This is a genomic window from Halomonas colorata (genome assembly GCF_014897985.1).
Classification (GTDB): domain Bacteria; phylum Pseudomonadota; class Gammaproteobacteria; order Pseudomonadales; family Halomonadaceae; genus Vreelandella; species Vreelandella colorata.
This window is the reverse complement of sequence record NZ_JABUZA010000013.1, coordinates 1-57671: the sequence shown is the minus strand read 5'-3', so window position 1 is coordinate 57671 and position 57671 is coordinate 1. Positions and strand designations below refer to the sequence as shown.

The following is a 57671-nucleotide window of genomic DNA, read 5'->3' as shown; positions in this document are numbered from 1 at the left end:
AAAGGACTTGCCGACGTGATCAGTTGTAAATAAGATTGATTACTATTTAAAAGGAGCATAAATAATGGATACTCGTACCGAACGCGACAGCATGGGTGAGCTTGAAGTACCGGCTAATGCCCTTTATGGAGCCCAAACACAGCGGGCTATCAATAACTTTCCCGTTTCCCATTCACCTATGCCTGCGGCCTTTGTACACGCTGTGGCGCGGATTAAACTGGCCGCCGCGCGCACTAATCAACAATTAGGCTTGTTAGATGAGGCTAGATCGAGCGCCATCCAAAAAGCTGCACAGGCAGTGATTAATGGTGAACACGACGATCAGTTCCCGATTGACGTATTTCAAACGGGGTCAGGCACATCGACCAATATGAACGTCAATGAAGTGTTGGCTACCCTGGCAAGCCGTGAAGGTGTTGAAGTAACACCTAATGATCACGTGAATATGGGGCAGTCAAGCAACGATGTTATCCCGACGGCTATTCATGTTTCAGCGGCAGTTGCCGTGAATGAGTCGCTACGGCCTGCGCTTGAGCATTTAAAAGCGTGTATTGATCAGCGCGCGAGCGAACTTAAGCATGTTGTTAAAACAGGGCGTACGCATTTGATGGATGCCATGCCGCTGCGTATGGACCAGGAGCTTGGGGCATGGTCAAGCCAGCTAGGCCAAGCCATTGAGCGCTTTGATAGCGCGATGAGCCGTCTGTGTCGTTTAGCGCAGGGTGGAACGGCGGTGGGTACCGGTATCAATGCGCCGGAAGGCTTTGCCAATCAGATTGCCAAGGAGCTAAGTGAGCAAACCGGGTTAAGCTTTGCCCCTAACGATAGCTTTTTTGCTAGCCTCTCCTCCCAGGATGCGGCCGTTGAGCTTTCCGGCCAATTAAAGGGCTTGGCCTGCGTCATCATGAAAATTGCCAATGATCTGCGCTGGATGAATTCAGGTCCTTTAGCAGGCTTGGGTGAAATAGAGCTTGAAGCGCTGCAGCCGGGAAGCTCGATCATGCCGGGCAAGGTCAACCCTGTGATCCCAGAATCGGCCGCCCAAGCGGCCGCCCAGGTCATTGGCCTGGATGCGGCTATTACGGTGGCAGGCCAGAGCGGCAACTTCCAGCTAAATGTCATGCTGCCGCTGGTGGCGACCAATCTGCTGACCTCCATTACCTTGATGAGCAATACCTCACGGCTGCTTGCGGACCGGGCAATTGCGACGTTTAAGGTGCGGGAGGATAACCTGCAGGGGCCTTTGGCGCGTAACCCTATTTTAGTGACGGCGCTCAACAGTGTGATTGGCTATAACGCGGCGGCCGCCATTGCTAAAAAAGCCTACCAGGCAGGGCGTCCGATTATTGATGTCGCGGAAGAGCAAACCGACCTGGATCGGGAAACGTTGGAAAGACTGTTAGATCCAACGGTGCTAACCCAGGGGGGAATTCCTGAATAGGTTTTCGAGCATAAATAACTCGTTCTAGATCGCCAGCGGCGCCTCAGGTTTTCTGCTTTTCTATTTTACCCTGTTGTATGGTTTCGCTGGCCTCTTCGCGCTCTTCGCTGTCTGCTTGAGGTTTCTCCTGCTCAACTTGGCGCGTAGGCTGGTAACAAAAGGTTGCCAGGATAGGGAAGTGGTCAGAACCAAACGCTCCCAGCCGCTGCATGTTTACCAGCGTGAAGTGGTTGGTCACAAAGATGTGGTCAAGCGGCCAGCGCAACAGTCGATTCTTGGCGTGAAAGGTGCTAAACATACCTCGACCCCGCCGCGGGTCGAGCATACCGCTAATGCGGCAGAATAAACGCGTGGTGCTTGACCAGGCCACATCGTTAAGATCACCTGCCACTAACGTAGGCTGAGGTTTTTTGTGGACTTCTTGCCCCACCCATAAGAGTTCAGCATCTCGCCATAACGATTTTTCACTTTCCGCCGGAGCAGGGGGGCGGGGATGAACGGCATACAGACGAATAGAGTCGCCATTTTCAAGCGTTACCATGGTATGAATAGATGGGATGTCTTTTTGGATTAGCCATTTAACCGAGGTGTTTTCCAGCGGTAGACGTGAATAAAGGTGCATGCCATAGAGATTGTCGAGCGGCACTTTAACGCTATAGGGCCATTTTTCATCAAGTGCGGGATCTAACTGATCCTGCCACCATTGATCTGACTCAAGGGTTAAAATGATATCCGGCTGGCGCTGTTGAATCATTTTGATCAGATCCTCAGCGCGCCGGTTGGGCGTCAATACATTGGCAATTAAAAGCGTAATGTGGCGATCTTGGGAGCTTTCTTTATCAGCTGTTTTAACCTGAGCACGCCAAAGGCGTGTCCAGGGTAAAATATAGCGACCCTGCAAGCCCACCGTAATAAGAACGATAATCCAGGCGGCTGAGCGCCAATCGCTGGGTTCTAAAAACACTAATGCCATTAGGCCGAAGAGAAGTGATAGGAGCGCTATTTGCACGCGAGGAAATTCAAAACACCGTATCCACCACCAGCGCAACGGTACTCGAGCGACCAATGTTGCCAGTAAGGGCAGGAGTGCAAGGCACATAATTAGTGGGGCAAGCATATTTGATCTTCCTATTGAGTAAGGTAACTAAAATAAATTTTATTAGTTGTTTATAAATATTAAACACGCTATCAAGCCATGATTTTATCGAGATATACAGCGTAAATCTGGTTCTTGCGTAAGAAAAAAGTTTCTTGCAATACTGTGATAAATAAGTAGAATACGCATCCGTTGCACGACAGGACCATAGCTCAGTTGGTTAGAGCGCCACGTTGACATCGTGGAGGTCGGCGGTTCAAATCCGCCTGGTCCTACCAAATTGTTAGCCCCGTGCTTTTTAAGCGCGGGGTTTTTGTTCGTTTAGCATTGTTTTTCATACCGTATTCGTTTATTTCGCGCAGCAAATTAATTCAGGCAGCTTTCTTTGCCAGGCTTAACGTCTAGTGATGAGAATGCCTGATTAGGGATATTTACGTGCGTGAAATGGTGCCTGTCACGATAACGTCATGCTGTATAATGTATAATGCGCGTATAGAAATTGGCCTGAAGTTGTACTGGAATTTGCGCTGCGATGAACTACTTTACCTATGAACATAATTCAAGGATGAAGCTATGTATCTTAATTTAATGCCCAGCTTGGCCTCTGCCTTGGGTGGTCTCAAATCAGGCCTTAAATCTGCAAACAAACCGTCGCTAATGCGTGATGGCGTGGATGATGCAGAGCTGGATGAATATTTTCATACGGCTCAAGAGCTAGGGTTGAGCCGCTATAAAGCAGAAGAAATATTCAACCATTCACTTAGAAAGGCGCGCCGCCGCTCTGATCTATCCATGAGCGACGTTATTTTTCGTGCTTACTGCACCATCCATCTGCATACTTATCATTGATGGGGCGACAGATCCGTTTGGCGCTGAAAAGTAGCTATTAGTGCTTCGATTCCAGCCTGATCGTCTTCGGTAAAGCGGGCAGGTAGTGGGCTATCCAGGTCTAGAACGCCCCACAGGTAGCCCTTTAGAACGACAGGAATCACCAGCTCGGAGCGAGAGTCCGTATCGCAGGCAATGTGGTCTGCGATGGCGTGAACATCATCGACCCGCTGTGTTTTCTGCTGGCGTGCTGCGGCTCCGCATACGCCCTTGCTAAAGGGAATCGGGTGGCAGGCCGGTTTACCCTGAAAAGGCCCTAGCCCCAAGACCTCATGCTGTCGCTGAAGATAGAATCCCACCCAGTTTAGGTTAGGTACTTCCTGCTGAATAAAAGCGCAGATTTGAGCGCTATTGGTAAGCCAGTCGCGTGTATCAAGCAGGGCTTCAAGCTGGCGGTTGAGTAGCGCGTAGTTGGTGATCGGCATAATCATCTCGTTATAAAACGCATCAGGCCGACACAAAGGTCGGCCTGATATAAGTGCTTTCTAAAGGGGTTATTCGGTCCAGCTCGGTACGGCAGCGCCTTTAAATAACTCTTCAGCTTTAGCCGCGACTTCGTCGCGCTGATAAGCATCAACCAGCTGACGAATATCTTCACGCTCTTCGTCACCACCGCGAACGGCAATAAGGTTCACGTAGGGCGATTCAGGGCCTTCTTTGATCAGGGCATCGTCAAGCTTCAAGCCAGCTGGCTGAGCGAAGGTGTTATTGATAAAAGCCATATCCACATCGCGCAGTATACGGGGAAGCTGGGCGGCCTCAATCTCACGGAAGCGGAAGTTGTGCGGATTCTCGGCGATATCGATCGGCGTGGCTTCCAGGTTCTCCGGATCGTTCAGTGTGATCAGGCCTTCGTTATGCATCAAAATCAGCGCACGCCCTTCGTTGGACGGGTCATTGGGCAGAGCAATCTGCGCTCCGTCGGGCAGGTCTTCAATGCTGTCGAATTTTTCTGAATAAGCACCGATCGGGTAAACAAAGGTATAGCCCGCAACGGCAAGATCATAGCCGCGGTCGCTAACCATGGCATTCAGGTAGGGGGCGTGCTGATAAGCATTGGCATCAAGGCTACCGTCTGCTAGTGCAACATTGGGGGTTACGTAATCGGTAAATTCGATAATTTCGACATTAAGGTCGTATTCTTCTTTAGCAATACGCGCTGCCACTTCCATAACTTCGGTTTCAGGGCCGGCAACGGTGCCCATTTTGAGCGTGCGCGTTTCTGCATTTGCCACGTTAACTGCCAGTGCCAAAGCTGTCAGGCTACCAATTATAAGTTTTTGCATATAAGTCTCCTAATGCGTTGTTCCACCATGAATTGATAATGCTGGAATAAGAAAAATAATTCTAATGTTTTTTTGTTATAAATCCGTATAGGCAATGTCTATCATTATTTACGGTCGCTTTTACGCACCAAGTAATCACCCAGGCTTTGAAAGCCTTGCACCATGATCACCAAAATAATTACGGTAATCAGCATGATAGTAGGGTTGAAACGGTTGTACCCATAACGGATACCCAGATCCCCCAGGCCGCCACCGCCTACAGCGCCCGCCATGGCAGAATAGCTAACAAGTGTTACCAGCGTAATGGTAAGGCCCGTAATAATGCCGCCCCGCGCTTCGGGGATAAGCACCTTGCGAATAACCTGCCAGGGCGTTGCGCCCATGGATTGAGCAGACTCAACCAAGCCTGGAGATACCTCATTGAGCGCACCTTCTATCAGGCGCGCCACAAAAGGGATGGCCGCAATGGTTAAGGGTACCGAGGCGGCATTAATCCCTATGGAGGTGCCCACCAGCATGCGCGTGAAGGGGATGATGGCCACCATCAATATAATGAAGGGAATCGAGCGGCCAATATTGGTAATAATGCTTAACGTCTGATTAAGTACCGGCTGGGCTAGAATTTGGCGTGGGCGTGTCACATACAGCAAGACGCCTAACGGTAGGCCGAGCAGCGTTGATATGACGCCGGAGATCGCCACCATATACAGCGTATCCAGCGTGGCCTGTAAAATAAGGTCAAACATTGCGCTGGACATAACCAAGTACCTCGACTTCTAACTGGTGAGACTGAAGATAATTCATCGCTTTTTGCGTCTGCTCGGTGGTGCCGAGTAGTTCCGCAATCATAAGCCCTAAGGTGCGGTCCTGAATGGACTCCACTTTGGCTTGTAGAATGCTTACATCTACATTGCATTCACGCGCCAGGCGCGAAATAAGCGGTGTCGAAACGGCATCGCCCGAGAACGTCAGGCGCACCACAGGATGAGTGGCCTCGCTTGGCGTTGCGCTCAAGCGTTCAATAAGCTCCTTGGGCGGGCTGAGTTGAAGAAAATCGTTCAGGAACTCACGACCCAGCTGGGTGCGTGGCGCGGTAAAGAAGTCGCCGACTTCCGCATCTTCCACCAGTTTGCCGTTAGAGATAAGACTCACTCGGTGGCAAATTGACTTAACCACTTCCATTTCATGGGTGATCAATAAAATAGTGATACCCAACTGCTGGTTGATATCGCGCAGAAGCTCAAGAATGGAGCCGGTGGTTTGCGGGTCGAGTGCTGACGTTGCTTCATCGCATAACAGGACGTTGGGCTTGCTAGCCAGGGCGCGAGCGATAGCAACGCGCTGCTTTTGACCACCAGATAGCTGGGCAGGATACTGTTTGGCTTTATCAGCCAACCCTACCATTTCAAGTAATGGCAATACGCGGCTTTGAATAGCGTTGCGCTTTTCACCCATCAGTTCAAGGGGCAGGGCAACGTTATCAAACACGTTACGCGTGGTCAGTAGGTTGAAATGTTGGAAAATCATGCCAATGCGATGGCGCGCCTGGTTCAGAGCACCGCCGCTCAAGCGGGTCATTTCCTGGCCATCTACCGTGACGCTGCCTTGGGTAGGGCGCTCAAGAAGGTTCACGCAGCGAATTAGCGTTGACTTGCCCGCACCGGATAAGCCGATAACGCCATGGATAGTACCTTTGGGCACACATAAATTAACATCGCTCAGGGCATGAACGGCACTGTCGCCGCTGCCATAGGTTTTACTAACGTTACTAAGTTCAATCATAGCGTCTGCCTTAATGGGAGGCCTTAGACGGAGTGCGAGGGAGCAAGCGCAGGGCGGGATATAAAAAAAAGGCCACCCTGACGGGTGGCCATCAACGCTGGACACACCCTTTTAGCTGCACTTCACCAAATCATTGATTTGATGGACGCCCGCAATATGGGTACAAATCGGCGTCATTACATGGGCCAAAAGTCTAAAGAGCAGCCCCCAGGTTGTCAATTGAAACCGGCTGATTTTACGTTGGACATCGCTTCGTCAGAGGTATTTGGTAAATTTAGCCACTGTTTTGGTGTATTTAACTTTTCATAGCGGAATCAAGGCTGATAATTAATGCCAGGGCGAGCCATATATTCTTAGGCTTATTAGCCGCGCGATAAGCGCATTATTTTGTTCAGGAGCGTAAACTTGCGCCTTTGTTAATTCATGTTTGAATAAGCGCTTTCAAGATGACGTACTAGAGGATTCATTATGTTTACCGGCATCGTGCAGGGTATCGCGACCGTAGTAGAGGTGCATGAACTTGACGAGTTTCGAACCCATGTAGTGGCTATGCCTGCGGCCATGCGCGAGGGATTGGAAATCGGTGCCTCAGTGGCCCATAACGGGGTGTGCCTCACCGTTACCGGGATTAACGGCGATAACGTTAGTTTCGACTTGATGCGGGAAACCCTACGATTGACTAATCTTGGTGCACTTGCACCGGGAGGAGGCGTCAATATTGAGCGTGCCGCCCGGTTTGGTGATGAGATTGGTGGGCACTCCATGTCTGGTCACATTATTTGTATGGCAAACGTGGTGGCCATCGAAGAAGCGCCTAATAATCGTCGGCTATGGTTTGCCTTACCTGACACGATTGGCCGCTTCGTTTTTGAGAAAGGCTATATCGGGGTGGATGGTATTAGCTTAACGGTTGGGGATGTACGCTGTGCATCAGACGACAACGGTATTGAGTTCAGCGTTAATCTGATTCCGGAAACGCTTTCTCGCACAATGCTCAGCGAGCGCCTGCCTGGCGATGACGTCAATATTGAGATTGACCCGCAAACCCAGGTCATTGTTGAAACCGTTGAGCGTGTGTTGGCCAAGCGCGCATAACGATTTGGAACCAAGCTAACTGACCGATTGGTTAGTTGATGGCCTGAAGATTGCTAGCGTTATTACTGGCGGAGGCTCTTCCGCCTCAACTGGCTGCGCGTTTGGTACTCGCATCACACGGTACCTTTCGGTAACATGTGCGGCTTTTCTCGCTCCAAGGGGACGCATTTTGCGTTTGCGCGAAGGATAAAAACATTCATGAAACTTCTGGATAACTATTTCAATCTGACCGAGCTGAACACGAATGTGAAGACGGAGGTTGTTGCCGGGATCACGACGTTCCTGACCATGGCCTATATCATATTCGTGAACCCCAGTATTTTGTCAGAAGCGGGCATGGACTACGGCGCCGTCTTTGTGGCGACCTGCTTGGCGGCGGCGATTGGCTGCTTCGTCATGGGGCTTTGGGCTAATTACCCTATCGCTCAGGCACCCGGTATGGGGCTTAACGCCTTTTTCACCTATGGCGTGGTACTGGGCATGGGCTACACCTGGGAAGCCGCACTGGGCGCGGTCTTCTTTTCGGGCCTGACCTTTTTCTTGCTGAGTATTTTTAAGATTCGCGAGTGGATCATTAACTCCATTCCCATGTCGCTGCGTTTAGGGATCGCGGCGGGGATTGGTCTTTTCCTGGCCATGATTGCGCTTAAAAACTCCGGCATTGTGGTCGCTAATCCGGCGACCTTTGTCTCAATGGGCGATCTGTCACAGCCTGCGCCTTTATATGCCCTGCTAGGCTTTTTTGTGATCACTGCGCTGTCTTACCTGCGGATCAAAGGTGCAGTGTTGATCGGTATCCTGGGTATTACTCTGCTGGCGATGCTGCTGGGTCACAATGAGTATGCAGGGTTGATGTCAATGCCACCGTCTATCGCGCCTACCTTTATGGCGATGGATTTGATGGGCGCATTGGATGTCGCAATGCTTAGCGTTATCTTCGCGTTTTTGTTCGTGGACCTGTTTGATACATCCGGCACGCTAGTGGGCGTTGCTCACCGGGGCAAGCTGTTGGATAAAGATGGTAAATTGCCGCGTATCGGGCGCGCCATGATGGCAGATAGTACCGCGTCCATGGCTGGGGCGGCGCTGGGCACCTCGACCACCACCAGCTATATCGAATCAACCGCGGGTATCGCCTCTGGTGGGCGAACCGGGTTAACCGCCGTAGTGGTTGGCGTGTTGTTTTTAATCAGCCTTTTCTTTGCGCCTCTGGCGGGCTCCATACCCGCGTATGCCACGGCAGGCGCTCTATTGTACGTGGCGGTTCTTATGGCCGGCAGTTTGGCTCATGCGAACTGGGAAGATCCGACCGATGCAGCACCGGTACTGATTGCTGCACTGGCGATGCCGCTCACGTTCTCTATTGCTGACGGTATTGCCTTAGGGTTTATAAGCTTTGTGGGTATTAAAGCGCTGTCTGGCCGGTTTAGTGACCTGAACCCGGCCGTTGTGATCCTTGCATTGCTGTTTGCAGCGAAGTTTCTATTCTTGGGTTAAGCGCCCAGGCTATTTATTATTAATCTATGAGAGACGCGATGAGCATCTACGGCGACTACATTAAGTCGGTTATTCGCACCGTTCCTGATTGGCCTGAGCAGGGGGTGAACTTTCGAGATATCACTCCGTTATTACAAAACAGTGCGGCTTTTCGCAAGCTGATCGACAGTTTTGTACATCGCTATCAGGAAATGAATTTAGATGCCATCGCGGCGATTGATGCGCGTGGTTTCATTATCGGTGCGCCGCTTGCCTATGAGCTGGGCTGTAGCTTTGTACCGGTTCGTAAAAAAGGCAAACTGCCTTTTAAAACGATCAGTGAAACCTACAAGCTGGAATACGGCCATTCTGAAGTTGAGCTGCATTCTGATGCGTTTCAGGAGGGTGACCGGATCCTGCTGATGGATGACCTGATTGCCACTGGTGGCACTATGTTGGCCGCCGCCAACCTTATCCAGCGTTCTGGCGGACAAGTAGTAGAAACTGCCACGATTATTGACCTACCCGAGTTGGGCGGTTCTCAGAAAATTCGCGATGCTGGTTTTAGCGTATTCGCGGTATGTTCTTTCAACGAAGACGAGTAACGCCTCTCATGAGCAGCGAACGCTATCACCAGCATTTCACCATTTCCTGGGACCAGTTGCACCGCGATGTGCGCCAGCTTTGCCATCAAATGATCGAGCGGGACTTTAAAGGTATTGTGGCGATCACCCGGGGTGGATTAATTCCGGCGGCACTCATTGCCCGCGAACTTAACGTGCGCCTGATTGATACGATCTGTATTAAAAGCTATGACCATATGGATCAGGGCGGCCTGAATATCATGAAGGGCGTTGACCACGATGGTGAAGGTTGGCTGTTGGTCGATGATCTGGTGGATACTGGTAAAACCGCGCGTGCAGTGCGTGAAATGATGCCGAAAGCCCATTTTGTGACTATCTATGCTAAGCCAGAAGGGCGTCCTTTAGTGGACCAATATCTCACTGAAGTGGCTCAGCAATGCTGGATCCAGTTCCCTTGGGATATGGGCGTTGCATATGTAGAGCCACTTGTTGACCAAGTTAAAAGGAATTATGACTAATCCACTGACGAACGACTGGGGCCAATGGCTCGGTGATGAGTTTCAAGCAGATTACATGAAGGCTTTGAAACAGTTTTTGGCCCAAGAGAAAACGGCTAAAAAAGTTATTTATCCCCACTCTTCCAATTGGTTTCGGGCGTTTGAGCTGACGCCATTGAAAGATGTAAAAGTCGTTATCCTCGGTCAGGACCCCTATCACGGGCCTAACCAGGCGCATGGATTAAGCTTTTCCGTTCAGTCGGGGGTGAAAATCCCCCCGTCACTTGTCAATATTTATAAAGAGTTGGCAAGCGATGTAGGCTTTAAGCCGGTACGCCATGGCAGCCTGGTTAGCTGGGCTACCCAGGGAGTGCTGCTGTTAAACACGGCCTTGACCGTTGAGCAGGGTAATGCTGCCTCTCACCGGGGCAAAGGTTGGGAGCAGTTTACGGATCGAGCAATCGAAACGGTAAGCCAGCATGCTCCGCCGTGCGTGTTTTTATTGTGGGGCAGCCATGCGCGCCAGAAAAAAGCGCTAATCGATCAGCAGCGCCATTTAGTGTTGGAGTCGCCCCATCCTTCGCCGCTGTCTGCTCATCGTGGTTTTTTTGGCAACCACCAGTTTTCTCAAGCGAATCAGTTCCTGGTAGAACAGGGGCGTTCGCCTATTGACTGGCAACTGCCCGAAAGCGCTTAACCTAGTGGTCAGATACAGGTAGAATGGCGCGCAATTTTGTATGCCTGAAGATGCGACCTACGTCGCCATCCTGATATCCCTGCAGTGAGGAAGCCCCATGAGTGTCTACGCCATTAACCATCCGCTTGTTCAACATAAGCTGGGACTGATGCGCGAAGTTGATTTAAGCACTAAAAGCTTTCGTGAACTGGCAGGTGAAGTGGCCAAGCTCTTGACCTATGAGGCGACCAAAGGCCTGGAGCTTGAAGACCATGAGATTCAAGGTTGGAATGGCGAGCCTATCGCTACGCGCCGCCTTAAAGGTAAAAAGGTCACTGTCGTCCCTATTTTGCGCGCTGGCTTAGGTATGCTTGAAGGCGTGACGGATCTGATTCCCAGTGCGCGCGTCAGTGTTGTGGGCCTTTACCGTGATGAAGAAACCCTGCAGCCGGTTCCTTACTTTGCGAAATTCGCCAACGATATTGAAGAGCGTATGGCACTGGTCATTGATCCGATGTTGGCAACCGGCGGCTCGATGGTCGCAACGCTTGATATGCTGCGCGAGCGTGGCTGCGAGCATATGAAAGTGATTGTTCTGGTCGCGGCACCAGAAGGGATCAAACGGGTGCAGGAGGCTTATCCCGATGTTGAAATTTATACCGCGTCGGTAGACGACCGGTTGGATGAAAACGGCTATATCGTCCCAGGCTTGGGAGATGCCGGAGACAAGATTTTTGGAACGCGCTAAGCGCTCCGTCTGATATTGCCCCTTGCGCTTCGCGCTAGGGGCATTTTTTTGCCCTCTCAATTTTTGCCCCCTCAATATGAATAACAAACCCTTAGGAGTTGTGTGATGAGTGATGCTGTCAGCCAGCCAGAGTCATGGCCAAAGGTACTGCTGACCGGTGCGCAAATGCTGTTTGTCGCCTTTGGCGCGTTGGTGTTAGTGCCGCTGTTAACCGGGCTGGATCCAAGCGTCGCGCTGTTCACTGCCGGTGTGGGTACGTTGGTATTTCACGCGGTCACGAAAAAGACGGTGCCGGTATTTCTGGCCTCCTCGTTTGCTTTTATCGCGCCCATACAAGGCTCCATTGCAAGCTTTGGGGTATCGGCCACCATGGGCGGGTTAATGGTGGCAGGCTTGGTGTATGTCGCCATTTCTCAGGCCGTGCGTCTACGTGGGGTTGGCTGGCTTAACCGCTTACTGCCTGCTGTCGTGGTGGGGCCGGTCATCATGGTGATTGGCTTGGCGCTGGCGCCTGTTGCGGTAAGCATGGCAACCGGTGAAACCAGCGATAATATCAGCTATGGACAAGCCATTTTCTTATCGATGGCTAGTCTGCTGGTCACCTTGGTCTTGGCGGTCTTCGGCCGTGGCCTGTTACGCCTGGTGCCCATTATGGGAGGGATTTTTACGGGTTATACGCTGGCGTTGATTATGGGAGTCGTCGATTTCACCCCGGTTCGCGAAGCGGCCTGGCTGGCGCTACCCAGCTTTACCGCGCCCAGTTTTCATTGGGCGGCCATTTTATTCATGATTCCTGTCGCCATTGCGCCTGCGGTCGAACATATCGGTGATATGGTCGCGATTGGCTCGGTAACGCGGAAAAACTATTTGGAAAAACCAGGCCTGCATCGCACGTTATTAGGCGATGGTTTGGCGACGACGGTCGCGGCGTTGTTTGGCGGGCCACCCAATACAACGTATTCCGAAGTGACTGGGGCGGTAACGCTAACCCGTGCCTTTAACCCTACCTACATGATTGTGGCAGCCGTGCTTGCCATCGTACTGGCGTTTGTGGCTAAGCTGGGGGCGCTTTTGCAAACCATCCCTGGACCCGTGATGGGCGGTATCATGACACTGCTGTTTGGCTCAATCGCCGTGGTGGGAATGAATACGCTGGTACGTGCCGGGCAGTCGTTAACGGCGCCACGTAATCTGGTGGTGGTATCCTTGATTTTGGTTTTCGGGATTGGCGGCATGCAGTTTGGCGAAGGTCAGTTCACGCTACAGGGCGTTAGCCTGGCCGCACTTGTGGGGATTGCGTTAAATTGGCTACTGCCGCGCGAGCGGGAAGGTGAGTAAGCGACGCATGTTAAACGCTGTTAGAAGGAGTATGGGGAGATGGTAGGCAGCATAACGACAACGTTTCCTGTACTAGGTATTGCCGCCTGGAGTGGAACGGGTAAAACCACGCTACTGACCCAATTACTGCCGCGATTACGCGAGGCAGGGCTGGATGTTGGCGTTATCAAGCATGCCCACCACAACTTTGATGTAGATAAGCCTGGCAAAGACAGCTATCGGCTGCGCAGTGCCGGGGCGTCTCCAATGCTGGTCGCATCACGGCAACGCTTTGCACTCATGCAGGAAACGCCCGACCAAGAGGAGCCTGACCTGGGCGCGTTACTGGCGATGATGGCTCATCATCAGCCGGATCTGGTCATTGTAGAAGGATTTAAAGCATGGCCCATTCCCAAACTTGTACTGTATCGTAAGGGCATTGGAGAGACATCAATTCTTGATGATGCAACGCTACAAGCCGTCGCGCTCGACGCAGAGGCACCGATTGAACTTAGCCCCTCAGTGGCCCTGTTAGACCTGAATGATCTTGATGCGATTACCCGCTGGGTGCTTGCCTGGGTGAGCACCCAACCCAACAGTCCAGCTTAAAACGATGGCTTCAAACGATAGGTGAAAACATGCAGCTAACCCACCTCAATACGCGTGGTGAGGCTAATATGGTTGATGTTGGTGATAAGCGCGAAACGCGCCGTGAGGCAGTCGCTTCGGGGCGGATTATCATGCAGCCTGAAACGCTTAACTTGCTAAGTGACGGCAAGCTTCCCAAGGGCGATGTTATTGCCACTGCGCGTATCGCCGGTATACAGGCCGCCAAACGTACCCATGAGCTGATTCCGCTTTGCCACTCCCTAGCGCTTTCTAAAGTATCGATAGAGTTTGAGATCGACCAGCAAGACAGCTGCGTCAAGGTGACGGCGCTATGCCGTTTGAATGGGCGTACCGGTGTTGAGATGGAAGCGCTGACTGCCGTATCGGTTGCTTGTTTGACGCTTTACGATATGTGCAAAGCCGTGGATAAAGATATGCGCATCGATGCTGTCCAATTGGAAAGCAAACACGGCGGCGTGCGGGGAGATTATCAGCGTGATGCCCGCCCAGCGGCGCCAATCGTAACAGGTGATGGGGCAACGGGAGAGGTAACCCTAGGAGAGCGCTGTGCCTCGCCTTGCGTTCGGGTAAAGTTCTTGGCCGAGCTGCGTGAGCGAGTAGGCGTGAGTGATATCGTGCTCGATCTGGAGCAAGTGCCCAGCTGCGATATTGCCGGTTTAAAAGCCGCTTTAAGCCAGCGTGATCCGCGCTTTAGCGTGCTCAACGACCAGCGTACGCTATGTGCGATTAATCAGGTCATGGCCAACGACAGTGCGCGTATTACCAACGAGGATGAGGTGGCGTTTTTTCCACCGGTGACCGGAGGCTAGATCATGAATATCCGGGTGCATGTTCAGGCTACACCGTTTGCGTTAGCTGATGGCTATGAGCAAGTGCTGGCACAGCGTACCGACATTGGCGCTGTCGTGAGTTTTACCGGCTTGGTGCGTGATTTCAATGAAACCCCGGATGTGACGGGGTTGACCCTTGAACACTATCCGGGCATGACGGAGCGAACGCTGGAAAGTATTGGTGAGCAGGCCTGGCAGCGCTGGTCGCTGCAGGCCGTGTACATCGTTCATCGTGTTGGGTATCTCACGCCAGGCGACCCGATCGTACGTGTGCTGGTCGCCAGCGCCCACCGACGCGAAGCCTTTGAGGCGTGCGACTTCATAATGGATTTTTTAAAGACCCAAGCGCCATTCTGGAAGAAAGAGCACTCGGGACAAGGCGAATACTGGGTAAAAGAGCGCACCACAGATACCCAGGATGCGGCTCGCTGGACGTAGGGCGGGCCTATGCTCTGGAACGCTAGCGCTTAGCCCTAAAACAAGGCTTACATTTATAAGGGCGCTTCGGCCGCCATAATTTGCAAATGTACGTCGGGCATATGCTGCATATGTTCTGCCAGCCAATGAATCAAGCGCGGCTGAAGCGCAAAGCGTAGGTCCGCTAACGTATCGGCTTCAATATCCTCAAGCTGATCATCCAGCCATTCACTAAAGCTATCTTCATCCAGGGGGCTTGCACTGCTGGTATCTAGCATCAGGCGGCCTATGCGCCACCAGCCTGTCTCACTAGCCGTGACCGGTAGCGCAAGGTACAAACTGCCTCGGCGGGCCGTGGCTTTAGCGTTTTCCAAGCCTGGATGTGGCACAACACTATTTTGATTAACGATGCAGGGTGGTTGGGGGTGGCGCGCTTCACAGCGGAGCCCCTGACCATCCAGCACGATAATGTCGCCATTCACGGGCGCTAAAGGCGCGCTAATATCAAGGGCTTGGGCAATGGCCTGATGCGCCTGCTGATGGCGAGCCTCGCCGTGTACCGGGATAAGGTGTTTTGGCCGTACCCACTGATAAAACTTGGTTAGTTCTTCCTGCGCCGGGTGCCCGGTAGCATGCAGCTCCGGGTGATTTATCTCATCAAAAATCGTCACCCCTAACTGCTTTAGACGCCGTTTTAGCTGCTCAATTGGGCGTTCGTTACCCGGAATGGTTTTGGCGGAGAAAATAACGTTATCGCCGGGCTCAAGGTCAATAAACGGATGGCGCCCCTGAGCAAGCCTTTGCAGGGCTGCACGCGGTTCACCCTGGCTGCCTGTAGCGATAATGACCACTTCATCTGGAGGTAAATAGCCAAGATCATGCGATGGAACGAGGGCTGGCAAGTCATCCATATAGCCAAGGCCTCGTGCAACACCCACCATCCGCTCCATTGAGCGACCCATTAAACTAATTCGGCGTCCACACTGGTGCGCCGCCCGGCCAATGGCTAATACTCGCGCTAGGTTGCTTGCAAAGCAGGAGACCACCACGCGGCCCTTGCATTCGCCCAAGGTTTTAGACAGCGCTTTAGCCACATCGCCTTCACTGCCCGAGTGACCCGGCAGAGGAGCATTAGTTGAATCCCCAACCACTAAATCAACCGGGGCGAGCGCCCGAAAATGGGCCGCATTAATGGGGTCACCAATAAGGGGGTTAGGATCCAGCTTCCAGTCACCGGTATGCAGTACGCGGTAGCCGCCAATCAGTATCATCAGCGCGCAGCTTTCAGGAATCGAATGGGTCAGAGGCATGTAGCGTACCGAAAACGGCGTGCTTTCCATTGCTTCGCCGGGCTCGATTACCTTGATGGCCGTACTGCTTAACTGATGTTCGGCGAATTTTAAGCGTAACAGGCCTGCGGCTAGCGGCGTTGCATAAATTGGACAGTTCCACTTGGGCCATAGCCAGGCAACCGCGCCAATATGGTCTTCGTGGCCATGGGTGATAAATAGCGCCTGGGGAGTGATGCCCAGGGCCTCCGGGGTATCCAGATTGGGCACTTGAAGTGGTGAATTGGGCAGATCCTGGCGAATCATCATGCCGCAGTCGACCGCGATCCAATGATCGTCGTATCCATATAGCGTTAGATTCATGCCGATTTCACCACACCCACCCAGCGGCAGTAGGCGCAGAGGAGGGCGACGGCGGGGACGAAGTTGAACGCGTGGTGGATGCATCAGTTATGAAAAGCCTAAAAAGTAATGCCTTAACTATACGGGAAGGCAGGGGCGGCTAACAATGACCATGGCATATGAGGCCGGTGCTTCGTGAAAGGTGTTCCGGTACACTAGGCGGTCTTTATTGTCGGCGCAGTGCTAGGTCTGTTCGCTGCGCCGTTGAACTGCCTTTGGCATTATCCTTTGTATGATCCATTGAGCTAACTACTGCATTACGTCAAAAGTATTTCGCAGATCAAAGAGTATCCCGTATGTCTCATTATTATCGTTTGGTCGTTTCCTGCCCTGATCAGGTAGGCATTGTTGCTCGTGTATCAAGTTTTATAGCTCAGCAGGGCGGTTCGATTACCGAAGCCAGCCAGCACTCTGACTTGCAAACGGGCCGGTTTTTTATGCGTTACGAAATATTGGCTGATTCACTAGGGATGTCCGCTGAAACGTTGCGCAGTGCCTTTGAACCGATCGCTCAAGAGTTTTCTATGCAATGGTCGCTGGTCGATACTCAAAAGCGCCGTCGGGTGGTACTGATGGTCTCGCGTGAGTCCCATTGCCTGGTGGATCTGCTGTATCGCTGGCAGGCGGGTGAGCTGGATTGCGATATCGCCGGTGTGATTTCCAATCACGAAGACATGCGTTCAATCGCCGAGTGGTACGGTATTCCTTATCACCATGTGCCGGTTGATCCGAACAATAAAGAAGCGTCGTTTGCCCAAGTGAAAGAGCATATCGATCATGCGCGCGCGGATTGCATCGTGCTGGCACGTTATATGCAGATTCTGCCGCCGTCACTATGCGAGCGGTATGCCGGTCAGGTGATCAATATTCACCACAGCTTCCTGCCCTCTTTTGCGGGTGCCAAGCCTTATCATCAGGCCTATGAGCGCGGTGTAAAACTGATTGGTGCGACCTGTCACTATGTGACCGAGGAGCTGGATGCGGGGCCGATTATCGAGCAGGATATCCATCGCGTGAGCCATTGCCATACACCCACTGATCTGGTTCGTTTTGGCCGCGATGTGGAAAAAGCCGTGCTGGCACGTGGCTTGCGCTGGCACCTGGAAGACCGCGTATTGATTCACGGTAATAAGACGGTGGTATTCAGCTAAACGCCCGTAGTTGCGTTTAAGCCAAAAAAAAGCGGGTGGCCATGGAAATGGCCACCCGCTTGAAAGCTATCAAGACGCTGTATTCTCTGTTCTTAAGAAATTATATTCTTAACACGATGCTCTGCCGCCAACTCACCACAAGCGGTACATTAGCCGAGTGCTTGACCGTTGCCGCCCCGGATAACGCCCACCCCGACGCCTTCAATATCCAGTGACTGAGTGCGCAAGTCGATTTCGATAGGGGCAAAATCAGCGTTTTCGGCCATTAACGTTACCTGATGGCCCTGACGCTTAAAGCGCTTCACGGTAACTTCATCTTCCAGGCGCGCGACAACGATCTGCCCGTCACGTACGCGGTCAGTGCGATGCACTGCCAGCAAGTCGCCTTCAAGAATGCCAACATCCTTCATCGACAGGCCGCGCACACGCAGCAGGTAGTCGGCCTTGGGCGTGAAGTACTCTGCTGGCAGCGGGCAGTAGCGGTCAATGTGTTCAGCCGCCAAGATGGGGCTGCCCGCGGCAACTTCGCCAATAACGGGCAAGCCGGCCGGGGGAAGATCACTATTGGCCGCCACAGGAGCAGGCGAATCGCTCACTTCCTGAACATCCTGGTTAGGCAGACGAATCCCGCGTGATGTATTGCGAATAATGCGGATCACACCCTTGCGCTCAAGCGCGCGCAAATGCTCTTCAGCAGCATTGGGCGATTTAAACCCTAGCGCTTTGGCAATTTCTGCGCGAGTGGGTGGATATCCGAATTCACCCATGGTTTTTACGATAAAATCAAAAACATGCTGTTGACGTGCTGTGAGTGGTCGAGACATACCAAACTCCATAAACGATAAAAGACAGTCGGTATCTGCCTGCTTGAACAATATGTGTTTAAGTATACAGTATGTTCCTCTGTCCAGTACACGGATAAAAATAGTGCTTAATAGAGGTTAGACAAGGACCTGGCGTCATTTGGCTAACGGCTAGGCTCAAACGTCAGCCGACCCCAATTCAGCGATGAGGTGTTTGAATTAACTTTAATGAGTTTTCTCATCGATTACAGGAGCTTCTCGTATCTAGGATTGAGCCCGTTAGGGTTATGGCATACTATTTCGGCATGTTTTAAACACTCGTTTTTCTGGAGGCCGAAATGGCACAATCTGATACGGTGTCGCGTATTCTTGATACCGCTGAGGTGCTGTTTGCAGAGCGTGGTTTTGCTGAAACGTCGCTGCGCAACATCACTAGCAAAGCCCGGGTCAATTTAGCGGCCGTCAACTATCACTTTGGCTCTAAAAAAGCCTTGATTCAGGCGGTCTTCTCACGCTATCTGGATCCCTTCACTCTGCGCTTTCATACTGCGCTCGACGAGCTAGAAGCTCGCTATACCGATAGCCATATCCCGTTGGAGGAACTGCTCGAAACCATGGCAACAACGGTGCTGGCAGTGCCCGCTGAGCGCAATAGTCTAAAAGTGTTTATGCGCTTGCTCGGGCTGGCCTATAGCCAGGCTCAAGGGCATTTACGGCGTCATATTCAAGAGCAGTATGGCGAGGTGTTCGCGCGCTTTACTGAGCTGGTCCGCCAGGCCACGCCGGATCTTCCTGATTCAGAACGCTTCTGGCGGCTACACTTTATGCTGGGTACCGTCATCTTTACCTTGTCGGGTCTGGATGCTCTACGGGATATTGCGGCTAAAGATTATCAAGAACAGGTCACCGTGCGTGATCTGGTACGTCGCTTGCGGCCAGTGGTCGTCGCCGCCATGAACGCGCCATTACCTCCGGCTGTAGAAGAGGGGCATCATGCGAACGCCAACGCTAGCTGAGCTGCCACCTAGCCAAACTGGCTGGATCGAGATTGATACCGATACACAGCAGTTGCGTTGGTGGCAGGGGCAAAAGGTGTGCTTTGAATGCGAAATATCGTCAGGCAAAGCGGGTGTAGGCCAACAGGAAGGTAGCGGTCAAACGCCACATGGCTGGCACTATGTGCGAGCGGCGATTGGCAAGGACCTGCCGATCAACGCGGTGTTTAGAGGTCGACGTTTTACCGGCGAGGTGTTTTCAACGCCGCTGGCCGAAGCAAACCCGACGCGTGACTGGATTTTGACACGCATTTTATGGTTGTGCGGTCTGGAGCGGGGATTCAACCGCGCAGGCTCGGTTGATTCTCAGCGCCGCTATATCTATTTGCACGGTACACCACCCAATCAGCCAATGGGAATGCCGGCTTCCCATGGCTGTATACGCTTACGCAATCAGGATCTGCTGTATGTCTTTGAGCGCGCGCTGCCTGGCACCCCCGTATGGCTTCATGGCAGCGATCAATAGCGGTCGCGGGTAAGGTTTTTTGACTCTGAGCGTTGATCGTCTAAAATCACCGGCCCTTTTGTTGGATCCATGATAATGACTCAACCTATTGGCCCGGTCATGCTCGACCTGGAAGGGCCGCGATTGAACAGCGCTGAAAAGCGCTTACTGCTTGAACCCGCCGTTGGTGGCGTCATTCTGTTTGCCCGTAATGTGGAAGACGCCTACCAGGTGCGCAAGCTGTGCAGTGATATCCGGCGTGTGCGCGGTGATCTGCTGCTGGCGGTAGACCAAGAGGGAGGCCGCGTTCAACGCATTAAAAAGGGGCTTACCCGGCTGCCAGCCATGGCCCGCATTGGTGAGCGCTATGTTCAGGACCCCGAAGAAGGCACCTTGCTTGCCATTGATGCGGGCTGGCTGCTAGGTATGGAAATGGCCGCGTGCGGGCTGGATATCAGTTTTGCGCCGGTACTCGATGTCGATAGCGGCATTTCCAGCGTGATAGGCGATCGTAGCTTTAGTGGTGACCCTCACCACGTAGCCCAACTAGGCGCGGCCTTTGTGGAAGGCTTGCACCAGGCAGGTATGGCGGCGGTAGGTAAGCATTTTCCTGGTCACGGCGGTGTAGCCGCAGATTCCCACGTTGCCTTGCCTGTCGATGAGCGTTCAATGGAGACGATTAAGCAACGCGACCTTGTCCCCTTTGAACGACTTGCCCCTAAGCTTGATGGCATCATGCCCGCGCATGTGATTTATCGAGCGTTTGATACACGCCCGGCGGGTTTTTCACCCAGCTGGCTGGGCATGCTGCGTGAATCGCTGGGCTTTAAAGGCTGCATTTTTTCAGATGATTTAAGTATGGCGGGCGCTCACGAAGCGGGCGAGCCACGTGAACGTGCCGCTGCTGCGCTCGCGGCTGGTTGCGATATGTTGTTGGTGTGTAACGACCGCGCCGCTGCCCTGGATGTGATAGATGCCTGCCAGGGGGTTGCCAATAAGCGACCTGCAAAACTGCGCTATGGGCGTGCACGCCCTGATTTGGATGCGCTGACGGCGCTGGGGCGCTGGCGACGAACGCATGCCAAGCTCGAAGCGCTCTAATCCCACCTGATTTTTCTTTTCGTAATACTGCTACTTTTTGGGGAGTAACCCAATGTCTAAACTGGATAAAGAGGCCCTTGAGTCGCTGGACTCGATGCGCCAGCTCATGGATACCGCCGACTGTTTGATTTCCCAGCAGCAGGTTGAGCGCGCTCTAGATCGCATGGCCGAAGCGATCACCAAGGATTTAGGCGATAAGCTGCCGGTTTTTTATTGTGTTATGAACGGTGGATTAATCACAACCGGCCATTTGCTGACCCGCTTGGGCTTTCCGCTGGAAGTCGACTACCTACACGCTACGCGTTACCGCAACGAGCTGCGTGGCGGCGAGCTTTTTTGGCGCGTGTCGCCTGAAGTACCGATGGCTGGACGGCATGTAGTGATCGTGGATGACATTCTGGATGAAGGGTCGACGCTCGCCGCGATACTTGGCTATTGCAAAGAAGCCCAGGCTGCCAGCGTGACGACGGCGGTACTGGTGGATAAGCAGCATGATCGAAAAGCGGTGCCGGGCTTGAAAGCTGATTACTGCAGCTTAGAAGTCGCGGACCGCTATGTCTTTGGTTTCGGGATGGATTACAAAGGCTACTGGCGTAACGCCCCGGGTATCTTCGCCCCTAAAGGAATGTAGTTGTAACTGTGTTATTCAATGTCGGCTTAGCGAGGGGAGAAACGCCGCGCTAAGCCGGTCTCTGCAATCATCCGTGTCGAGATTTCTTCCACAGAAAAGCGCGTCGCATCGATAAACGGGATATGCATAATCCGGTAAAGCGCTTCGGCCTGTTCGACTTCCTGCAAACACTGATCCATTGAGCTATAGCGGCTGTTCGGCCGACGTTCATTGCGTATGGCGGATAGCCTGCGGGCATCGATAGTTAAACCAAACAGCTTGCGCCGGTGTGGTGCTAATGCCTTGGGCAGCTTGAGCGTGCCGTCTTCGTCAAGGTCGTCCTCGGTAAGCGGGTAGTTAGCCGCTCGAATGCCAAACTGAAGCGCCAAATAAAGCGACGTGGGCGTTTTTCCGCAGCGCGATACGCCTACCAGAATAATATCGGCTTTATCGTATTGGTGCGTGCGGGCGCCATCGTCGTTATCAAGTGCGAAGTGCACCGAATGAATCCGGTCCATATACACATCGTCACTGCCAATCGAGTGGGTTCTGCCTACGCTGTAAGACGAATGAGTACCTAACTCCTGCTCCAATGGTTTCAAAAAGGTAGAAAAAATATCCACCTTGAAGCCCGGAGCTTTGCGAATCACATCACGTATTTGCTGATCAACAATGGTGTCGATAATAATTGGCTGCTGACCATCGCGGGCCGCAGTGGATTCAATAATCTGAGCAAGCGCTTCGGCTTTTTCAAGCGTATCGATATAAGGCTTGGTCAGCATGTTGATTTCAACATCGCTGAACTGGGCCAACAGGCTTCGGCCCAAGCTTTCGGCCGTAATGCCGGTGCCATCAGAAATAAAAAAAGCTGTCCGCTTCATAAACACGTCCGCCAATCAATAATCGGGTTGCTATTGTGTGCCGAGCATTCGTTAAGCACAACGTCCCTGGCCACTACATAAATCGACCATATTCGCGTTTTGTTGTAAAAATCCTCCACTCCCTTCGCTATTAGACCAATGGCGAATAGGTTGGCACGGTGATAGGGTGACATGGTCAATGATTAGCGGTCTAAAAGATTGCATCAACGTCTTAAAGCGAGGGGGTTGCGTGGAAGAGTACATTCTGTGGTTCGATCAGCTAGGTATGGCGGACGTCGAACGCGTGGGTGGTAAGAATGCCTCGCTTGGCGAGATGATTTCCAACTTGTCAGGTGTAGGGGTAACCGTACCTGGTGGGTTTGCCACTACTGCTCACGCTTATCGTGAGTTTCTCTCGCATGAAGGGCTCAATGAGCGCATTAACAGCACCTTGGCGCGCCTGGACGTTGATGATGTTAACGCACTGGCTGAAGCCGGTCGCAATATCCGCCAGTGGGTCATTGATACACCGCTGCCGCCCGCGTTTGAAAGCGCACTGCGCCAAGCTTATACGCAGCTGCAGGAGCAACATCCTCAGTTAAAAGTGGCGGTACGCAGCTCGGCGACTGCTGAAGATCTTCCAGATGCCTCCTTTGCTGGTCAGCAGGAAACCTTTCTGAACATTGAAGGTTTCGACAATATTAAGCGCGCTGTTCATGAAGTATTCGCGTCGCTGTTTAATGACCGTGCAATTTCTTACCGCGTTCACCGCGGCTACGCCCATGAAAACGTCGCACTGTCGGCGGGCGTTCAAAAAATGGTGCGTTCTGAAACGGGTGCCTCAGGGGTTATGTTCACCCTGGATACTGAGTCGGGTTACCGCGATGCCGTGTTCGTTACCGCCTCGTGGGGGCTAGGCGAAACCGTCGTGCAGGGAGCCGTTAACCCTGACGAATTTTATGTCCATAAGGGCACCCTGGCAGCTGGCCGCCCGGCGGTTCTGCGCCGTAACTTGGGTTCCAAGTTAATCAAGATGATCTACGGCCAGGAAACCAGTGCTGGGAAGTCCGTTGAAACCGTTGATGTGCCGCTTAACCAGCGCGGCTGCTTCTGCATAAACGATCAGCAAGTGATGGATCTTGCCCGTCAGGCCGTCACAATTGAGCAACATTACCAGCGTCCGATGGATATTGAGTGGGCGCTCGATGGTGATGATGGCGAACTTTACATCGTTCAGGCGCGTCCTGAGACGGTAGTTTCACAGCAGGAAGGCGGCAAATTAGAGCGTTTTCAGCTGCGCGAGAAGGGGCGTACGCTGATTACCGGCCGGGCGATCGGTCAGCGCATTGGTCGTGGTACGGTAAAAGTAGTCATGAGCCCCGAAGAGATGGATAAGGTGCTAGACGGTGATATTCTGGTAACCGACATGACCGATCCAGACTGGGAGCCTATTATGAAGCGGGCTTCTGCCATCGTCACCAATCGCGGTGGGCGTACCTGCCACGCGGCGATTATTGCCCGCGAGCTAGGCATACCTGCGGTGGTTGGCTGTGGTGATGCAACGCAACAGCTTAGAGAAGGCATGGATGTCACCGTTTCCTGTGCTGAAGGTGATACGGGGCACGTTTACGAAGGGCTACTGGATTTTGACTGCAAAGTATCAAGCGTCGATGCTATGCCTGAAATCCCGTTCAAAATCATGATGAACGTGGGCAACCCTGATCGCGCGTTTGGGTTTTCAAGTCTACCTAACGCTGGCGTAGGGCTTGCCCGTCTAGAGTTCATTATTAATCGTATGATTGGCGTTCATCCTAAGGCGCTACTGGATTATGCAACGCTACCCGCTGACCTGCAGCAGGTGATTGATCTGCGCACGTCTGGCTATGCCGACCCGGTGACCTTCTACGTGGACAAGCTGGTGGAAGGGATTTCTACGCTGGCGGCAGCGTTCTATCCTCAGCGAGTCATTGTGCGGCTGTCTGATTTTAAATCAAATGAGTACGAGAACTTAATTGGCGGCAAGCTTTATGAGCCGGGTGAAGAAAATCCCATGCTGGGCTTCCGTGGTGCTTCGCGCTACATTTCGGATTCGTTCCGTCCCTGTTTTGAGCTTGAGTGTCGCGCATTGAAATACGTGCGTGAGGAAATGGGGTTCGATAACATCGAAATCATGGTGCCGTTCGTACGCACCACGGATGAAGCTAAAGAGGTCGTTGATCTATTAGCGGCCAATGGTTTAGCGCGCGGTGGTGATAGTGGCCTGAAAGTTATCATGATGTGTGAGTTGCCGGCCAATGCGCTGCTTGCTGACGAATTCCTCGAATATTTCGACGGTTTCTCGATTGGCTCTAACGACCTGACACAGCTAACGCTGGGGCTGGATCGTGACTCGGGTATCGTGGCGCATCTATTTGATGAGCGTAATGCCGCTGTTAAAAAGTTGCTGGCAATGGCGATTCAAGCCTGTAAGGCGCAAGGTAAATATGTTGGTATCTGCGGTCAGGGGCCTTCGGATCACCCTGAGCTGGCTAAGTGGCTGATGGAGCAAGGAATCGATTCTGTTTCCTTAAACCCAGACGCAGTGCTTGAAACGTGGTTCATGCTGGCAGGCGAAACGATTAGCTAGTGCTGAACAGCGAGCCAGTAATTTTGTGCCCGGCCATTGTGCCGGGCACATGCGTTTTATAGGCTACGCTTTGGTTTGGTTATTGCCTTGATATTTCTAAGACGCAAGAGGGTGCTGTAATGTCCCCAGTAAAGGTTAATGTAGCGCTATCAGGATTGTTGTTAGTGCCGCTGTATAGCTTTGGGTTTAGCTATGAAACGCCATCAGTGACCCCAGAAGTCGGGTCGGGCTATGAGGAGAAGCCCGGTTGGTCGGCTGCGTCATTCGCTGTCGCGGCGGCTAATCCGCTGGCCACTGATGCGGGTTATCAAGTGCTCGCCAATGGCGGTAATGCCGTTGACGCGGCCATTGCCGTGCAGATGGTATTAACACTTGTGGAACCACAGTCCAGCGGTATTGGCGGCGGTGCCTTTTTAATGCATTACGACGGTTCTGATGTTCAGGCCTACGATGGCCGCGAAACGGCGCCCGCGGCGGTAACCGGTGAGCTGTTCATGCAAGACGGCGAGCCGCTGCCTTTTATGGATGCCGTGGCGAGCGGGCTTTCAGTCGGCGTGCCGGGAACGGTGCGAATGCTGGAGCAGGCACATAAAGAGCATGGCCAATTAGCTTGGGAAGAACTGTTTGTACCTGCGATTACGCTTGCTGAAGAAGGCTTTGCCGTTAGCCAGCGTTTGCATACCAGTCTTACAAGCGATGAAGCGTTAAAAAACGATCCACTAGCCGGACAGTTTTACTATAACGCAGACGGTGAACCGCTAGCCGTTGGCGATACCCTGAAAAACCCAGCGCTAGCCGAAATACTGCGCCGTATTGCTTCCCAGGGAAGTGCCGCGCTTTATGAGGGTGAGATTGCCGAAGATTTAGTCAACCGCGTGCAGAGCCATGATGTTCGCCCAGGCAGCATGACACTGGAGGATATTCAGGATTACCAGGCGGTTGAGCGAGACCCGCTGTGTACCCCTTGGCAGCAGTGGGAGGTATGCGGCTTTCCACCACCGTCCTCAGGGCACATTACTATCATGCAAATACTTGGCATGTTGGATCAGCGGCCTCTGCTGGAAGCGCCCTTGGATGACGGCGTATCAAGCAGTGGTTGGCTGCATCAGTTTCTCGAGGCCTCGCGGCTGGCGTTTGCCGATCGAGGTCGCTATATCGCCGACCCTGACTTTGTCGAAGCGCCAGGCGGGGACTGGACTTTGATGCTGGCGCCGGATTACCTGGCTTCACGCAGCGAGCTAATTGGTGACACCAGCATGGGTGACAGCGCGCAGCCGGGCAACCCAGGCGAGCAAAACGTTAGTTGGGCTTCTCAGCCAACGCAGCCCGAGTATGGGACCAGCCATATCAGTATCATCGATGGCGAGGGCAACGCAATTGCCATGACGACTTCCATTGAGCAGGCGTTTGGCTCGCGCATTATGGCCGATGGCGGGACTGGTTTACCGGGCGGTTATTTGCTTAACAATGAACTCACGGACTTTTCTTTTGTACCCGAAGTAGACGGTGAGCCGGTTGCCAACCGCGTTGAACCGGGCAAACGCCCACGTTCGAGCATGAGTCCTACGCTGGTGTTTGACGGAGAGACGGGCGAATTGGTGGCGAGCCTTGGGTCGCCAGGCGGTGCTGCGATTATTCACTATACGGCACGTACCCTAGTCGCCATGCGTGATTGGGGCATGAATGCCCAAGAGGCGCTTAATCTGCCCCATGCCATTACCACCGGTGGCGATGTCTATCTCGAAGAGGGCCGCTTCCCCGATGCAACCAAGCAGGCGCTTGAGGCGTATGGTCACACGATAAGTGAACGTGTACTCACTAGCGGCCTACAGGCAATCCGCCGTCTTGAAGACGGTACGCTGTTTGGTGGAGCAGACCCGCGCCGTGAAGGCGTCGTAATGGGCGACTAATTTATTGCCCTTATCAGTGACGTGCAAAAACAGGCAGTTTAGCCCGTCTTGCGCGTCACTGACGCAGCCAATTACGCAGTTTCACTAGCAGCAACGACCCATCACTTAGCGCTTGGCGCTCCTCAATAAGCTCACGTAGGCGGCTTGGGTGATCCGTAATGATAGCGTCAACGCCTAAATCAATTAGCGTTGACATGCGGGCACGGTCGTTCACCGTCCAGGCGTGTATTTCATAGCCATAAAGCGCTGCCAGACGCACTTCCTCTTCACTAATGCGGTTATGGCGAAGCCCTAATGCATCGAAGCTGCGCCTGTCTAATGTGCCGGGCAGAATCAGCTGGGCAAGCAGCGTGACACGCAGTTCAGGAACGTAATCTTTTATATACGTGACCAGCGTAGGTGATACGGTGGCAACCCGCATATCTCTGAGCGCATCAGGAAAGCCACACTGCCCATAAGCAGCTAAAGGATTGTTGCTTGCAGCCCAGCACGCGTAACGGAAATCCGTTTCTGATCGTAGCTGCTCAATTACAGCGTTAGCGAGCGCCTGCTCTTGGCCGGGCAATGACTTCATATCAATCATTAATCCGGCTTTACCCCGTACGTGGTCCAGGACTTCTTCAAGGCTTGCTATGGGTTCATTTTGAAAGGCATCCCCGAACCAGCTGCCTATATCATATTGGCTAAGTTCCTCGCGAGTCAGATCGCCAAATTCGCGATCATCACCGGTTAATCTTGCTAGGCTGCGATCATGGTAAATCATGACCTGCTCATCGGCCGTCAGGCGTACATCCAGCTCAACATAATCGGCCTTGTCAATCAGGGCCTGATCCACGGCCGCCAGGGTGTTTTCGGGCGCTACCATGGAGCTGCCGCGGTGAGCGATCACCTCGACGTTATCGCGTAGTTCGAAGCTATTTAAAATCCACCAGGCCTGTAAGCCAGCAAAGAGCAGAACGCTAAGCTCCACAGCCCAAGCGAAACGGCCAGGGCTGGCGCTTTCGGGTGGGGGCGCTGGGCGCATCTCACGGTGAGCTAACTGAAGGTACAAACAGGCGCAAAGCAGCGCGTTGGCCACAATGCCGATAAAAGTGATCGCCAGGGTTAACAGCAGATAGCCGGTCAAATAGGCAAACATGGCCGGGATCAAAAACGCGTTATGTTCGGGTAACCACCAGAGCAACGGTGTTACCAGCGTGTCAAACGCGATGGTCGTGACAATAGGTAGCGCAATAATAAGCAGTAGCAGGGTAAGTACGGCGGCGCCTATCGAGCGGTGCCATCCGCGCGTCAAATACACGCTGCGCTTTAGAGCGTGTAGCGGGTGGCAGTTTTCCAGGGCTACCAGAGGGAGCGCCAGCAGCCAGCGTAAATAAAGCCAGGCGGCTAACCCCATCCAGGTAAACACAAGCGGAAGGGCACAGGCGATAAAGTACCAGAGCACAGGCGGCTTTACGCGCTGTAGGTAGTAAGGGTCAATGCCGCTTAGCCAAACGTCATAAAGCCAGGCGAGGCCCGCCATAAAGGGTGCCAGCAGCAGCAGATGCGTACCTACCTGAAGGACAACCAGCCCAGCAAGTGCAGGCACGCGGCGAAAGCTTAGCCAGAGTGCCTCAAAGGCAAGCCGGTAATGATTACCGCGCGGGCGCACGGCGACCTGCAGCATGCCTGCCTGTTGCCAGTAAATGATCAAAAACGTAAAGCCCAGACCTACCAGCATGCCAGCAAGACCCAAGGGGCTGAATATCAGGCTGATCAACTCATCGTTGGTGACGACCGTGCGCTTTAACTGGGCAAGCATGCCCTGAGTTATCCATCCAATTAAGGGTAATAACAAAGCTGAGGCTAGTAGCGTAAAAAACAGATGATAGGCGATCAAGGGCCGCAGATGGTCACGCAGTGTTTTTAGTAAGGCGGAGCCAAGGTGGGTCAGTGGCTGCATTGTCTTTTTAAATCATTAGGATGATTCCACAGATTGGCAGTATCTGGGGGCGCTCGCAAGTGGCTACTCAAGGTATTGAGTATAAAAAAACGCCCCACAACTATGTATCGTGTGGGGCGTTCGGTCATCGACTCAGAAGTAATGAATCGTCATCTCTTCTGTGATGTTGCGAGCATCGGCGATAGAGTGGTTACGCTTCTTGAGCAACCGGGATCACGTTTGAGGCAATCTTCTGATATTCCTCAATTTCGTGGAAGTTCATGTAACGATAGATCTCTCCCGCCATGGCGTCAAATTCACTCATGTAACGCTGATACTCTTCAACGCTTGGCAGGCGACCTTCAACCGCAGCAACGGCGGCTAGTTCCGCTGAGGCGAGGTACACGTTGGCACCATCACCTAAACGGTTCGGGAAGTTACGTGTAGACGTAGACACTACGGTGCTTTTTGCCGCAACGCGCGCCTGGTTACCCATACACAGTGAACATCCCGGCATTTCCATACGCGCACCGGCACGACCATAAATGCCGTAGTAGCCCTCTTCGGTCAACTGGTGCTGGTCCATTTTGGTCGGCGGTGCCAGCCACAGGCGAGTTTTCAGGCTGCCTGCAGGCTGCTTTTCAAGAAGTTTACCTGCTGCGCGGAAGTGACCAATGTTGGTCATGCACGAGCCGATAAAGACTTCGTCAATTTTTTCGCCGGCTACATCAGAGAGCAAGCGAGCGTCGTCAGGATCGTTAGGCGCGCAAAGTACCGGCTCTTTGATCTCGGACAGATCAATTTCGATCACTTCGGCGTATTCAGCGTCGGCATCGGCGCGCATCAGGCTCGGGTTAGCAAGCCATGCTTCCATGCCTTCGATACGACGACTAATCGTACGTTCATCGCCGTAGCCGTTGGCAATCATCCACTTGAGCAGGGTGATGTTGGATTTCAGGTACTCAGTGACGCTCTCATCCGACAGCGTAATGGTACAGCCCGCGGCAGAGCGCTCGGCAGAGGCATCGGAAAGTTCGAACGCCTGCTCGACCGTCAGGTCTTCAAGGCCTTCGATTTCCAGTACGCGGCCAGAGAACGCATTCTTCTTGTTGGCTTTATCAACCGTCAGAAGGCCCTGCTTAATACCGTAAAGCGGAATGGCGTGAACCAGGTCGCGCAGGGTAACGCCAGGCTGGCGCTTGCCTTTAAAGCGAACCAGTACGGATTCCGGCATATCCAGCGGCATAACGCCGGTAGCGGCTGCGAACGCAACCAGGCCAGAACCGGCCGGGAACGAGATACCCAGCGGGAAACGGGTGTGCGAGTCGCCACCGGTGCCCACTGTGTCAGGCAGCAGCATACGGTTCAGCCAGCTGTGGATGATACCGTCGCCAGGACGCAGCGATACACCACCACGGTTCATGATGAAGTCAGGCAGGGTGTGGTGAGTGTCCACGTCAACCGGCTTGGGATAAGCGGCAGTGTGACAGAACGACTGCATGACCAAGTCAGCCTGGAAGCCTAAACAAGCCAGATCTTTCAGTTCGTCACGGGTCATCGGGCCCGTGGTGTCCTGAGAGCCGACCGTGGACATTTTAGGTTCGCAGTACATACCCGGACGAACGCCTTCCAGGCCGCACGCCTTGCCGACCATTTTCTGCGCCAGGGTAAAGCCTTTGCCGGTGTCCTTGGGCTGGTCGGGCAGACGGAATAAGTCAGACGCTTCCAAACCTAAAGACTCGCGTGCTTTGCCCGTAAGGCCGCGGCCGATAATCAACGGAATACGGCCGCCAGCACGTACTTCATCCAGAATCAGCTGGGTCTTCAGTTCAAAGGTGGTGATTACTTCGTCGGTGCCGTGCTTGCATACTTTGCCTGCATAGGGGTAAACGTCGATCACATCGCCCATTGCCAGCTTGGTGACGTCCAGCTCAACCGGAAGCGCACCGGAATCTTCCATGGTGTTGAAGAAGATCGGAGCAATCTTGCTGCCAAAGCAGAAGCCGCCAGCGCGCTTGTTGGGAACGTAAGGGATGTCGTCACCAAAGAACCACAGCACAGAGTTGGTGGCTGATTTGCGTGAAGAACCGGTACCCACTACGTCACCAACGTAAGCGACCGGGAAGCCCTTGGCTTTAACTTCTTCAATCTGCTTGAGCGGGCCCATGGAGCCGGGTACTTCAGGCACAATGCCGTCACGCTCGTTTTTGAGCATGGCATTGGCGTGCAAAGGGATATCCGGGCGCGACCAGGCATCGGGGGCTGGTGACAGGTCATCGGTGTTGGTCTCACCCGGTACCTTGAAGACGGTCAGGGTGATCTTTTCTTCCAAAGCAGGCTTGGAAAGGAACCACTCTGCTTCAGCCCAGGACTGAATAACGTCCTTGGCAACGCTGTTGCCATTTTTGGCGCGCTCTTCGACATCGTGGAAGGCGTCAAACATCAGCAGGGTGTGCTTGAGCTGTTCGCCGGCTTCGCGGGCAAGCTCTTCGTTATCCAGAAGCTCGACCATGGAAACGATGTTGTAACCGCCTTGCATCGTACCCAGCAGCTTGACTGCATGGATTTTATCGATCAGCGGCGAGGAAGCTTCGCATTTGGCGATAGCGGTAAGAAAGCCCGCTTTTACATAAGCGGCTTCATCAACACCCGGCGGAACCCGGTTGGTAATCAGGTCAAGGATGAATTCTTCTTCACCGGCCGGAGGGGTTTTCAAAAGCTCAATCAAGGCGGCAACTTGCTCGGCGTTTAAAGGCTTGGCGGGTACGCCCTCGGCGGCGCGTTCCTCGACATGTTGGCGATATGCTTCAAGCACGTTGGGGCCCTCTCATCTGCTTTATGGTGGCGAACACACACTTTCACGGTATTAAAGCGTGCGCTCGGACACATGACATACGCTTGACAAACAGCGTCTGGTTGGATGGCACAGATTCTACGGGAAACTGTCGACAATGTTAAGAAGAAGGGTTGGCAGGAATGTTGCACTTTATGTTGAGATTGTAATTAAGTATTTGATAATAATGGTATTTTAATATAATTGGCAGCTAAGGTAGCACCATTTTAGCTAAAAACGGTTCATCAATATGGCGATAAAGATGCGGTTGGCGTTACAGCGCGTTACCATAACCTACGCTTTAAAACGCTAAGTGTATTTTGCTCTTGGCCTGAAAAAAGCCTGATTATGTAACAGGCGTTATTTTTGATATTGGCTTTTTACTATACAAAAAGTATTACGTCGCGCTTACGTAGGTGATTTATTGGGTATACAAGTTTTAGTATATAGGTAATGAGATAGGTCAAACGCCCTCAGCGTTTATATGTTGTACAATAGTGAAATAAACGCTCGGAAGAATGTTATGTCGATACAACTTGGTGTGTTAGAAACAGCTGATCATATTGTGCAAGCAGATGATCTGCTCCCCAAAAGCCTTAACGAATTTCTTGCCTGTCAAACGCCTGACAGCTGGCTTCAGTGGGCAATGATTAATCCAGAAATCTTGCTTATTGATCACGCTCAATGTGAGAAAAAAGCGGCCTCGACTGCGATGAGCTTGTTGTATCGCTATGTAGATCAGCACCTTTTATTAAGCAAAATGTCACAGCTGGCACGCGAAGAACTTCTGCATTTTGAGCAGGTGGTCGGCTTGATGGAACAGCGTGGCGTGAAATACCGGCATTTAACGGCCTCGCGTTATGCTGAAGGTTTACGGCGCCATGTGCGCAGTAATGATCCCGAGCGCTTGATTGACGTGTTGATTATTGGGGCGTTAATCGAAGCGCGTAGCTGTGAGCGCTTCGCGCGATTAATCCCGTACTTGGATGAAGAACTAGCCAAATTCTACCGTACATTGGTGAAGTCTGAAGGGCGCCATTTTGAAGACTATCTCTTGCTTGCTCGGCAGCAAACAAAGGATTTAATTGATGAAAGAATCGCTTTTTTTGTCGCCCAAGAAGCAGAGCTGGTAACGTCACCCGATACGGCTTTTCGTTTTCATAGCGGTGTGCCTGCTTAACGCACCGCTAGCCCAGGCAGGATATGTATCATGCACGATGCTCGTGAGTCTGATCAGCTAATCCTCTTTGGTCATTTTTCCCTTTCCCAGGGTGATGATGTGCTGACCCACTTTAGCTATGACAAAGTCAAAGCATTGTTGGTGTATTTGTTGCTTCATCGTCAGCCGGTTAATCGCGCGGTTCTGGCTGAGCTGCTTTGGCCTGATCAGGGGCTTTCGTCTGGACGAACCAACTTACGTCATGCGCTGCACTGCCTGCGCCATTCGTTAGGTAGTAACGCTGAGCAGATACTGAACGTTTCGCGGCAAACTATTGCGTTCCAGCTGCCAGCCTCTTGGCGGGTTGATTTGCATGAGCTGCAACAGTTGCTGGAAGGACCTCGAGATTTAGCGACGCTGGAAGCGCTACTAACCTGCTATCAGGGGGATCTAGTAGAGGAACTTCAGCTGGCCAACTGTAGCGAATTTCAGCGTTGGCTCGTGCAGGTACGCAACGAATGGCGCCAGCGTGTCATTCGGTTTGCGGAGCAGGTGTTGGAGGCTCATGAAGGCGTGCCGGATACCATGCTTGAAGGCTTGGTTAGCCGTTTTTCGGGATATGCGCCGTTTCATGAGCGCTGGGTACGTCAACTTGCTGAGCAGAATCAAATTGCCGCTGCGCATGAACAGTACAACGGCTATTTGCAGCTCTTGGCACTTTCCGGGCAGCAGCCTGAACCCAGTTTTTTACAATTAGCCAGCTATTGGTCAGATGGATCACACGACCCACGCGCCATGAGCCCTCAAGGGGCTTTTTCTCGCGTATTGGCGGCGGACAGCAAACCTCTGCGTGATGATGAAATTGAGCTTCGCCAGCTTTCCGTAATGGCGATTCGTCTACGCCTGCGAGGCGACTGGCAGGAGCGCACGGCAACACGCAACTGCTTGGCATTGCAGCTGGAATTATTGCGCTGGCTTGAACAACAGTGCCATCACCTGGGCGGCTTTTGGCTACCTGGTGCGACCGGAGGGTTAGGGCTTGCCTGTTTTGGTACCCACGGCCCAGCGCATCAGCTTGCCGAGCTTGTAGCACTATACGAACACTGCCAGCAAGCGCTTCCTCAGGAGTCGGCACGCTATTGGGAAGGCGAGGGCGAGCCTCCCACCTTTGAGCTAGCGGCTGGATTAAATAGCGGACAGGTGGTCTATCTGCCCGAGCGCCAGCTAGCCGACCCTCTGGGCCAAGTGACTCAGGTGTCCCTGGAGCTGATGAGCGCCGCCGAAGGCAGTGAGCTGGTGATTTCCCAAGAAGCGAGCCAGCACATGCCGCCAGCACTTGATCTACAGCCTCGCCTGGTATCCCGCCTGGTGGCAAGCGATGGGCGCGTACGCTTACGCGCGCTGGTGCTAGGCCAGAATGAAGGCGGGCGGGATGCGTTACCGCCAAGCTTAGTGGGCCGCGAAACGTCACTGCGCACGCTTCGTGATGCGCTGGCCAGGGCCGGTATTGGTTTGCGTCAGAGTGTATTGGTACGTGGCGCTTCAGGCATGGGTAAATCTGCGTTAATGGTGGGCTTTCGTCAACTGGAGCTGAGCCGAGATGCGTCGATTTGCTGGCAGCCGACGACCCGATTATCGGTACTTGAGCCCTATGGCATGGCGCGTCATTTGGTGGCTTGGTATCTGGATGCGCCCCCTACGCTGGAAACCCTGACTAACCTGCAGGCAGCGCTGGGCCTAACGCAGGCCAATGAAAGTCGTCAACATTTGCTTGAGGAAGCGCTTGGGGTTCGTGATGTTCAGGAAGTGACCCAGCTTGCCCAAAATGGCGAGGCGGTGGAGTTGGTTGTGCAGCTACTTCACGGGTTGATCGATCATCAAACCCAGGAGCGCACGCTGGCATTGATGATTGATGATTTACAGTGGATCGATGAGCCTTCCTTTAAAGTGTTGGCAGGACTGCAGGCACGCCTGCCTATCAATACCGCCTTTATGCTGGTCGCAAGCCATCATGGGCGTGAACCATTGCCGGTCAAGCTGCATTGGGATCAGCAAATCAATCTGGGCAAGCTAGATGCTTTACAGTCATCGCGATTACTGTCCCAGCTGTCGCGACGTTACCGCATCCATTTAAGCCCACGGCTGCGCAATCAGGTTATTGAACGCTGCGATGGCGTTCCGCTTTATATGCAGGAAATTTGCCGACGTCTGGATATGGATCGCCGCGAAGGACGTAGCGTTCACTTCGATGAGCTACCCAAGGGGCTGCTTGGCCTATTGGCCAGCCGCATCGATCAGTTGGAGATAGATCGTGCGATTGCCCATGTGGCCGCAGTACTGGGTCGACGCTTTCGGTTGGATTTCCTGCTCGAATGCAGCGGTTGGGAGCACAGCCGGTTAGCGCAAGCGATTGAGCACATGCGCCAGTTAGAGATTATCGAACCCGTCAATAAGGAAGAAGGCGAGCAGGAGTATCAGTTTAGTCATCAGCTGCTGCAAGAGGCCGCCTATCTTTCCTGCCCACGCGATGTGCGCGTTAAGCTTCACCAGCAGGTCGTCACGCTTATCGAAGAGCGTTTTCCAATGTGGATTAGTCGCCACCCGGGCGATTTTGCAACCCACCTACGCAGAAGCGGGCATTATGCGCGTGGGGCGCGTTATTTTGAGCTGTCTGCACGTGAAGCACTGAAGGTAAGTGCCAACCGTACGGCGCTGCGTATGGCCGATGCCGGGTTAGCTAGCTTACGCCACGTCGAGCATCAAGTAGAGCGTGAGGTCAGTCTGCTCACGGTGCGTGGCCAAGCGGCGTTTGCTTTGGAAGGGCACGGTTCACCCATTGCTCATGAAAGCTTTGTGCGTGCCCGCGAGCTGCTGCGGGAGTCAGGGAGCGATATGCTGGATGACCCCGAAGAACTAGAGCAGGTGTTCCTGGTGAAGTGGGGTTTGTGGGTGGGGCGCAGCCAGCGCTATGCCCACGCGGATGCCTTTGCGCTGGCTTCTACTCTTACCGACATTGCCGAACGCCTAGAAGACCCACGTTATCGACGCCTAGCGGATTATGCGCGGGCGCAGTGTGAGTATTGGGCAGGGCGTATTCAGCAAGCTCACGACCATTTAGATGAGATTGATCCACTTAATGCCCAGATGATGATCGAGTGGCTGCCGTTCTCGGATCATCCCCAGGTCACCGCCGCCTGTTTTCAGGGTTGGACTCTTTGCTTGCGGGGGGATTACCAGCGTGCAGAGCGCCAAGTCTCGGCGGCGCTACGCTTGGCGGAAAAAATTGGTCATCCAGGTACTCTGGCCATGGCGCTGCTCTTCGCGGCCGCCTTATATAGGCAGCTTGGCCATGTGCACCTTGCGGCACGTCATGCCGAGCGCGCCGCGGCCATGACCGGTACGCCCGATTTACAGCTATGGCAAATTTCCGCGCAGGCCGTGATTGGCTGGCAACGTGCCTTGGCAGGTGATCAGAATGGCCTTATCCAGATTCGTGAAAGCCTGGATCAAATGACCGAGCTTAAAGGGCGCGACCGATATCAGCGGCCTTCTCTATGGTATATCGATGCCTGTATTGAGCTTGGGGAGCTGCAGGTCGCTGAAGACTATCTCGACCAGTGCCTGATTATCGCCCGTGATCGAACAACGCTATTTTTACCGGAACTTGCCACGCTACTGGCGAAAGTACGTCATCAGCTTGGTCATCCCGCCAACGAGGTTAAAGCGCTTGCCGAAATGGCAATTAACCAGTCGCGTGAGCATGGTAATCGGCATCAGGAATTAGAGGCATTGGAACTATGGCTGACACATATCGAGCCGAGCGATCTTCAAGCGAAAGAGGCCTTTAGGCATTTATTGAAGGATGTTAGCCACAGCGATGCGCCGGTGCTTGTGCGCTGGGTAAGCCTTCTTGATCGGCGTTTAACCCAGCCCGTGGGAATAGACGAGTAATCTGAGGCCTTAGCGTGTCTCGGCCTCAAGGTAGGCCAATGTGGCGAGCGCTTGATCGCGTTGCTCGCCACATATGCTGATATCAAAATGAAAGTTGCCGCAGACCTTGGGCCTGCTTGGATCATCAAACAGGCGGCATAAATTGTCGTCATCTAACTGAATGCAGCGCATCCCGGCGGGCTTGCCCTGAGGCATACCGGGAATCGCTGAGCTGATGGAAGGCGCGATACAGCATGCGCCACATCCCGCCCGGCAGCCTGCTGGCTGTTTTACAATGATATCGTCATTGCTCATGGAGCCGCTTCCGCAAACGCACCTTTATTAATGCCCTCGAATGCCTGCACACGGGTTGCCTGACCACTATCGTGAGCGATGCTTCGTGCCAGCCAAATAGCGATATTTTCAACCGTGGTGGGCCCTGGAAGGGCCGCGCAGCGGTTTATCGGCAGGCGAATGGAAAAAGCCCCCTGGGCGGCCTGGTAGCGGCAGGTTAAAAACTCATCATCCTGATGTTCAATATCGGCCTGTTCGAGCAGATACCGGTTATCCAGCCAGTTGGCCCAGTGTGTTTCTAACCCCGATTGACGCTTACCCGATTGCCAGATAGCAAGCCGTGAGCGGTGCCCATGGGCAATCCGCTGGCAGTTACCCAAGTGGCGTTTCAGGCCATGGCTATAGCCATAGGCTGCCCCGCTAATCGCCTCATCACTCAACGTCAGCGTGACGCGATCAACGTTGGCTGGGCGCTGCTCGGTTAGCGCGTGGCTTAAATACTTGGCTACCTGTTCAAGCGTAACGCTTTCCCAGGCAAGTAGGCTAAACGCTTCGGCAGGCCCGCGCACTTCCATGGGGTAGGGGGTCGTCGTGCGAATGCAAAGGCCTTCGTCACACTCGGTGACGGTAATGCCCGGCGCTTGGGTAGGAATCAGCAGCGTATGATCAAGCCCACCATCCAGGGTGCGCTTGATCCAGGGCTTTACTTCGCCAAAATCAAACAGCATGCCGTCTTCACCCAGCGCTCCTTCAAGCAGTGCGTCCACCTGCCAGCTACAGCCTACAAGCCCACGCTGAGGGCACCATAAAGACACATCGATATGGGTTAACTGATTTACAAATAAAGCCATTAGTCAAACCCTGCTATTTTGTGCATTTGAAGCGAAAGGCGCCACTGAGGATTGGCCATGCAATACTGTGTAGTACTGGCAATGGTATCGGCTTGCTGTCCCAGCGGGCTTACATCCATGGGTTGCAAAAAGAAATGGTCAAAAGCCAGGTGTTTAAACTGCTCAGGCGGTGCATCCACTTGCGGAAAGACCAGTTTCAATTCACTTCCCCCGCTAACTGCCAGTGCGTTATTGCCCTTTGGGCTCACGCATAGCCAATCAATGCCGGGGGGGGGCGGTAACGTGCCGTTGGTTTCAACGGCGATTTCAAAGCCTTCATCATGGAGCATGTCTATTAATGACGCATCCAGCTGGAGCAGTGGCTCTCCGCCGGTAAACACCACGTACGGTACGGCGTTTGAAGCGTCTCTTGGCCATAGCGCACGGATGTGAGCGGCTAAATCAGCCGCCGTTGTGAACCGCCCACCATTTTGCCCATCGGTGCCGATAAAATCCGTATCGCAGAACGTGCATTTTGCGGTGGCGCGATCAGCCTCACGCCCCGACCACAAATTACACCCGCTGAAGCGGCAAAAGACGCTCGCACGACCCGCTTGCGCTCCTTCACCCTGCAAGGTGTAGAAGGCTTCTTTGACGTGATACATCAGCGGCTTTCCTGGAGAATTTGAGGAGCGTAAGGCAGTGGGTCGACGGCATTGTTCGCCGTAAAGGCGTCCAGGCGTTCACGGCAGCTACCGCACTCACCGCAGGCCAGTTCGCGCCCTTCATAGCAGGTCCAGGTATGTTGATAGTCCAACCCCATGGCGAGGCCTTCACGCAAAATATCGGCTTTGGACGTGCGCAGGTAAGGGGCGTGCAGTGATACAGGCTCGAAGTTGGCAATGCCCGCAACACTGTTCATGGCATCGACAAACTCAGGCCGGCAATCGGGGTATAAAACGTGATCACCGCCATGGGCGCCATAATCTACACGACCTGCACCGATATTGACCGCCTTGGCAATCGCCAAGGACAACAGAATCATATTCCGGTTGGGGACAACGGTGGCACGTAAATTATCATCCGCGTAGTCACCCGTGGGCATAACTTGATCGGGATTGGTCAACGCTGAATTATCAATCAAACCGTGGATAGCTCGAATGTCCACGATTTGGTGGGGGATCGCCAGCTGTGTGCAAACACGTGCGGCGACATCTAGCTCGCGGGCATGGCGCTGTCCATAGTTGAATGACAGAGCATGAACATTCAAGCCTTCGCGGATCGCGCGATGGAGTACCGTGTAGGAATCCATGCCGCCAGAATAAATGACCACTGTGGAGGTCGGTAAAACAGAGGGGGTAGAAGAAGTGCTAGACATACTTGATACTCGTTGTCGGAGAATTTTTCGTGCAGCGCAAGCGCTGAACAAAGTGCCGGGGTCCGGTCCGGAAGGGCGGCAGTTTACGCAATGAGAGCGCATCTGACCAGCTCGAGTCCTGATGGCTGCTATTTTTATTCGATATTTTGGGCGTTTGACGTTGCAAGACAACTACCGCGAAACGTCAGTAGGACCCGGTTTGTGCAGCATGCTAAGCTCATATTTTAAGCGGTTAGAGGCAATCATGGCCACTATAGAACACAGTGAAATTGTTAATGCAGCGCCAGAGCGTGTGTTTGAGTTATTACGCCGAGTGGAAGATTTTGCAGATTATTCCGATTTAATACGCTCCATTGATACGCTGGGTGACAATCACTACCGCTGGCATGTACGTGCAGTGGGAATGGACTGGGCGTTTGAAGTGGCAGTGACCGAGATTCAGGCGCCATATGTACTTGCGTGGGAGTCGCTTAGCGGGGTAAAAAATCAGGGGCGTTATCAGCTACGTGAAGTGCCTGAAGGAACGCAGGTTTCATTAACACTCAGCTATGAAATAGGTAATCGGTTAATGGAAAAAGCCGTTAATAAGGCCGCTAAGCCGTTAGTGGGCAAGGTTAGCCGACAAATTCTGGAGCGCGTTGAGGCGCGACTGAATGCATAAAGCCTTAGGCTTTTACTGGCGCTTGGGCGTAGCGGTTGGGTGTATCGCTCTGGTGGCCTTTTTATGGTTTAGCTATTCACCGGATTTAATGACCGTAAAGCATAGCATGGCGCAATGGATGCACCATCCTGCGGTCATTGCCGGGGTGGTACTTATAATGGCGATCACGTTAGCCACTGGCTTGCCAGCGAGTATCGGTTTGTGGCTAATAGCGCCTTTTTACCCGCCCCTAATCGCTACTTGTCTGTTAACCCTGGGAAGTGTGGCGGGGGCGTTTGGTGGCTATCAATTGGCGGCACACACCAGCGCTGCATGGCAGCCGAAAGGATTGACCCTTAAAATAATGAAAACGCTTCAGGATAGAAGCGATCTACTCACTCAGTGCGCGCTGCGCATCCTGCCTGGCTTTCCTCATGCGATGATCAACTTTGCGGCTGGATTAAGCCGTATTCCGCTAACGGTTTTTCTACTCGCGGCGACCTTGGGCCTATCGGTTAAATGGGCGGTTTATAGCAGTGCTATATATGGGGCGATTGAAGCTATAGAGGAAGGAGACGCACTACAGTTTGACGTGCTGATGCCGCTTCTTGCATTAACGCTTCTGTTATTGGTTGGGGCCTGGTTCAAGCGCCGCTCGAGAGCAGCGCCCAAACGTTAAGTACAAACGTTAAGTGCTATGGTAATAAAAAAAACTTAACCGTCCTGGTGCATTGCTACATCAAGGTGGTCAACCAGCTCCGCCCAATCGGCATCGTCTTCAATCGCTTCGCGTAGGAAGTCGGCTTGACCTTCGTTCCAGCAGGGAGCATCGGCCAGGGCCATATCCTTAGGTAGTGGACGATGACGCTTGATAAATTGCTCAATTGAATCTGGATCTGAGCGCAGGCCCAGCTGTTCAAAAAGATCACTAAAAAAATGCACTGGCTTTTCCATAATTATGCGCTCCTTCAATAGGTTGCTACTGGTTAAGCCTAGCGTAAATTATTGATTTCGCAAGCGCTATTAGCGCTCACCCACTAGCGAGGTGAGAAAACGCTGGCGCTGCACATCGAAGCCAATGGGTTGGGCTAACAGGTGGACCAGCTTGGTAAACGTGGCCTCAGGCGTCATGGCGTCTCCCGATAACACTCCGGCATCCGCCAAACCTTGACCCGCCGCATAAGCGCCCATATGGACGCTGCCCTCTGGGCAAAGGCTGATAGCCGCCAACAGCTTCCCTTCACCGCTGGCTGTGGCCAGGATATTAAGCAACGCCGGGTCGTTGGGTAGATTGCCGGCCCCCCAGAGCTGCAATACTGCCCCTTTAACGCGTGGATCATTTAACCATGCATCCAGTTGCCAGGCCGCCATACCTGGCCACAGAGCGATACGCACCACTTCTCCTTGGCTCAGACCCTGGTAATCGGCTAGTTCAAAACGTGGCGCACCACGCTGCTGTAAAGCCAACCCGCGGCTTGGGTAGTAGACGAAATCGTCGCCCACACGTTCCCCAAGCAGCGGATAGCAGGGAGTAGAAAATGCCGTTAATGCGCTGCTGTGGTGCTTTATCGCTCTTACGCCGCGCATTAGCCGGTTGGCGAAATAGATAGCCACTTCCTGCAGCTCGGCGGTGGCCGCAAAGCGTAAAGCACCATGTATATTATTCAGTCCATCGCTATTAGGCGCTTCCAGCGGCAGCATCGCGCCCGTTAGTACGACGGGGCGGTCAATGCCCTGAAGTTGATAAGCGAGACTAGCCGCGGACCAGCTAAGCGTATCGGTTCCATGGAGGATCACAAAGCCACGATACTCGGTCAGACGTGATGTAATATCATCTGCCAATTGCTGCCAGTTAAGAGGAGTCGCCGTACTGGAGTCAATCAGATTGGCATAGCTAATAACATCATAGGCTGGCAGTAACTGCTGCTGAACGACGGGTAATTGGCTTAATGCTTTTGCCATACGCTGAGCAAAATTACCGCCGGGGGTAAGCCCGTTATCCGCCTGCTGCATACCAATGGTTCCACCCGTATAAATCACCAGCAGGCGCTCTTGGGTGGGGGTCGCTTGGGCTAAGCGGGATAAGGTACTCATACGGGCTTCCTAACGCTTTCAGTGATGTTTTTAAAAAATGCTTTTAAAGACGGTGGACCTGAAGAACACCATTTTGATCATCCAACTGACGTTGGCGTCCCACCAGAAGGGCAAACCCACAACAGATGCCAACGAGCAGAATCAGTAGCCAGGCAATATAGTCAGCGTGGATACCAGACTGAATTAGTAAGCCGACGCCAAAGGGGCCTATGGCGGCAATCATATATCCCCCGCCTTGCACCAGACCGGATAGCTGCCCTGCTAGGCGAGAATTGGCGGTGCGTAATACAAGCAGGCTCAGCGCCATGCTGAAACTACCGCCTTGACCCAGACCTAAAAAAAACGCGCCAGGCCATTTCCATGCCAACGGTGCGATTAGCAACATCCAAAGCCCGAGTGCCGTACTGAGTAATACCAGCAAAAGCGCTGGTCGCTGGTCGTGGCCCAGCCTTGCAAGCCACGGCGCGCCTAAGGCTGAAGCCAGTTGGCACATAATCGAAACGGCCATTGTCCAGCCCGCGCTGGCTTCATCGTAGCCACGGTCTACCAATAGCGTAGGGAGCCAGCCAAATACGATATAGGCCATCGACGATTGAATGCCCATAAACAACATCACATGCCACGTGAGCGGTTTACGCAGTAATCGTAAAAGACCCGTAGTGGGTACTTGAGGCGCATGATGGGTGTGACTGTTAGGCATCTGAAAGTGCCAAAGAGCGAGTGCAAATACGGCAAGCAATGCCCAGCTCATAAGACTTGCTTGCCAGCTTCCCAGCCAATCGGTAAGGGGTACGCTTAGACCTGCCCCCAGTGCCCCGCCCAGGCAGAGAGCCATGGTATAAAGGCCGGTCAGCAGGTCGGCGCTTTCAGGTAGTTCGCGCTTAACAAGCGCAGGCAACAAGGTGCCGCTGATCCCAATGGCGCCACCGGTCATGGCCGAGCCTATAAACAACACACCTGGCAGTGGCAAGCCGCGCAGAATTAAGCCGGCTGCAAGCAATAAAAGCGCTGTGCTAAGCGCACGCTCACTTCCCAGGCGCTGAGCTAAAAGAGGCGCCATTGGCGCTGATAAGCCCAAAAACAGCACGGGCAGGGTAGTAAGAACCCCCGCAGCTGCGGCCGAAAGCCCCGCTGTTTCTTGTAAGCGCGTTAGCAAAGGGGCCACTGAGGAAAGCGCGGGGCGTAAATTCAGCCCCACGACAACCATCAATAAAATAAATGTGAGTGAACGACGGGACATCATGGCTGCTTACTTAAGGTAGGGGCGTAAATCACCGCGAACTGCATCAAGTAGCGTGATGAAGTTGTAGTCCTGTGGTGTTTCCAGGCAATCAACGCGAACGCTGGTGCGCATGCCCTGATTGATATCCAGCTTATCGTAGATTTCAAGCGTCACTTTTTGGGCGGGTTTATCGCCTGGACCAATAGTGCCGTCTTCAAGCGTAAACGTCTCAATCAGTGTGGCGCGTACGCGGGTGCTGTTGTCTTCACTAAGAACGCGTCGAATAAACAGCCAGCCTTCACAGGGTAGCGCTACATTATCATCACGTTCACGTAGGAACAGTGTGCGATAGCAGGCGCCTTCAGCCGAGGCTTTTTCCGCCATGCTGCGGTAAGCCTGGACGACCTGTTTTGAAGAGGCGCGGGCATCTTCCAGGCGTTGCGAAATCCCCTGGTGCTCACGGCTAAGCTGTTCTTGACGTTGAAAACTAAGCCACTGCCGGTAGTCAGCAATAAGTTGAGATGAGGACATGATCGCTCCCTGAAAATGTGTTAGTCAACGCATCGGAATATGCGAGGGCATAACCTTCGCATATTCCTTCCCGCTGGGCTAGCGGCGCGCGCGCCGGCGGCGTTCACCGCTGGGTTTTGCGGCTTCGCCACTCGGTTTACGACGAGCTTGAGGCTGGCGCTGACGACGGCCATTCTCGATGGGCTCGGGTTTGGCGTTCGGGTCGGGCTCAAAGCCGGGTTCGATATGCTTGGTCAGGTTTTGCTTGATTAAGCGCTCGATATTGCCCAGCAGCCCATGCTCATCGACACATACTAATGAAACTGCTGCGCCATTGCTGCCGGCCCGGCCTGTACGACCAATGCGGTGTACGTAGTCTTCGGCGACGTTAGGCAGTTCAAAATTCACTACGTGGGGGAGCTCGCTGATATCAAGCCCGCGCGCGGCGATATCGGTGGCGACCAGTACCTGTAAATCACCGCTTTTGAACGCACCCAGCGCTCGTGTACGCGCGCCCTGGCTTTTATTGCCGTGAATCGCCATGGCCGGAATGTCTTGCTTGGAAAGCTGCTCGGCAAGCCGGTTGGCTCCGTGCTTGGTACGGGTGAAAACCAATACCTGAAACCAGCCATGGCGCTGAATCAGATGGGCCAGCAGTTCGCGCTTTTTATCACGGTCGACGCGGTAAACGGCCTGTTCGATTTTTTCGGCGGTCGTGTTACGCGGAGCAACTTCAATAAGCGCTGGGTTATTTAGCAACTGCTGGGCCAGCGTTTGAATTTCATTGGAGAACGTGGCTGAGAACAGCAGATTCTGACGCTGCTTGGGCACCAGGCGCAGCACGCGTTTAATATCGTGAATAAATCCCATATCCAACATGCGGTCGGCTTCATCAAGCACTAAAATTTCGATAGCCGAAAGATCGACATGGCCCTGCTGCTGAAGGTCCAGCAGGCGACCCGGCGTGGCAATCAATACGTCCAGGCCAGCTTTAATCGCATCGACTTGAGGCTGTTGGCCGACGCCACCAAAAATAGTATGCGAGCGTAAAGCGAGGTGCTTGCCATAGGTGGATACACTTTCCCCTACCTGGGCTGCCAGCTCGCGCGTTGGGGTTAACACCAGCGCTCTAACCTGGCGTTTTTCGGGGCGTTTGCCGCCTGAAAGGCGCTGCAGCATCGGCAGGGTAAAACCTGCCGTTTTACCTGTGCCCGTTTGGGCGCTCGCGAGTAAATCGCGACCTTCTAAAACAACCGGAATGGCCTTTAATTGGATCGGGGTAGGCTGGGTATAGCCTTGCGCCGTAACGGCGCGTAATAAATCTTCATGCAGACCAAGTTCAGAAAAGCTCATGCGTTCTCCGCAGTCGCCTAGCAAGGCAACAGCTGCTTAAAAAGCGTTGTTGCTAGGCGTATTTTTTTCAAAAGGCGAGGATAATAATCATCGCGGCAGCGAAGTTTGCCAGATAATTCGCTACACCGCGATGATCGTTGATTAGCCACGAATGACCATAACGAAATAGTGTGGTCAGTATGGAAGAGACGGGCATTTAACAGTGGGTAGTACTGACAGCGGGCATTGCGATAGGTTGCAACCCATAATATGCCCGCCAGTGTAACATGAAGATTGTACAAGGCGGGCATTCTTGTCGCGTTTGGTTGACGAGACTAGGCTTAGTGAGATCTTGATTAGTTAAAATAGTTGCCTTGACGTATCTGATCGGCAATTTGTTCGGCCACGTCATCCCAGCTGGCGCCTAAGGCGCGCACCAAAGCGGGGTAGCCGTCGTCATCCAGCGCCGTTTGTGCTGCAAAGGTCTTCATGGCAAGCAGCTCGTTGCTGGTACTGCGCAACTGCCATTGACCGGTTGCAATCGCCAAACCGTCGTGACGCCCCTGGAACTGGTCGACTTCCAGGCGCAGGCTAAGCGCTTCGGGCTGGCTGCTATCGTCACGCACCACGCGAATCAGCGGCAGCTCTTGAGATAAGCGCGTGCGCAAACTGCGCGCAAGCTGGCGGCCAATGCTTTCAGCCCACTGGTGTTCGCGCGCTTCGTTAAGCGTAATATCATCCAGCTGCATAATGATGCCATCGACGTCCAGGTAGTGGGCAAGCCGCGGCGAACTCAGCTGTAACGTGCCCTGAGGATTATTCGGCGTATTGGCTAGCTGACTGTTGGGTAGCATATAGCGCGCAGGTGGAGTGACGCTGCTTGCACAGGCGGTAAGCATAAGGCACGCGACCAGCAGCGATAAGCCTTTCAAACTCAGTAGCGATAAGCGGTTTGTAGATAGTAAGCGCATAACGTTGTCCTTCTTAGCGCGGTGCACGCGGTATCGGATCTTGAGCATCCAGGTTATCAAACAGCAGTGCCCGCGGATTATCATTCAGGGTGCGGGTCAGTGGTTGAAGATCACGCATTAACCGGTCCAGTCGCTCAATGGCTGAAGTAAGATCCTGGTACGCTGGCGAAGAGGGCGAAACACCTTGCAGCGTGTTGCGAAGCTCTTCAAGCGTTGCATTGAGATTGCCGCCCACCGCCTGGGTTTCAGGATCATTTAACAGCTGGTTAAGCGATGTGCTGACGTCACGCACTTCATCAAGCATTCGTTCAGAAGCCTGCAGATTACGATCCAGTCCGGCGAGCAAGGGTTCTACTTCAAGCGCGTTTAATTTATCCAGCAAACTGGTGATTTGCGCCTGAATTTGAGCAAATCCTCCCGCCACGGTGGGGAAAACCGTTCGGTTTGAAAACGTTTCAGCGATATATCTCTCTTCTGAATCGCGTTGAAAATTAAGATCGACAAATAGCGCTCCGGTTAATAGGTTGCCGTTTTTAAGCGAGGCGCGAAGCCCTATGCTAAACAAGCGATTAAGGCGGGCTTCCCACTCTTCCAGGTCGACATCTGTGTTTTCGATGCCCAAGCGCTGTGGCTCAATGCGAATCAGCACGGGAATTGCAAAACGGGCACGGGAGTCTGGTTGTGGCGCCGTAAAGTTCCAGGGTACCGCCGCTACGGTACCCATTCGAACGCCGCGAAACTCAACGGGTGCCCCGCGTGAAAGCCCACGAACCGTATCATCAACCAATAAGACGTACTCTAAATAGCGGTTAAAGGTGCCTTCGCGAGCGTCATCTTCATCAGCATAAAGATTAAACTGGGCGCCAGCTTCGACCTTTCTGCCCATAGGTAAATCTTCAGGCACGCCAAACGTCACGCCGCCACCCAGCAGCGCTTCCAGGGATTCGACGTTCACTCGAAAGCCATTGGCATCCAGACGAAAATCTACGCCGCTGGACGACCAGAAGCGCGTGCTGTCGGTAACTAGCTGCGCATAAGGCTCTTCAATAAAAACCTGATGCTGCATGGTGCGTGATTCAGGATCGAAGCTGGCTTCTTCCACCCGGCCAACAGTATAACCTTGGTAAGAAACCGGGTCGCCCACGCGCAGTGAGTTGCCCAACTGGCTAATTAAACTGATATTGAGACCCGCCATACCTGCCGTCGCGACCGGTGGCACATCGCTAACCGGGAATTCGCGGCGCTGCTCTTCGGAGGTTCCAGGTTCAAGCTGAATATAGGCGCCTGAGAGTACAGTACCCAGGCCGCTAATGCCTTCCCTTCCAATGCGCGGTTTAACAACCCAGAAGCGGCTATCCTCGCGCAACAGTTTGTCGGCCTGGGGCTGAATTCGAGCCGTGATAACGGCACTGCTCAAATCTTCAGAGAGCTGAACGTTTTGCACTAGCCCAATTTCAACATTGCGGCTACGAATGAGGGTGTTACCCGCTTCGATACCTTCAGCATTGTTCATGGTCAAGGTGATCAGCGTACCGCGGCTGGTGTAGTTATCATATACCAGCCATAACCCAATAATGATGGCCACGATAGGCACAATCCATATGGGCGAAAGGCGAGTTTGCCGAGAAGACTTGGCCTTGTTCAGGTCGGGCTCTTGCTCATTGTTTATCGGGGTATCATTACCCATTAATGGCTCCCTGAGTGGCGATTATCTGGTGTGGATGCCTTGGTTTCGGGGGCATCCCATATTAAACGGGGGTCAAAAGTCATGGCGGCGAGCATAGTCAAAACCACCACTGAGGAAAATGCCAGTGCGGCAGGGCCGGGGGTAATCGACATGAGTGAGCCAGCGCGAATCAAGGCAACCAGAATAGCGACCACAAATACATCGACCATTGACCAGCGCCCAATGAATTCGGTTATTCGATAAAGCTTGGTGCGGCTAATGGTGTTGGGACGGCCGCTGCGCTGTACCGCAATGCATAGCCATGAAAGTGCAAGCAGCTTACCTACCGGTACGATAACGCTGGCAATAAAAATAACCGCCGCCACTGGCCAGGAGCCCATTTGCATGAGCTGAACCACGCCACCAATAATCGTAGATGAGCCGCTGTGCCCTAGGCTGGTGGTGGTCATAATAGGATAAACATTGGCCGGAATATACATGATGGTGGCAGCGCCGAGCAGCGCCCAGGTACGCTGTAAGCTAAACGGTAATCGATGGTGGAGCTTTTCATGGCATCGGATACAGCGTGACTTGCGTCCGCGGGAAAACGCATTGATAAGCCCACAGGTAGGGCATCCTGTAAGGTCCTGGCGGGATGCGGTCATTCCAGTTTGTGTGCCTTCCGGGGCAAGGGGCTCCCCTTCTAAAGAGAACCACATCCAGTCGGCATCAATTGATTGAGTGGTCATTAATAAAAGTATCGCAAAGACGCAAAATGCCCAGAATGAAATACCTAGCTCTATCTCCGCCATGCCAGCTACTTTGATCAAACTTACCAGCGCCCCAATAATAAATACATCGGCCATCATCCAGGGCGTCAGATGGGCAAGAGAGCGCGCAATATCGCGACTAAATGCTAAAGGCTTGCCATGCAAAAGACCAAACTGTAGCCAGATAACACTGAGCAGGTAAACCGCTGGTAGAACGGCAATGGTCATAATAACAATGATGGCAACCACGGGCTGATGAAAGGCAATAAGGGTGGTTGCGGTCTGCGATAGCTCAATACGGTTCCCAACACCGCTAACGTTGAAACTCACAAACGGAAACGATACTGCCACTATTAATGCAATAAGTGCCGCAATAGCTAATGCCATACTACGCTGAGCTGAGTAGCGGTGACGTTTGACCAATACATGCGAGCATCGCGGGCAGCTGGCCTTTTCTCCAGACCCTAAGGGGGGTAATGCCGAAATCCAGTCACACTCATGGCATGCTCGTAAGCGCCTGCGCTGAACACGGGTTTCAGGCGGTAAGCGATCTACCAGAGGCGTATTGACCGGAAGTGAAGGGCGTTTCATCAAACGATAGTGGGGCAAATGCGACACTCTCAATGCGAATTCAAAGTAAAACTAACAGAGTCTAGGCCATTTAGCTTACAAATCCGGCTTAGACAAATAATAGCTTATATCGTACTTGACCGGAGCATCGGGTTAGTCAAGGATGCAGCCGCGATAGTGCCTAATATTTGTTCAATAAGGAAATGAAATGTTGCTTCCTGTTCTAGCGGTATTGGTAGGATTGGTGTTATTGATCTGGAGTGCTGAGAAGTTTGTTGACGGCGCTGCCGCTACCTCACGCTGGCTCGGCCTCTCCCCCTTGCTGATCGGTATGCTGGTGATTGGGTTTGGTACCTCAGCGCCAGAAATGATGGTGTCTGTATTAGCTGCCTTACAAGGTAATCCAGGGTTGGCGGTAGGCAATGCCTATGGTTCCAATATTGCCAATATTGGCCTGGTATTGGGGTTTGTGGCGCTCATCGCTCCCTTGGCCGTGCACTCAAGCGTTATCCGTAAAGAGATGCCGTTTCTCATACTGGTCACGCTTATTACCGGTCTCATGCTATGGGACGGTTGGGTTGCACGTTGGGAGGCGGCTGTCTTGCTAGTGACCCTGGCCGTGTTTATTGGTTTTAGTATCATCCGCTCGAAAAAACAGCAAGACGACTCACTTGTCGATGATGTGTCTGAATCGCTCGATAGTAAGTCCATGTCACGTGGCAAAGCTATTATGTGGACATTGGTTGGCTTGGTATTTTTGATTGTTAGCTCGCGCATGTTGGTATGGGGAGCGGTCGAAATTGCTCAACGTTTTGGAGTGAGCGACCTGATTATCGGTTTAACCGTCGTGGCGGTAGGCACATCGTTGCCGGAACTTGCCTCATCAATTAGTGCGCTGCGCCGTAAAGAGCACGACATGGTGCTGGGCAATGTCGTGGGTTCTAACTTGTTTAATAGTTTGGCGGTGGTCGGATTGGCGGGGGTTATTGCCCCGATCGATGCAGGCCGCGAAGTGCTGGTGCGTGATTGGAGCATCATGACTTGTATGACACTGCTGATGATCCTGTTCGCATTTTCCTGGCGTGGACGCCCTCGCCGAATTAATCGTTTGGAGGGCGGCGTGCTATTTACTCTTTTTATAGCTTATACCGGCTATATGGTGAGTATTGTAGTTTTATCTTAATAATTTATCGGCGTTATTTGATGTGCGTCAATGAGACACGTTTTGAAGAAAATTGGTCGGTGTATAGTAAGAGGTAAGTCAGTAAGATGACAATATAAGTAAAGAATAGGCTTAGGTGCTTATAACTAAAATGCACAGCCCGCGAGGCACAACTAAGCTTGTATTAACCATGAATGGGATATCAATTCAGGCCTAGGAGCGTGTAATGGAACTCGATCCCTTAATGTTGTCGCGAATCCAATTCGCATTTGTTGTCTGCTTTCACACTATATTCCCTGTGTTCACGATTGGATTGGCGTCTTATATTGCGCTATTACAAGGACTTTTTTTCAAAACGCAAAACCCGGCCTGGGACCGGCTGGCGCTGTTTTGGACAAAAGTGTTTGCCGTTGTGTTTGGTATGGGTGTTGTGTCAGGAATTGTGATGTCGTTCCAGTTTGGTACGAACTGGAGCAACTTCTCTCTGGCGGCGTCCAATTTCATTGGCCCATTGCTCAGCTACGAAGTGGTGACCGCTTTCTTCCTTGAAGCAGCTTTCTTGGGCATATTGCTTTTTGGCCGTGGAAAAGTGCCTCAGGGCATCCATTTGCTGGCTGCGACCATGGTAGCTGTGGGAACGTTTATTTCTGCTTTCTGGATATTATCGGCTAACAGCTGGATGCATACGCCAGCAGGCGTTGAGCTTATCGATAACCGCTTCCACGTAACCTCGTGGAGCGAAGCAATTTTTAATCCCTCTTTCCCTTATCGCTTTGCGCATATGGCAATGGCTTCCTTTATTACCGGTGGTTTTGTCGTTGCCGGCGTGAGCGCATGGTTCTTGCTGCGTGGTCGTGATCCAGAGGCCAATCGGCGTGCGCTTTCAATGTGTTTATGGCTACTGCTGTTTTTGACGCCTCTTCAGGCAGTAGTAGGCGATTATCATGGCCTAAATACGCTTGAACATCAGCCTACTAAGGTGGCAGCAATGGAAGGTCACTGGGAAACGGCGACTAACGTGCCCTTACTGTTGTTTGCGCTGCCGGATCAGGAGGCTCAGGAAAACCGCTTGGCTATTGGCATTCCCAATCTGGCAAGCCTCATTTTGACGCACTCATTTGATGGTGAAATTCCAGGCATTAGCGAGGTACCGCCTGAGGAGCAGCCGCCTGTCATGCTCGTTTTCTGGTCTTTCCGGGTAATGGTGGGTATTGGCCTGTTAATGATTGCAACCGCATTTGTTGGCCTTCTCCTGCGCCGTAAAGGTCGTATCTATGAGAGTCCAGTATTTCTTAAGACACTGGTGGGCATGATTTCTCTACCTTTTATCGCCGTTCTTGCAGGCTGGGTAGTTACCGAATCGGGCCGTGCACCTTGGCTAGTATACGGAGTGATGACGCATGCAGAAGGGGTTACTCCTTCGCTGACCGGTTGGATGGCCTTGGCTACGTTAATTGGTTATGTGTTGGTGTATGCCGTCGTCTTTTACGCCGGTATCTATTATATAACCCGCGTGGTGCGTAATGGCATGCTGCCCGAGCATGCACAGGCATCGGCTGACCGAGATGCCGACCGCCCCAAACGCCCGTTATCTGCGGCCCATACTCCCTTTGATGACGACGTTGACCCGGTGAGGAGCTAAATCATGGAAATGTTTGATCTATCGATTATTTGGGCTGGGATTATTGGGTTTGGCGTCATCATGTACGTATTGATGGATGGTTTTGACCTGGGGTTAGGCATTCTATTCCCGTTCGCCCCGGATGAAGACTCTCGTGACGTAATGATGAACTCCATCGCGCCGGTATGGGATGGAAACGAAACCTGGCTGGTGCTGGGGGGGGCTGGCCTACTAGCGGCGTTTCCCTTGGTCTATTCGATCTTTCTGCCAGCGCTTTATCTGGGTGTGTTTCTTATGCTGGCCGGTTTGATTTTTCGCGGTATCGCGTTTGAGTTTCGCTTTAAGTCACGCCGTAACCGGCACTGGTGGAATCGTGCCTTTAGCTGGGGTTCCGCAATTGCGGCCTTTGCTCAAGGGGTCGTTGTGGGGGCTTATATTCAGGGATTCCAAACCGAGAATTTTGTTTATACTGGCGGCGCGTTTGATTGGTTGACGCCTTTTACTGTGGTAACCGGCTTGGGTCTGATGGCAGGTTACGCGCTGTTAGGTTCTACATGGCTTATTCTGAAATCTGAAGGGCATGTGCAGGAATGGGCGTATAAAATTACTCCCATTTTGCTGGCCATGGTGCTGGTCGTATTTGCCATCATCAGTATCTGGACGCCTTTTGTAAATCAGGTAGTTTGGGAGCGCTGGTTTGGTAATCTTCGTTTAATCTGGATCTTTCCGGCAATGGCGCTGTTATTTGCCTTTCTGGTATTTAGGTCGGTCAAGCAGCGACGTGAAAGCTATCCCTTTCTTGCTACCATCGGCATCTATGTGTCCACTTATCTTGGTTTGATTGTAAGTCAATGGCCGATGATTGTACCGCCTAATTACACGCTGTGGGATGCAGCGTCGGCGCCTGAGTCACAGCTATTTCTTCTGATCGGCGTACTCTTTGTTATCCCGATTATCCTGGTATATACCGCATGGACATACTGGGTATTCCGCGGCAAGGTGCGTGTGGGTGAAGGATATCACTAAGCCAGGGGCATCCAGATGACAGAGCAGTCGTTGACCGCTCGCTCCTGGTTGAAAGCGTTAGCAGCATTAGAGCGGCGAAGATTACATCTCGCCGCTTTTCTTGGCGTTTTAGCAGGCGTGCAGACGGTTATCATCGTAGTCGGTCTTGCGTGGCTGGTGGAGCAGCTTACTGTTCATCAGCAATCTCCTTATCAACTTGTTAACGTGCTGGTTTTGCTGGCGCTTTGTGTGCTGGGGCGGGGTATATGTCAGTGGGCACAGGAAACGATTAGCCTAGAGGCTAGTTTGCGCATTCGCCAGCATGCGCGACGCCAAGTGCTAGATAAATGTTGGGCGCTTGGGCCAGTATGGCTGGCTTACCAACAAAGCGGGGCTTTGGCGACTCAGGCCGTGGAGAATATCGAAGCTCTGGATGGCTATTTCGCACGTTTTTATACCCAGCTACGTATTACCGCCTTGCTGCCACTACTGATTTTCTTGGTCGTGATCAGGCTTGATTATTTGGTGGCTGTGTTTTTGTTAATTTCCGCGCCGATCATTCCTCTATTCATGGCGCTGGTGGGTATGGGGGCTGAACGGGTTAATCGCGATCAGTTTGCGGCTGTGGCACGTCTTTCTGCCCACTTTCTTGATCGCGTGCGGGGAATGAGTACGCTTCAGCTATTCGGAAGAACGGCGAGTGCGCATAAAGATGTATGGTGGGCAACTGATGACTACCGTCGGTTAAGTATGCGGACTCTCCGGCTGGCTTTTTTATCTTCTGCCGTGCTTGAGTTCTTTGCATCGGTGGCTATTGCGGTGATCGCGATGTACGTGGGTTTTGGCTTGCTTGGGTATATCGATTACGGGCCGGCAACGTCACTAACACTCTTTTCTGGATTAGCTGTATTGCTGCTTGCTCCAGAATTTTTTCAGCCCTTAAGGACGCTTTCCCAGCACTATCATGACCGGGCAACGGCGCTGGGTGCGGCGGAAAGTCTGATTACAGTGCTTAATGAAACGAGCGTGCAGCGAAGCTCTCTGAATGAGCCTGATGCGGTCGATGACATTGCCGTATTGAAAAATGTGAGTGTGGAGTACGCGAATCGTGGTCGGGTGTTAGGGCCGATTGATCTAACGGTGAAAAAAGGTAGCATTATTGCCATTAGCGGTCCGTCGGGAAGCGGTAAATCAACGCTTCTGGCTCTGTTGGCCGGTTTTCTAATGCCATCTCAAGGCTCTCTGGAGCTAGCGCAACCCCGTTATGCCTGGCTCGACCAGCAGCCAAGTCTGTTACATGGCAGTTTGGCTGATAACTTGCACTTAGCTAACCCACATGCAGGTGCACCGGCCATGCTGGAGGCGCTTCATCAGGCAGGCTTGAAGGCTCTGTTAGAAAAGCTGCCCCATGGCTTGGACTCAATGATAGGTGAGCGTGGACTAGGCTTGTCGGGTGGCCAGGCGCAGCGCCTTGCCTTGGCACGTATTTACTTGAGTGACGCCTCTTTGATCTTGCTCGACGAACCAACGGCAAGCCTGGATACAGAAACCGAAGAGGTGGTTATTCAGGCGTTGCTTACGTGGGCGGCCCAAGGACGCACAATGGTCATGGCGACTCATCACCCGGCTGCTATTAAGGCAGCTCAGCGGCATCTTGAAATGCGTAATGGCCACCTGGAGGAGATAAGTTATGAAACATAACGCGTCATCTTCTGTGGCCATGCTATCCCAAGCGCGACGTGCGCTGTTGCCTTGGGTGGCGCTAATGGTGAAGCGCCGACAAAAGTTTATGCTGGGCGCTTTGCTCATTTGGTTAACCCTTGCTGCTGGTCTTGCACTATTAGGGCTTTCCGGCTGGTTTATTACTGCTTGTGCGTTAACCGGTATCGCCTTTTTGTTGGGGATGCCCGCTAGATTGGATGTGTATGTGCCGGGTGGGGGTATCCGGTTTTTTGCGCTGTTACGTACGGTTGCCCGCTATATTGAGCGTCTTTACAACCACAATACAGTGCTGCGCCTGTTGGCCGATCTGCGTTATCGGGTTTTTGGGCAGTTAATGCAGTTAGATGAGGCTGCCTTACGGCGCCAGCGTGTGAGTGATTGGTTGGGCCGCTTAACCGCCGATATCGATGCGTTGGATAATTTATATCTGCGGCTGTTGATGCCACCGCTGGTTAGTCTGCTGGTCATTGCTGGCGTAAGTCTCTTTATTGCCATTTGGCTGCCCGGCGTTGCGCTTTGGGTAGGGGGTGTACTGCTTCTCCTTTGGTTGGGCCTTACTTATGGAGTGGCGCGCTTAAGCTTTGCGCATAGCCATCGCCAGGTGGCTGATCAAGAAGGGCTTCGCCGGTTAGTGGTTGATCAGTTGCAGGCCTCTGCGGAGCTGATAGCTTATCGCACGGCCACTTGGCACCGAAATCAAGTGCAGGCACATGAAATGGCGGCGTTAGATAATCAGCGTCGCCTTGGGCGCAGCGTTGCCTTGGGTAACAGTATTATTGGCGTCATTACCGGGCTTTTGTTGCTATGGATGGTATGGGTAGGCGGTATGATGGTGGCAAGTGATGTCATCGCCGGGCCTATTCTTGTGATGCTGCTGCTGGTGCTTCTGGGTATTAATGAGGTTTTCACTCCGCTTCCTGGCGCTTTTGCGCGCTTGGGTGGCAGCGTCGCCGCGGCAGAGCGGTTAAATGCACTAGGGTCTGAAGGGGTATTGGATAAGGATCAGTCCTTACCCGCCCGCGGCCTTGACTTGTCGTTGGATCATGTAACCTATCGCTATTCTGGCAGTATAGAGCCAGCGCTTGTTAACGTGTCATTTCAGCTTATGCCAGGCGAGCAGGCGCTTATTACGGGGCGTTCCGGTGCAGGTAAAAGTACCTTGGCGGCGCTTTTAACCGGCCGCCTTGTAGCGTCTAGCGGCGATGTTAGCGTAGGTGACTGCTTGCCTGTTAGGGTGCCTGAATGTCAGCGATCCCAGCGTGTTGCATTGCTGACGCAGCAGGTGGATCTTTTTGATGCTTCGCTGGAAGATAATCTGCGTCTAGGCAATTCTGATGCCAGCGACGCCGAGCTGTGGGATGTGCTTGAGGCGATGGCGCTGGATGAGTGGGTTCAATCACTTCCCAGGCAGCTGCAAACGCCGGTAGGTGAGCGGGGCCAGCAGCTTTCGGGTGGCCAAGCCCGACGCGTTGCACTCGCTCGGCTATTATTAATGGATCCCTCGGTGGTTATTCTGGATGAGCCCTTTGCCGCGATCGATCATGACACTGCTGAAAAGGTGGCCAATGCGCTTTCTAAGTGGTTAGCAGGGCGCACCGTTATCTTTTTTGTTCACCACGGCTTGATTGGCGGACTAGCACATCAGATAAGTCACCACTGGCACCTAAGTGCTGGAGAGCTCAGTCAAAGAAAGTAATGCGCTTACTCTAAGAGCGCTAAGGAAAAGTCATGCAGGATTTTTTACGCCGTCTTCCTAAAATCGAGCTTCATTTACATATTGAGGGCTCTCTTGAGCCAGAGCTTATGTTTGCGCTGGCGGAGCGTAATAGCATCACGTTGCCGTATGCCTCCGTTGGTGAAGCCAAGGCCGCGTATCAGTTCAAGGATCTGCAAGGGTTTTTAAATCTGTATTACCAGGGCATGAATGTTCTTTGTCACGAACAGGATTTTTTTGATCTGGCCATGGATTATTTCAAGCGGGCCAGCAGTGAAGGCGTTGTTCACATTGATATGCATTTTGACCCTCAGGCTCACTTACAGCGTGGCATTGCACTTGATGTTGTCATGGCCGGATTGTTACGTGCCAAAGAAGAAGCCGAGCAAACGCTAGACCTAAGTGTTGGTTTGATCATGGCATTTTTACGCGACAGACCTGCCGATGAGGCGCTTCAGGTGCTTGAGCAGGCGGCACCCTATTGGAAGCTACTGGATGCCATTGGTCTGGATAGCGCTGAGCGTGATCATCCGCCCTCTAAATTTGTCGCCGTTTTCAACCGTGCTAAAGAGATAGGCTTGGCTCGGGTGGCTCATGCCGGAGAGGAAGGGCCTGCAGCGTATATTCTCGAAGCGTTGGATATGCTGGATGTCTGTCGTATTGATCATGGCATCCGCTGCCTGGAAAGTGATGAGGTCGTGGATCGCCTCTATGAGCAGCAAACGGTACTCACGGTATGTCCACTTTCCAATACTAGTCTTAAGGTGGTTGATGAATTAATCGACCATCCGTTGCCAGCACTTTTAGATAAAGGACTAAACGTCACCATCAGTTCGGATGACCCTGCCTACTTCGGTGGTGGGCTGTTGGCTAATCATATAGCTTGCGCTGAAGCATTTGGCTGGGATGAAGACGCTTTTGTCGAATTGAATCGCAATGCCATCACCGAAGCCTTTACGTCTGAATCCAGACGCCAGGAGTTGCTCGCGCGCTTGGCTGCCGTGAAGCCTGAATAGCTATAGGCAGCCGGAAGAAAGACGTTTCTTCTATAGATGCACTATCGTCTTAAAAGAAATGCAAAAAGTGGTTGACCCTTCGGAGAAATTGGGTAGAATACGCCCCACATCGAACGGGCAGCGTCCTTCGGTAGCTCTTTAATAATTTGATCAGGTAATTCATGTGGGCGTTTGCCGATGAGGGTGACAAGTCACCAAATATCAAGGCAGGCGAACACAGTAATATTCTTCGGAATATTGCAGTACTATTCGTTTGAACCTTGAGCCAAGTTTGATTCGCTTTTGTTATCTTCGGG

Annotated in this window: 51 protein-coding genes and 1 tRNA gene; 30 read left to right on the top strand and 22 right to left on the bottom strand. The window is 52.8% G+C overall.

Annotated features, from left to right (window positions below; genetic code table 11):
• Positions 1-64: 64 nt before the first annotated feature.
• Positions 65-1441 carry a class II fumarate hydratase gene (locus INT33_RS08940; RefSeq protein ID WP_193091684.1) on the top strand — a complete coding sequence of 459 codons (1377 nt, stop codon included), beginning with the start codon at positions 65-67 and terminating at the stop codon, positions 1439-1441.
• 43 nt (positions 1442-1484) lie between these two features.
• On the opposite strand, the gene INT33_RS08935 is transcribed toward INT33_RS08940, so the two are convergent.
• A complete protein-coding gene (locus tag INT33_RS08935; RefSeq protein WP_193091683.1) occupies positions 1485-2558 on the bottom strand; it encodes an endonuclease/exonuclease/phosphatase family protein in 1074 nt (357 codons plus the stop codon).
• Positions 2559-2738: 180 nt separating this feature from the next.
• On the opposite strand from INT33_RS08935, the gene INT33_RS08930 reads away from it, so the two are divergent.
• Positions 2739-2815 (top strand) — tRNA-Val (locus INT33_RS08930).
• A 295-nt stretch (positions 2816-3110) separates the two neighbouring features.
• On the top strand, positions 3111-3386 hold the full coding sequence (locus INT33_RS08925; protein WP_192538278.1) for a hypothetical protein: 276 nt from the start codon (positions 3111-3113) through the stop codon (positions 3384-3386).
• On the opposite strand, the gene INT33_RS08920 is transcribed toward INT33_RS08925, so the two are convergent.
• From INT33_RS08920 to INT33_RS08905, 4 genes are all read right to left on the bottom strand, one after another.
• Complete coding sequence (locus tag INT33_RS08920) at positions 3380-3850, bottom strand: GAF domain-containing protein (RefSeq protein ID WP_193091682.1); 471 nt, start codon at positions 3848-3850, stop codon at positions 3380-3382. The two genes, INT33_RS08925 and INT33_RS08920, sit on opposite strands and share 7 nt — an antisense overlap.
• A 69-nt stretch (positions 3851-3919) precedes the next feature.
• Positions 3920-4711 carry a MetQ/NlpA family ABC transporter substrate-binding protein gene (locus INT33_RS08915; RefSeq protein ID WP_193091681.1) on the bottom strand — a complete coding sequence of 264 codons (792 nt, stop codon included), beginning with the start codon at positions 4709-4711 and terminating at the stop codon, positions 3920-3922.
• 104 nt (positions 4712-4815) lie between these two features.
• The gene (locus INT33_RS08910) at positions 4816-5469 is read right to left on the bottom strand and encodes a methionine ABC transporter permease (protein WP_192538275.1); all 654 of its coding nucleotides are present in this window, start codon (positions 5467-5469) and stop codon (positions 4816-4818) included.
• The gene (locus INT33_RS08905) at positions 5450-6493 is read right to left on the bottom strand and encodes a methionine ABC transporter ATP-binding protein (protein WP_193091680.1); all 1044 of its coding nucleotides are present in this window, start codon (positions 6491-6493) and stop codon (positions 5450-5452) included. The genes INT33_RS08910 and INT33_RS08905 overlap by 20 nt, the downstream gene beginning before the upstream one ends.
• 468 nt (positions 6494-6961) lie before the next feature.
• Between INT33_RS08905 and INT33_RS08900 the strand changes: the two genes are divergently transcribed.
• The 10 genes from INT33_RS08900 (at position 6962) to moaE (ending at position 14784) form a co-directional block, all read left to right on the top strand.
• Positions 6962-7588: a riboflavin synthase subunit alpha gene (locus INT33_RS08900; RefSeq protein WP_193091679.1), complete on the top strand. Its 627-nt coding sequence runs from the start codon at positions 6962-6964 to the stop codon at positions 7586-7588.
• 198 nt (positions 7589-7786) lie between these two features.
• Positions 7787-9085 carry an NCS2 family permease gene (locus INT33_RS08895; RefSeq protein ID WP_193091678.1) on the top strand — a complete coding sequence of 433 codons (1299 nt, stop codon included), beginning with the start codon at positions 7787-7789 and terminating at the stop codon, positions 9083-9085.
• A gap of 38 nt (positions 9086-9123) precedes the next feature.
• Positions 9124-9669: an adenine phosphoribosyltransferase gene (locus tag INT33_RS08890; RefSeq protein ID WP_192538271.1), complete on the top strand. Its 546-nt coding sequence runs from the start codon at positions 9124-9126 to the stop codon at positions 9667-9669.
• An 8-nt stretch (positions 9670-9677) separates the two neighbouring features.
• Entirely contained in the window at positions 9678-10166 is a 489-nt protein-coding gene (gene gpt, locus INT33_RS08885; protein ID WP_018917220.1) for a xanthine phosphoribosyltransferase, read from the top strand.
• Positions 10159-10842 carry a uracil-DNA glycosylase gene (ung, locus tag INT33_RS08880; protein WP_193091677.1) on the top strand — a complete coding sequence of 228 codons (684 nt, stop codon included), beginning with the start codon at positions 10159-10161 and terminating at the stop codon, positions 10840-10842. The genes gpt and ung overlap by 8 nt, the downstream gene beginning before the upstream one ends.
• 97 nt (positions 10843-10939) lie before the next feature.
• Positions 10940-11569: a uracil phosphoribosyltransferase gene (gene upp / locus INT33_RS08875; protein ID WP_018917218.1), complete on the top strand. Its 630-nt coding sequence runs from the start codon at positions 10940-10942 to the stop codon at positions 11567-11569.
• A 105-nt stretch (positions 11570-11674) separates the two neighbouring features.
• Positions 11675-12907: a uracil-xanthine permease family protein gene (locus INT33_RS08870; protein ID WP_018917217.1), complete on the top strand. Its 1233-nt coding sequence runs from the start codon at positions 11675-11677 to the stop codon at positions 12905-12907.
• Positions 12908-12946: 39 nt separating this feature from the next.
• The gene (gene mobB, locus INT33_RS08865; protein ID WP_192538268.1) at positions 12947-13495 is read left to right on the top strand and encodes a molybdopterin-guanine dinucleotide biosynthesis protein B; all 549 of its coding nucleotides are present in this window, start codon (positions 12947-12949) and stop codon (positions 13493-13495) included.
• Between the two features lie 29 nt (positions 13496-13524).
• Entirely contained in the window at positions 13525-14325 is an 801-nt protein-coding gene (gene moaC, locus INT33_RS08860; protein ID WP_192538267.1) for a cyclic pyranopterin monophosphate synthase MoaC, read from the top strand.
• Positions 14326-14328: 3 nt separating this feature from the next.
• On the top strand, positions 14329-14784 hold the full coding sequence (gene moaE, locus INT33_RS08855; protein ID WP_193091676.1) for a molybdopterin synthase catalytic subunit MoaE: 456 nt from the start codon (positions 14329-14331) through the stop codon (positions 14782-14784).
• Positions 14785-14837: 53 nt separating this feature from the next.
• Here moaE and INT33_RS08850 read toward each other — a convergent pair whose 3' ends face one another.
• Positions 14838-16415 (bottom strand): ribonuclease J, encoded by a 1578-nt coding sequence (locus tag INT33_RS08850; RefSeq protein ID WP_193091699.1) that lies wholly within the window; start codon positions 16413-16415, stop codon positions 14838-14840.
• Between the two features lie 335 nt (positions 16416-16750).
• On the opposite strand from INT33_RS08850, the gene purU reads away from it, so the two are divergent.
• Positions 16751-17605 (top strand): formyltetrahydrofolate deformylase, encoded by an 855-nt coding sequence (purU, locus tag INT33_RS08845; RefSeq protein ID WP_192538265.1) that lies wholly within the window; start codon positions 16751-16753, stop codon positions 17603-17605.
• A gap of 149 nt (positions 17606-17754) precedes the next feature.
• On the opposite strand, the gene lexA is transcribed toward purU, so the two are convergent.
• Complete coding sequence (gene lexA / locus INT33_RS08840; RefSeq protein ID WP_192538264.1) at positions 17755-18429, bottom strand: transcriptional repressor LexA; 675 nt, start codon at positions 18427-18429, stop codon at positions 17755-17757.
• 317 nt (positions 18430-18746) lie between these two features.
• Here lexA and INT33_RS08835 point away from each other — a divergent pair, with 317 nt between their 5' ends.
• From INT33_RS08835 to INT33_RS08820, 4 genes are all read left to right on the top strand, one after another.
• Positions 18747-19424, top strand: a complete 678-nt coding sequence (locus INT33_RS08835; RefSeq protein WP_192538263.1) for a TetR/AcrR family transcriptional regulator — start codon at positions 18747-18749, stop codon at positions 19422-19424.
• On the top strand, positions 19402-19929 hold the full coding sequence (locus INT33_RS08830; RefSeq protein WP_193091675.1) for a L,D-transpeptidase: 528 nt from the start codon (positions 19402-19404) through the stop codon (positions 19927-19929). The genes INT33_RS08835 and INT33_RS08830 overlap by 23 nt, the downstream gene beginning before the upstream one ends.
• A gap of 75 nt (positions 19930-20004) precedes the next feature.
• Positions 20005-21009: a beta-N-acetylhexosaminidase gene (nagZ, locus tag INT33_RS08825; protein ID WP_193091674.1), complete on the top strand. Its 1005-nt coding sequence runs from the start codon at positions 20005-20007 to the stop codon at positions 21007-21009.
• Between the two features lie 52 nt (positions 21010-21061).
• Positions 21062-21640 carry a hypoxanthine-guanine phosphoribosyltransferase gene (locus tag INT33_RS08820; RefSeq protein ID WP_193091673.1) on the top strand — a complete coding sequence of 193 codons (579 nt, stop codon included), beginning with the start codon at positions 21062-21064 and terminating at the stop codon, positions 21638-21640.
• A 26-nt stretch (positions 21641-21666) separates the two neighbouring features.
• Here the strand turns inward: INT33_RS08820 and ppsR are convergent, their stop codons facing one another.
• The gene (ppsR, locus tag INT33_RS08815; RefSeq protein WP_192538260.1) at positions 21667-22500 is read right to left on the bottom strand and encodes a posphoenolpyruvate synthetase regulatory kinase/phosphorylase PpsR; all 834 of its coding nucleotides are present in this window, start codon (positions 22498-22500) and stop codon (positions 21667-21669) included.
• A gap of 229 nt (positions 22501-22729) precedes the next feature.
• Between ppsR and ppsA the strand changes: the two genes are divergently transcribed.
• Together ppsA and ggt are read left to right on the top strand one after the other, a co-directional pair.
• Entirely contained in the window at positions 22730-25105 is a 2376-nt protein-coding gene (gene ppsA / locus INT33_RS08810; protein WP_193091672.1) for a phosphoenolpyruvate synthase, read from the top strand.
• A 119-nt stretch (positions 25106-25224) separates the two neighbouring features.
• Positions 25225-27015, top strand: coding sequence for a gamma-glutamyltransferase (gene ggt / locus INT33_RS08805; RefSeq protein WP_193091671.1), 1791 nt, complete (start codon positions 25225-25227; stop codon positions 27013-27015).
• A gap of 55 nt (positions 27016-27070) precedes the next feature.
• On the opposite strand, the gene INT33_RS08800 is transcribed toward ggt, so the two are convergent.
• Both INT33_RS08800 and acnB read right to left on the bottom strand, forming a co-directional pair.
• Positions 27071-28957, bottom strand: a complete 1887-nt coding sequence (locus INT33_RS08800) for a glycerophosphodiester phosphodiesterase family protein (RefSeq protein ID WP_193091670.1) — start codon at positions 28955-28957, stop codon at positions 27071-27073.
• 190 nt (positions 28958-29147) lie between these two features.
• Positions 29148-31751: a bifunctional aconitate hydratase 2/2-methylisocitrate dehydratase gene (acnB, locus tag INT33_RS08795; protein ID WP_193091669.1), complete on the bottom strand. Its 2604-nt coding sequence runs from the start codon at positions 31749-31751 to the stop codon at positions 29148-29150.
• A 541-nt stretch (positions 31752-32292) separates the two neighbouring features.
• Between acnB and miaE the strand changes: the two genes are divergently transcribed.
• Together miaE and INT33_RS08785 are read left to right on the top strand one after the other, a co-directional pair.
• On the top strand, positions 32293-32949 hold the full coding sequence (miaE, locus tag INT33_RS08790) for a tRNA-(ms[2]io[6]A)-hydroxylase (RefSeq protein ID WP_193091668.1): 657 nt from the start codon (positions 32293-32295) through the stop codon (positions 32947-32949).
• Positions 32950-32979: 30 nt separating this feature from the next.
• A complete protein-coding gene (locus INT33_RS08785) occupies positions 32980-36879 on the top strand; it encodes an AAA family ATPase (RefSeq protein ID WP_193091667.1) in 3900 nt (1299 codons plus the stop codon).
• 9 nt (positions 36880-36888) lie between these two features.
• On the opposite strand, the gene INT33_RS08780 is transcribed toward INT33_RS08785, so the two are convergent.
• Genes INT33_RS08780 through queC form a run of 4 tightly spaced genes read right to left on the bottom strand, consistent with a single transcriptional unit; the run spans position 36889 to position 39360 of the window.
• Entirely contained in the window at positions 36889-37173 is a 285-nt protein-coding gene (locus INT33_RS08780; RefSeq protein WP_193091666.1) for a YkgJ family cysteine cluster protein, read from the bottom strand.
• Positions 37170-38003 (bottom strand): 6-pyruvoyl trahydropterin synthase family protein, encoded by an 834-nt coding sequence (locus INT33_RS08775; RefSeq protein WP_193091665.1) that lies wholly within the window; start codon positions 38001-38003, stop codon positions 37170-37172. The genes INT33_RS08780 and INT33_RS08775 overlap by 4 nt, the downstream gene beginning before the upstream one ends.
• Complete coding sequence (queE, locus tag INT33_RS08770; RefSeq protein ID WP_193091664.1) at positions 38003-38647, bottom strand: 7-carboxy-7-deazaguanine synthase; 645 nt, start codon at positions 38645-38647, stop codon at positions 38003-38005. Before queE ends, INT33_RS08775 begins: the two co-directional genes overlap by 1 nt.
• Entirely contained in the window at positions 38647-39360 is a 714-nt protein-coding gene (queC, locus tag INT33_RS08765) for a 7-cyano-7-deazaguanine synthase QueC (protein WP_192538251.1), read from the bottom strand. Before queC ends, queE begins: the two co-directional genes overlap by 1 nt.
• Before the next feature lie 244 nt (positions 39361-39604).
• Between queC and INT33_RS08760 the strand changes: the two genes are divergently transcribed.
• Both INT33_RS08760 and INT33_RS08755 read left to right on the top strand, forming a co-directional pair.
• Positions 39605-40021, top strand: coding sequence for an SRPBCC family protein (locus INT33_RS08760; RefSeq protein WP_192538250.1), 417 nt, complete (start codon positions 39605-39607; stop codon positions 40019-40021).
• Positions 40014-40679: a VTT domain-containing protein gene (locus INT33_RS08755; protein WP_193091663.1), complete on the top strand. Its 666-nt coding sequence runs from the start codon at positions 40014-40016 to the stop codon at positions 40677-40679. Before INT33_RS08760 ends, INT33_RS08755 begins: the two co-directional genes overlap by 8 nt.
• A gap of 35 nt (positions 40680-40714) precedes the next feature.
• On the opposite strand, the gene INT33_RS08750 is transcribed toward INT33_RS08755, so the two are convergent.
• The 8 genes from INT33_RS08750 to INT33_RS08715 form a co-directional block, all read right to left on the bottom strand.
• Positions 40715-40954, bottom strand: a complete 240-nt coding sequence (locus INT33_RS08750) for a DUF2789 domain-containing protein (protein WP_193091662.1) — start codon at positions 40952-40954, stop codon at positions 40715-40717.
• A gap of 69 nt (positions 40955-41023) precedes the next feature.
• The gene (locus INT33_RS08745; RefSeq protein ID WP_193091661.1) at positions 41024-42094 is read right to left on the bottom strand and encodes an asparaginase; all 1071 of its coding nucleotides are present in this window, start codon (positions 42092-42094) and stop codon (positions 41024-41026) included.
• A gap of 43 nt (positions 42095-42137) precedes the next feature.
• Entirely contained in the window at positions 42138-43337 is a 1200-nt protein-coding gene (locus INT33_RS08740; RefSeq protein ID WP_193091660.1) for an MFS transporter, read from the bottom strand.
• 6 nt (positions 43338-43343) lie between these two features.
• On the bottom strand, positions 43344-43847 hold the full coding sequence (locus INT33_RS08735) for a hypothetical protein (protein ID WP_192538246.1): 504 nt from the start codon (positions 43845-43847) through the stop codon (positions 43344-43346).
• A 78-nt stretch (positions 43848-43925) separates the two neighbouring features.
• Positions 43926-45179: a DEAD/DEAH box helicase gene (locus INT33_RS08730; RefSeq protein WP_192538245.1), complete on the bottom strand. Its 1254-nt coding sequence runs from the start codon at positions 45177-45179 to the stop codon at positions 43926-43928.
• A gap of 335 nt (positions 45180-45514) precedes the next feature.
• Positions 45515-46129, bottom strand: coding sequence for a PqiC family protein (locus INT33_RS08725; RefSeq protein WP_192538244.1), 615 nt, complete (start codon positions 46127-46129; stop codon positions 45515-45517).
• A 13-nt stretch (positions 46130-46142) separates the two neighbouring features.
• Positions 46143-47816, bottom strand: coding sequence for an intermembrane transport protein PqiB (pqiB, locus tag INT33_RS08720; protein ID WP_193091659.1), 1674 nt, complete (start codon positions 47814-47816; stop codon positions 46143-46145).
• A complete protein-coding gene (locus tag INT33_RS08715; RefSeq protein ID WP_193091698.1) occupies positions 47816-49156 on the bottom strand; it encodes a paraquat-inducible protein A in 1341 nt (446 codons plus the stop codon). Before INT33_RS08715 ends, pqiB begins: the two co-directional genes overlap by 1 nt.
• 187 nt (positions 49157-49343) lie before the next feature.
• Between INT33_RS08715 and INT33_RS08710 the strand changes: the two genes are divergently transcribed.
• The 6 genes from INT33_RS08710 (at position 49344) to INT33_RS08685 (ending at position 57375) form a co-directional block, all read left to right on the top strand.
• A complete protein-coding gene (locus tag INT33_RS08710; protein WP_192538242.1) occupies positions 49344-50318 on the top strand; it encodes a calcium/sodium antiporter in 975 nt (324 codons plus the stop codon).
• 205 nt (positions 50319-50523) lie between these two features.
• Positions 50524-51939 carry a cytochrome ubiquinol oxidase subunit I gene (locus INT33_RS08705; RefSeq protein WP_192538241.1) on the top strand — a complete coding sequence of 472 codons (1416 nt, stop codon included), beginning with the start codon at positions 50524-50526 and terminating at the stop codon, positions 51937-51939.
• Between the two features lie 3 nt (positions 51940-51942).
• Positions 51943-52944 carry a cytochrome d ubiquinol oxidase subunit II gene (cydB, locus tag INT33_RS08700; RefSeq protein WP_192538240.1) on the top strand — a complete coding sequence of 334 codons (1002 nt, stop codon included), beginning with the start codon at positions 51943-51945 and terminating at the stop codon, positions 52942-52944.
• Between the two features lie 15 nt (positions 52945-52959).
• On the top strand, positions 52960-54624 hold the full coding sequence (gene cydD, locus INT33_RS08695) for a thiol reductant ABC exporter subunit CydD (RefSeq protein ID WP_193091658.1): 1665 nt from the start codon (positions 52960-52962) through the stop codon (positions 54622-54624).
• Positions 54614-56341 (top strand): thiol reductant ABC exporter subunit CydC, encoded by a 1728-nt coding sequence (cydC, locus tag INT33_RS08690; RefSeq protein WP_193091657.1) that lies wholly within the window; start codon positions 54614-54616, stop codon positions 56339-56341. The genes cydD and cydC overlap by 11 nt, the downstream gene beginning before the upstream one ends.
• 32 nt (positions 56342-56373) lie before the next feature.
• Complete coding sequence (locus tag INT33_RS08685; protein ID WP_192538237.1) at positions 56374-57375, top strand: adenosine deaminase; 1002 nt, start codon at positions 56374-56376, stop codon at positions 57373-57375.
• Positions 57376-57671 lie beyond the last annotated feature (296 nt).

Excerpts from the sequence above, each read along its gene's own strand:
- ung (WP_193091677.1), top strand. The coding sequence starts at position 10,159 with ATGACTAATCCACTGACGAACGACTGGGGCCAATGGCTCGGTGATGAG.
- INT33_RS08925 (WP_192538278.1), top strand. The coding sequence starts at position 3,111 with ATGTATCTTAATTTAATGCCCAGCTTGGCCTCTGCCTTGGGTGGTCTC.
- INT33_RS08935 (WP_193091683.1), bottom strand. The coding sequence starts at position 2,558 with ATGCTTGCCCCACTAATTATGTGCCTTGCACTCCTGCCCTTACTGGCA.
- lexA (WP_192538264.1), bottom strand. The coding sequence starts at position 18,429 with ATGTCTCGACCACTCACAGCACGTCAACAGCATGTTTTTGATTTTATC.
- purU (WP_192538265.1), top strand. The coding sequence starts at position 16,751 with ATGTCTCATTATTATCGTTTGGTCGTTTCCTGCCCTGATCAGGTAGGC.
- INT33_RS08915 (WP_193091681.1), bottom strand. The coding sequence starts at position 4,711 with ATGCAAAAACTTATAATTGGTAGCCTGACAGCTTTGGCACTGGCAGTT.
- nagZ (WP_193091674.1), top strand. The coding sequence starts at position 20,005 with ATGACTCAACCTATTGGCCCGGTCATGCTCGACCTGGAAGGGCCGCGA.
- INT33_RS08800 (WP_193091670.1), bottom strand. The coding sequence starts at position 28,957 with ATGCAGCCACTGACCCACCTTGGCTCCGCCTTACTAAAAACACTGCGT.
- INT33_RS08895 (WP_193091678.1), top strand. The coding sequence starts at position 7,787 with ATGAAACTTCTGGATAACTATTTCAATCTGACCGAGCTGAACACGAAT.
- upp (WP_018917218.1), top strand. The coding sequence starts at position 10,940 with ATGAGTGTCTACGCCATTAACCATCCGCTTGTTCAACATAAGCTGGGA.
- queC (WP_192538251.1), bottom strand. The coding sequence starts at position 39,360 with ATGTCTAGCACTTCTTCTACCCCCTCTGTTTTACCGACCTCCACAGTG.
- INT33_RS08725 (WP_192538244.1), bottom strand. The coding sequence starts at position 46,129 with ATGCGCTTACTATCTACAAACCGCTTATCGCTACTGAGTTTGAAAGGC.
- INT33_RS08920 (WP_193091682.1), bottom strand. The coding sequence starts at position 3,850 with ATGCCGATCACCAACTACGCGCTACTCAACCGCCAGCTTGAAGCCCTG.
- INT33_RS08780 (WP_193091666.1), bottom strand. The coding sequence starts at position 37,173 with ATGAGCAATGACGATATCATTGTAAAACAGCCAGCAGGCTGCCGGGCG.
- INT33_RS08740 (WP_193091660.1), bottom strand. The coding sequence starts at position 43,337 with ATGATGTCCCGTCGTTCACTCACATTTATTTTATTGATGGTTGTCGTG.
- INT33_RS08900 (WP_193091679.1), top strand. The coding sequence starts at position 6,962 with ATGTTTACCGGCATCGTGCAGGGTATCGCGACCGTAGTAGAGGTGCAT.
- INT33_RS08775 (WP_193091665.1), bottom strand. The coding sequence starts at position 38,003 with ATGGCTTTATTTGTAAATCAGTTAACCCATATCGATGTGTCTTTATGG.
- INT33_RS08890 (WP_192538271.1), top strand. The coding sequence starts at position 9,124 with ATGAGCATCTACGGCGACTACATTAAGTCGGTTATTCGCACCGTTCCT.
- INT33_RS08785 (WP_193091667.1), top strand. The coding sequence starts at position 32,980 with ATGCACGATGCTCGTGAGTCTGATCAGCTAATCCTCTTTGGTCATTTT.
- moaE (WP_193091676.1), top strand. The coding sequence starts at position 14,329 with ATGAATATCCGGGTGCATGTTCAGGCTACACCGTTTGCGTTAGCTGAT.
- INT33_RS08905 (WP_193091680.1), bottom strand. The coding sequence starts at position 6,493 with ATGATTGAACTTAGTAACGTTAGTAAAACCTATGGCAGCGGCGACAGT.
- mobB (WP_192538268.1), top strand. The coding sequence starts at position 12,947 with ATGGTAGGCAGCATAACGACAACGTTTCCTGTACTAGGTATTGCCGCC.
- INT33_RS08755 (WP_193091663.1), top strand. The coding sequence starts at position 40,014 with ATGCATAAAGCCTTAGGCTTTTACTGGCGCTTGGGCGTAGCGGTTGGG.
- INT33_RS08850 (WP_193091699.1), bottom strand. The coding sequence starts at position 16,415 with ATGAATCTAACGCTATATGGATACGACGATCATTGGATCGCGGTCGAC.
- gpt (WP_018917220.1), top strand. The coding sequence starts at position 9,678 with ATGAGCAGCGAACGCTATCACCAGCATTTCACCATTTCCTGGGACCAG.
- INT33_RS08715 (WP_193091698.1), bottom strand. The coding sequence starts at position 49,156 with ATGAAACGCCCTTCACTTCCGGTCAATACGCCTCTGGTAGATCGCTTA.
- INT33_RS08685 (WP_192538237.1), top strand. The coding sequence starts at position 56,374 with ATGCAGGATTTTTTACGCCGTCTTCCTAAAATCGAGCTTCATTTACAT.
- INT33_RS08745 (WP_193091661.1), bottom strand. The coding sequence starts at position 42,094 with ATGAGTACCTTATCCCGCTTAGCCCAAGCGACCCCCACCCAAGAGCGC.
- ggt (WP_193091671.1), top strand. The coding sequence starts at position 25,225 with ATGTCCCCAGTAAAGGTTAATGTAGCGCTATCAGGATTGTTGTTAGTG.
- INT33_RS08820 (WP_193091673.1), top strand. The coding sequence starts at position 21,062 with ATGTCTAAACTGGATAAAGAGGCCCTTGAGTCGCTGGACTCGATGCGC.
- pqiB (WP_193091659.1), bottom strand. The coding sequence starts at position 47,816 with ATGGGTAATGATACCCCGATAAACAATGAGCAAGAGCCCGACCTGAAC.
- INT33_RS08910 (WP_192538275.1), bottom strand. The coding sequence starts at position 5,469 with ATGTCCAGCGCAATGTTTGACCTTATTTTACAGGCCACGCTGGATACG.
- INT33_RS08835 (WP_192538263.1), top strand. The coding sequence starts at position 18,747 with ATGGCACAATCTGATACGGTGTCGCGTATTCTTGATACCGCTGAGGTG.
- INT33_RS08940 (WP_193091684.1), top strand. The coding sequence starts at position 65 with ATGGATACTCGTACCGAACGCGACAGCATGGGTGAGCTTGAAGTACCG.
- INT33_RS08750 (WP_193091662.1), bottom strand. The coding sequence starts at position 40,954 with ATGGAAAAGCCAGTGCATTTTTTTAGTGATCTTTTTGAACAGCTGGGC.
- INT33_RS08710 (WP_192538242.1), top strand. The coding sequence starts at position 49,344 with ATGTTGCTTCCTGTTCTAGCGGTATTGGTAGGATTGGTGTTATTGATC.
- INT33_RS08870 (WP_018917217.1), top strand. The coding sequence starts at position 11,675 with ATGAGTGATGCTGTCAGCCAGCCAGAGTCATGGCCAAAGGTACTGCTG.
- INT33_RS08760 (WP_192538250.1), top strand. The coding sequence starts at position 39,605 with ATGGCCACTATAGAACACAGTGAAATTGTTAATGCAGCGCCAGAGCGT.
- ppsR (WP_192538260.1), bottom strand. The coding sequence starts at position 22,500 with ATGAAGCGGACAGCTTTTTTTATTTCTGATGGCACCGGCATTACGGCC.
- INT33_RS08705 (WP_192538241.1), top strand. The coding sequence starts at position 50,524 with ATGGAACTCGATCCCTTAATGTTGTCGCGAATCCAATTCGCATTTGTT.
- cydD (WP_193091658.1), top strand. The coding sequence starts at position 52,960 with ATGACAGAGCAGTCGTTGACCGCTCGCTCCTGGTTGAAAGCGTTAGCA.
- INT33_RS08735 (WP_192538246.1), bottom strand. The coding sequence starts at position 43,847 with ATGTCCTCATCTCAACTTATTGCTGACTACCGGCAGTGGCTTAGTTTT.
- miaE (WP_193091668.1), top strand. The coding sequence starts at position 32,293 with ATGTCGATACAACTTGGTGTGTTAGAAACAGCTGATCATATTGTGCAA.
- INT33_RS08730 (WP_192538245.1), bottom strand. The coding sequence starts at position 45,179 with ATGAGCTTTTCTGAACTTGGTCTGCATGAAGATTTATTACGCGCCGTT.
- cydB (WP_192538240.1), top strand. The coding sequence starts at position 51,943 with ATGGAAATGTTTGATCTATCGATTATTTGGGCTGGGATTATTGGGTTT.
- queE (WP_193091664.1), bottom strand. The coding sequence starts at position 38,647 with ATGTATCACGTCAAAGAAGCCTTCTACACCTTGCAGGGTGAAGGAGCG.
- cydC (WP_193091657.1), top strand. The coding sequence starts at position 54,614 with ATGAAACATAACGCGTCATCTTCTGTGGCCATGCTATCCCAAGCGCGA.
- moaC (WP_192538267.1), top strand. The coding sequence starts at position 13,525 with ATGCAGCTAACCCACCTCAATACGCGTGGTGAGGCTAATATGGTTGAT.
- INT33_RS08830 (WP_193091675.1), top strand. The coding sequence starts at position 19,402 with ATGCGAACGCCAACGCTAGCTGAGCTGCCACCTAGCCAAACTGGCTGG.